General features: G+C 64.1%; 40 protein-coding genes. 20 read left to right on the forward strand and 20 right to left on the reverse strand.

Going from position 1 to position 43,259, the window contains the following annotated elements; genetic code table 11:
* Nucleotides 1-481 precede the first annotated feature (481 nt).
* Together ureG and RT582_RS19445 are read left to right on the forward strand one after the other, a co-directional pair.
* Complete coding sequence (ureG, locus tag RT582_RS19440; RefSeq protein WP_313479403.1) at nucleotides 482-1,096, forward strand: urease accessory protein UreG; 615 nt, start codon at nucleotides 482-484, stop codon at nucleotides 1,094-1,096.
* A 76-nt stretch (nucleotides 1,097-1,172) separates the two neighbouring features.
* The gene (locus RT582_RS19445) at nucleotides 1,173-1,745 is read left to right on the forward strand and encodes a HupE/UreJ family protein (protein ID WP_046617699.1); all 573 of its coding nucleotides are present in this window, start codon (nucleotides 1,173-1,175) and stop codon (nucleotides 1,743-1,745) included.
* Nucleotides 1,746-1,759: 14 nt separating this feature from the next.
* Here the strand turns inward: RT582_RS19445 and RT582_RS19450 are convergent, their stop codons facing one another.
* From RT582_RS19450 to RT582_RS19460, 3 genes are all read right to left on the reverse strand, one after another.
* Nucleotides 1,760-2,002 (reverse strand): DUF2789 domain-containing protein, encoded by a 243-nt coding sequence (locus tag RT582_RS19450; protein WP_014818983.1) that lies wholly within the window; start codon nucleotides 2,000-2,002, stop codon nucleotides 1,760-1,762.
* 83 nt (nucleotides 2,003-2,085) lie between these two features.
* Nucleotides 2,086-3,561, reverse strand: coding sequence for an AMP nucleosidase (gene amn, locus RT582_RS19455; RefSeq protein ID WP_023444943.1), 1,476 nt, complete (start codon nucleotides 3,559-3,561; stop codon nucleotides 2,086-2,088).
* 220 nt (nucleotides 3,562-3,781) lie between these two features.
* Nucleotides 3,782-5,293, reverse strand: coding sequence for a succinate CoA transferase (locus RT582_RS19460; RefSeq protein ID WP_313479408.1), 1,512 nt, complete (start codon nucleotides 5,291-5,293; stop codon nucleotides 3,782-3,784).
* A gap of 521 nt (nucleotides 5,294-5,814) precedes the next feature.
* Here RT582_RS19460 and RT582_RS19465 point away from each other — a divergent pair.
* Nucleotides 5,815-6,657 (forward strand): ion transporter, encoded by an 843-nt coding sequence (locus tag RT582_RS19465; protein ID WP_044314081.1) that lies wholly within the window; start codon nucleotides 5,815-5,817, stop codon nucleotides 6,655-6,657.
* A gap of 22 nt (nucleotides 6,658-6,679) precedes the next feature.
* On the opposite strand, the gene RT582_RS19470 is transcribed toward RT582_RS19465, so the two are convergent.
* Both RT582_RS19470 and RT582_RS19475 read right to left on the reverse strand, forming a co-directional pair.
* Nucleotides 6,680-8,326 (reverse strand): acyl-CoA dehydrogenase family protein, encoded by a 1,647-nt coding sequence (locus RT582_RS19470; RefSeq protein ID WP_046617694.1) that lies wholly within the window; start codon nucleotides 8,324-8,326, stop codon nucleotides 6,680-6,682.
* Nucleotides 8,327-8,470: 144 nt separating this feature from the next.
* Nucleotides 8,471-10,471 carry a sensor histidine kinase gene (locus tag RT582_RS19475; protein ID WP_313479412.1) on the reverse strand — a complete coding sequence of 667 codons (2,001 nt, stop codon included), beginning with the start codon at nucleotides 10,469-10,471 and terminating at the stop codon, nucleotides 8,471-8,473.
* A 224-nt stretch (nucleotides 10,472-10,695) separates the two neighbouring features.
* On the opposite strand from RT582_RS19475, the gene RT582_RS19480 reads away from it, so the two are divergent.
* The 10 genes from RT582_RS19480 to lnt all read left to right on the forward strand — a co-directional run bounded on the left by RT582_RS19480 (nucleotide 10,696) and on the right by lnt (nucleotide 20,262).
* Entirely contained in the window at nucleotides 10,696-11,490 is a 795-nt protein-coding gene (locus RT582_RS19480; RefSeq protein ID WP_313479415.1) for a hydroxymethylpyrimidine/phosphomethylpyrimidine kinase, read from the forward strand.
* Nucleotides 11,491-11,504: 14 nt separating this feature from the next.
* Complete coding sequence (gene thiE / locus RT582_RS19485; protein WP_041015910.1) at nucleotides 11,505-12,146, forward strand: thiamine phosphate synthase; 642 nt, start codon at nucleotides 11,505-11,507, stop codon at nucleotides 12,144-12,146.
* A 55-nt stretch (nucleotides 12,147-12,201) separates the two neighbouring features.
* Nucleotides 12,202-13,485: a glutamate-1-semialdehyde 2,1-aminomutase gene (hemL, locus tag RT582_RS19490; RefSeq protein ID WP_313479418.1), complete on the forward strand. Its 1,284-nt coding sequence runs from the start codon at nucleotides 12,202-12,204 to the stop codon at nucleotides 13,483-13,485.
* 8 nt (nucleotides 13,486-13,493) lie between these two features.
* A complete protein-coding gene (locus RT582_RS19495) occupies nucleotides 13,494-14,117 on the forward strand; it encodes a hypothetical protein (protein WP_312914749.1) in 624 nt (207 codons plus the stop codon).
* 117 nt (nucleotides 14,118-14,234) lie between these two features.
* On the forward strand, nucleotides 14,235-14,771 hold the full coding sequence (locus RT582_RS19500; protein ID WP_125896941.1) for a tetratricopeptide repeat protein: 537 nt from the start codon (nucleotides 14,235-14,237) through the stop codon (nucleotides 14,769-14,771).
* 97 nt (nucleotides 14,772-14,868) lie between these two features.
* Nucleotides 14,869-16,182, forward strand: coding sequence for a tRNA (N6-isopentenyl adenosine(37)-C2)-methylthiotransferase MiaB (gene miaB / locus RT582_RS19505; protein WP_003301730.1), 1,314 nt, complete (start codon nucleotides 14,869-14,871; stop codon nucleotides 16,180-16,182).
* 119 nt (nucleotides 16,183-16,301) lie between these two features.
* A complete protein-coding gene (locus tag RT582_RS19510) occupies nucleotides 16,302-17,309 on the forward strand; it encodes a PhoH family protein (protein WP_003301727.1) in 1,008 nt (335 codons plus the stop codon).
* Nucleotides 17,302-17,784 carry an rRNA maturation RNase YbeY gene (gene ybeY, locus RT582_RS19515; protein ID WP_101275205.1) on the forward strand — a complete coding sequence of 161 codons (483 nt, stop codon included), beginning with the start codon at nucleotides 17,302-17,304 and terminating at the stop codon, nucleotides 17,782-17,784. Before RT582_RS19510 ends, ybeY begins: the two co-directional genes overlap by 8 nt.
* Before the next feature lie 9 nt (nucleotides 17,785-17,793).
* Nucleotides 17,794-18,636 carry an HlyC/CorC family transporter gene (locus RT582_RS19520; RefSeq protein ID WP_003301723.1) on the forward strand — a complete coding sequence of 281 codons (843 nt, stop codon included), beginning with the start codon at nucleotides 17,794-17,796 and terminating at the stop codon, nucleotides 18,634-18,636.
* 117 nt (nucleotides 18,637-18,753) lie between these two features.
* Nucleotides 18,754-20,262 (forward strand): apolipoprotein N-acyltransferase, encoded by a 1,509-nt coding sequence (gene lnt, locus RT582_RS19525; RefSeq protein WP_179485604.1) that lies wholly within the window; start codon nucleotides 18,754-18,756, stop codon nucleotides 20,260-20,262.
* Between the two features lie 250 nt (nucleotides 20,263-20,512).
* On the opposite strand, the gene RT582_RS19530 is transcribed toward lnt, so the two are convergent.
* Both RT582_RS19530 and RT582_RS19535 read right to left on the reverse strand, forming a co-directional pair.
* The gene (locus RT582_RS19530) at nucleotides 20,513-21,286 is read right to left on the reverse strand and encodes a YdcF family protein (protein WP_041015902.1); all 774 of its coding nucleotides are present in this window, start codon (nucleotides 21,284-21,286) and stop codon (nucleotides 20,513-20,515) included.
* A gap of 60 nt (nucleotides 21,287-21,346) precedes the next feature.
* The gene (locus tag RT582_RS19535; RefSeq protein ID WP_003301719.1) at nucleotides 21,347-21,754 is read right to left on the reverse strand and encodes a hypothetical protein; all 408 of its coding nucleotides are present in this window, start codon (nucleotides 21,752-21,754) and stop codon (nucleotides 21,347-21,349) included.
* Between the two features lie 305 nt (nucleotides 21,755-22,059).
* Here RT582_RS19535 and leuS point away from each other — a divergent pair, with 305 nt between their 5' ends.
* From leuS to RT582_RS19560, 5 genes are all read left to right on the forward strand, one after another.
* Complete coding sequence (leuS, locus tag RT582_RS19540; protein ID WP_313479426.1) at nucleotides 22,060-24,666, forward strand: leucine--tRNA ligase; 2,607 nt, start codon at nucleotides 22,060-22,062, stop codon at nucleotides 24,664-24,666.
* 43 nt (nucleotides 24,667-24,709) lie between these two features.
* Nucleotides 24,710-25,315 carry an LPS-assembly lipoprotein LptE gene (locus RT582_RS19545; RefSeq protein ID WP_313479429.1) on the forward strand — a complete coding sequence of 202 codons (606 nt, stop codon included), beginning with the start codon at nucleotides 24,710-24,712 and terminating at the stop codon, nucleotides 25,313-25,315.
* Nucleotides 25,316-25,352: 37 nt separating this feature from the next.
* Entirely contained in the window at nucleotides 25,353-26,381 is a 1,029-nt protein-coding gene (holA, locus tag RT582_RS19550; protein WP_313479432.1) for a DNA polymerase III subunit delta, read from the forward strand.
* A 104-nt stretch (nucleotides 26,382-26,485) separates the two neighbouring features.
* On the forward strand, nucleotides 26,486-26,644 hold the full coding sequence (gene arfA, locus RT582_RS19555; protein ID WP_003285150.1) for an alternative ribosome rescue factor ArfA: 159 nt from the start codon (nucleotides 26,486-26,488) through the stop codon (nucleotides 26,642-26,644).
* 62 nt (nucleotides 26,645-26,706) lie between these two features.
* A complete protein-coding gene (locus RT582_RS19560) occupies nucleotides 26,707-28,002 on the forward strand; it encodes a lytic murein transglycosylase (protein WP_125896947.1) in 1,296 nt (431 codons plus the stop codon).
* Nucleotides 28,003-28,074: 72 nt separating this feature from the next.
* On the opposite strand, the gene RT582_RS19565 is transcribed toward RT582_RS19560, so the two are convergent.
* From RT582_RS19565 to RT582_RS19625, 13 genes are all read right to left on the reverse strand, one after another.
* Nucleotides 28,075-28,419, reverse strand: coding sequence for a hypothetical protein (locus tag RT582_RS19565; protein ID WP_003301712.1), 345 nt, complete (start codon nucleotides 28,417-28,419; stop codon nucleotides 28,075-28,077).
* 212 nt (nucleotides 28,420-28,631) lie between these two features.
* Nucleotides 28,632-29,609, reverse strand: a complete 978-nt coding sequence (gene lipA / locus RT582_RS19570; RefSeq protein WP_313479437.1) for a lipoyl synthase — start codon at nucleotides 29,607-29,609, stop codon at nucleotides 28,632-28,634.
* Complete coding sequence (lipB, locus tag RT582_RS19575; RefSeq protein WP_104098959.1) at nucleotides 29,602-30,258, reverse strand: lipoyl(octanoyl) transferase LipB; 657 nt, start codon at nucleotides 30,256-30,258, stop codon at nucleotides 29,602-29,604. Before lipB ends, lipA begins: the two co-directional genes overlap by 8 nt.
* Nucleotides 30,258-30,539 (reverse strand): DUF493 domain-containing protein, encoded by a 282-nt coding sequence (locus RT582_RS19580; RefSeq protein WP_041015896.1) that lies wholly within the window; start codon nucleotides 30,537-30,539, stop codon nucleotides 30,258-30,260. The genes lipB and RT582_RS19580 overlap by 1 nt, the downstream gene beginning before the upstream one ends.
* A 67-nt stretch (nucleotides 30,540-30,606) precedes the next feature.
* Complete coding sequence (locus RT582_RS19585) at nucleotides 30,607-31,764, reverse strand: D-alanyl-D-alanine carboxypeptidase family protein (RefSeq protein WP_014818959.1); 1,158 nt, start codon at nucleotides 31,762-31,764, stop codon at nucleotides 30,607-30,609.
* 47 nt (nucleotides 31,765-31,811) lie between these two features.
* Nucleotides 31,812-32,804, reverse strand: coding sequence for a septal ring lytic transglycosylase RlpA family protein (locus RT582_RS19590; RefSeq protein WP_313479441.1), 993 nt, complete (start codon nucleotides 32,802-32,804; stop codon nucleotides 31,812-31,814).
* Nucleotides 32,801-33,778: a lytic murein transglycosylase B gene (gene mltB, locus RT582_RS19595; protein ID WP_041015894.1), complete on the reverse strand. Its 978-nt coding sequence runs from the start codon at nucleotides 33,776-33,778 to the stop codon at nucleotides 32,801-32,803. Before mltB ends, RT582_RS19590 begins: the two co-directional genes overlap by 4 nt.
* A gap of 47 nt (nucleotides 33,779-33,825) precedes the next feature.
* Nucleotides 33,826-34,971 (reverse strand): rod shape-determining protein RodA, encoded by a 1,146-nt coding sequence (gene rodA, locus RT582_RS19600; RefSeq protein ID WP_014818956.1) that lies wholly within the window; start codon nucleotides 34,969-34,971, stop codon nucleotides 33,826-33,828.
* Nucleotides 34,968-36,857, reverse strand: a complete 1,890-nt coding sequence (mrdA, locus tag RT582_RS19605) for a penicillin-binding protein 2 (RefSeq protein WP_023444919.1) — start codon at nucleotides 36,855-36,857, stop codon at nucleotides 34,968-34,970. The genes rodA and mrdA overlap by 4 nt, the downstream gene beginning before the upstream one ends.
* A gap of 18 nt (nucleotides 36,858-36,875) precedes the next feature.
* Nucleotides 36,876-37,343 (reverse strand): 23S rRNA (pseudouridine(1915)-N(3))-methyltransferase RlmH, encoded by a 468-nt coding sequence (gene rlmH / locus RT582_RS19610; RefSeq protein WP_014818954.1) that lies wholly within the window; start codon nucleotides 37,341-37,343, stop codon nucleotides 36,876-36,878.
* Nucleotides 37,344-37,346: 3 nt separating this feature from the next.
* Complete coding sequence (rsfS, locus tag RT582_RS19615) at nucleotides 37,347-37,706, reverse strand: ribosome silencing factor (RefSeq protein ID WP_014818953.1); 360 nt, start codon at nucleotides 37,704-37,706, stop codon at nucleotides 37,347-37,349.
* A gap of 15 nt (nucleotides 37,707-37,721) precedes the next feature.
* Entirely contained in the window at nucleotides 37,722-38,381 is a 660-nt protein-coding gene (nadD, locus tag RT582_RS19620) for a nicotinate-nucleotide adenylyltransferase (RefSeq protein WP_014818952.1), read from the reverse strand.
* On the reverse strand, nucleotides 38,381-39,646 hold the full coding sequence (locus RT582_RS19625) for a glutamate-5-semialdehyde dehydrogenase (protein ID WP_234174576.1): 1,266 nt from the start codon (nucleotides 39,644-39,646) through the stop codon (nucleotides 38,381-38,383). Before RT582_RS19625 ends, nadD begins: the two co-directional genes overlap by 1 nt.
* Nucleotides 39,647-39,849: 203 nt before the next feature.
* On the opposite strand from RT582_RS19625, the gene RT582_RS19630 reads away from it, so the two are divergent.
* On the forward strand, nucleotides 39,850-41,169 hold the full coding sequence (locus tag RT582_RS19630) for a bifunctional DedA family/phosphatase PAP2 family protein (RefSeq protein WP_104098953.1): 1,320 nt from the start codon (nucleotides 39,850-39,852) through the stop codon (nucleotides 41,167-41,169).
* Between the two features lie 169 nt (nucleotides 41,170-41,338).
* Nucleotides 41,339-43,093, forward strand: a complete 1,755-nt coding sequence (locus RT582_RS19635; RefSeq protein ID WP_313479447.1) for a bifunctional alpha/beta hydrolase/class I SAM-dependent methyltransferase — start codon at nucleotides 41,339-41,341, stop codon at nucleotides 43,091-43,093.
* The last annotated feature ends 166 nt before the right edge of the window (nucleotides 43,094-43,259 follow it).

The following is a 43,259-nucleotide window of genomic DNA, read 5'->3' on the forward strand; positions in this document are numbered from 1 at the left end:
TTACCTGCTTCCCTGACTGTCAACTCGCTCTTCCCCCAGACTCCGCGAAGAACCAAAAGAAAGCGCGCCCCTGCATCCGGCCCTGCGCTACGCGCAGGGTTCGTTCACTCCATCGCCGCTCCAGGGGCCGGCTTACAAGGGCCATCCATGGCCCTTTAAGCCTTTCGCCGCATCCATGCGGCTCATCCCCTTACGCAACGATTCCGCTCACCCTCCTGAAGGGGAATTGGGTGTTGCCTGTCAGGCCGTGGATGAAAAAGCGAATGCCAGTGCAACGCAATGTAGGGTGGAAAACTGCGAAGCATTTTCCACCACAGGCTACAACCAAGTTCTCGCAGGACCATGGCGGATTACTTTTCAAAACGGTGGGTAAGCTTCGCGTTACCCACCCTACGGACTTCGCGTCCCTCCGCGCACCCCGGCAGCACGCCCTTCGCATCAACCCCAAGGCAGTCACACCGCCTTCCAGAGGAGAACACCCATGAACAACCAACCCCTGCGCGTCGGCATTGGCGGGCCGGTCGGTTCCGGCAAGACCGCCCTGACCCTCGCCCTGTGTCAGGCCCTGCGCGACCGCTACAACCTCGCCGTGGTGACCAACGACATCTACACCCAGGAAGACGCCCAGTTCCTCGTGCGTAACGAAGCCCTGGCACCCGAGCGCATCATCGGTGTGGAAACCGGCGGCTGCCCGCATACGGCGATCCGCGAGGACGCCTCGATCAACCTCGAGGCCGTGGAGCAGCTCAACCGGCGCTTTCCCGGCCTGGACTTGATCATCGTCGAATCCGGCGGCGACAACCTCTCGGCGACCTTCAGCCCGGAGCTGTCGGACCTGACCATCTACGTGATCGACGTCTCCGCCGGCGACAAGCTGCCGCGCAAGGGCGGGCCGGGCATCTGCAAGTCCGACCTGCTGGTGATCAACAAGATCGACCTGGCGCCCATGGTCGGTGCCTCGCTGGAGGTGATGGATCGCGACGCCCGCAAGATGCGCGGCGAGCGGCCGTTCGTCTTCAGCAACCAGAAGGTCGGCCAGGGTCTCGAGGAAATCATCGCCTTTATCGAGAAACAGGGAATGCTCAGCGCCGCGTGACCTCGCCCATCAACGGACATCGACCGAGTGCCAGCTTCTCGGTCCAGCTCTCAGCCTTGCAATCAGAGGAACTCGCATGAACGTACAGAAAATCCTGGTCACCTCCGCCCTGCTGCTCAGCCCTGCGCTAGCCCTGGCTCACCCCGGCCATGACCACGCCGGAGTGCTGTCCGGTATCGCCCACCCGATCTTCGGCCTCGACCATCTGCTGGCCATGCTCGCGGTGGGTCTATGGGCGGCTCAGCAGACTGGCAAGGCGCGCTGGGCGCTGCCGATGACCTTCGTCGCGACCATGCTGCTCGGCGGCCTGGCCGGCTTCGCCGGAATCGAAATGCCGCTGATGGAAACCGGCATCGCCGGCTCGGTGCTGGCCCTCGGCCTGCTGGTGGCACTGGCGGTACGCCCGCCGCTGGTCGTCGCCGCAGCGCTGACCGCCCTGTTCGCCGCCAGCCACGGCGTCGCCCACGGCCTGGAACTGCCAGAGCTGTCCAGCCCGTGGGGGTATGCCGCCGGCTTCATTGTTGCCACTGCCGCTCTGCATGCTGCCGGTTACGCGCTGGTGCGTTACCTGCCGCAGGCCGCCGCGCCACTGGTGCGCATCGCCGGCGCCGCCTCAGCAGTCACGGGCGCCTGGCTGCTGGCCAGCTGAGAACCAGGCCATGCCTAGTGATAGCGCCGTCGCAGCGCGACATTGAGGCGATCGACCACTTCGGCCCAGTCGGCATCCTCGAGGATTTCCTCGCGCAGGAAAGCCGCCTGGGCTGGCGTCCAGAACGACGCATCGGCCAGATAAACGTCTTCGGCCAGGGGCGAGTGGGTTTCGATAAAGCGCCTGATCGAGACATCATCGTTGGGCAGGCCCAACTGCTCGAACAGGTTATGGAAGGCGTGGATCGACTGTTCCATGTTGAACCTCCGGTGCTGACGCGGGAATGAACGATGTGAGTATCGTCCATTCCCACGAAACCGCCGTGGCAGCGCATGCTGATTCAGCGGAACGGCGGCTCGTCAAAGCTGCGCAGCTTGCGCGAATGCAGCGAGTTGAGCTGGCTGCGCAGCAGTTCCAGTGCGGTGATGCCGATTTTCAGGTGCTGGGTCACGGCCCGCTCGTAGAACGCATTGGCCGAGCCGGGCAGCTTGATCTCGCTGTGCAGCGGCTTGTCCGATACGCAGAGCAAGGTGCCGTACGGCACCCGCAGGCGGTAGCCCTGGGCGGCGATGGTGCCGCTTTCCATGTCCACCGCTACCGCGCGCGAAAGGTTGATCAGCGGCCTTTCCTGCGCCCAGCGCAGCTCCCAGTTGCGATCGTCGTAGGTCAGCACGGTGCCGGTACGCAAACGCTTCTTCAACGCTTCGCCCTGTTCGCCGGTGACCGTCGCGGCGGCATCCTGCAGCGCCTGCTGCACCTCGGCCAGTGCAGGCAGCGGGATGTGCGGCGGCAGTACGCGATCGAGGATGCCATCGCGGCGCATGTAGGCGTGGGCCAGCACGTAGTCGCCGATGGATTGCGACTGCCGCAGCCCGCCGCAGTGACCGATCATCAGCCAGCAGTGCGGGCGCAGCACGGCGAGGTGGTCGGTGATGTTCTTCGCATTGGACGGGCCGACGCCGATGTTGACCAGGGTGATGCCGTGGCCGTCCTCGGCGATCAGGTGATAGGCCGGCATCTGGTAGCGGTGCCACATCACGCCACCGATGATCGCCTGCGCCTCGCCCTCCTCCATGCCGCGCTCGATGATCACGTTGCCCGGCAAGACCATGCGCGTGAAGCGGGTGTCGTCGCGCAGCATGTCGAGGCCGTGGCGGATGAACTGGTCGACGTAGCGGTGGTAGTTGGTCAGCAGGATCCACGGCTGTACGTGGCGCCAATCGCTGCCGGTGTAGTGCACCAGCCGGCGCAGCGAGAAGTCCACCCGCGCGCCATCGAACAGTGCCAGCGGATAGGGATCGGCGTGCTCCCAGTCGTAGAGCCCGTCGGCGATATCGTCGGTAGCGGCGGACAGGTCGGTACTGGGGAATACCCGCGCCAGCTCGGCGGCGGTCACGCCGGTGCCGGCCAGCTCGTCGCCCTGCTCGATGACGTACGGATAAGGGATGTTGCGGTCGCTCATGCCGACCTCAACGGTGACGTTGAAGTCCTGGATCAGCGGTTTCAGCTGATCGAGCAGATAGGCGCGGAACGCCGCCGGATGGGTCACGGTGACGCTGTACACGCCGGGCGCCTGCACCTTGGCGTAGGCACGGGTCGAGGCCGGCACTTCGCCGTGGCACTCGTAGGTCAGGCGCAGCTGCGGGTAGCGGAACAGGTTGCGCTCCGCGGCGCTGGGCTCGGTGCGGCTGGTTACGTAGCGTTTGAGCGCCTGGTTTAGGGCCGCTGTGGCCTGCGCGTGCAGCTCGGCCAGCTTGTCGACCGCCTCCTCAGCGCAGGTGGCGACGGTGAAGGTTCTGGATTCGTTGGAAGTCATGGCTCATCCTGGCTTAACACACGGGCCTATCTTGGCTGCATTTGGTGACGGATGTATACGCAGCCGAGCGGTTGGAGCCGCATCCGAGACGCCGGCGCGCTGGAAATGAGCGCCGTCATCGGCGAAAAAAATCCGACGCCAGAGCCTGGCGTCGGATTCGGGCACCGCTTCGAGCCCGCCGCCGATGCATTGCTGCATCAGCCGCACAGGCTCCTACCGATTACTTGTCCAGCAGCATGGTGCCGTTCTTGGCGAAGTTGGCATGCCAGGAGAAGGCTTTTTCCAGCACGTGCGGGGTGTGGCCGCCACGCTGTTTCGCCTCTTCGAGGTAGGCGAGCGCCTGGGCCCTGTAGTCCGGGTGCATGCAGTTGTTGATGACTCGCGCCGCCGCCTCGACGGGCGCCAGCCCGCGCAGATCGGCATAGCCCTGCTCGGTGATGATCACGTCGACGTCGTGGTTGGTGTGATCCACGTGCGTGACGAACGGTACGATGGAGGAGATCTTGCCGTCCTTCGCCGTCGAGGTCGTCACGAAGATGCTGATACGTGCGTTGCGGGCGAAGTCACCCGAGCCGCCGATACCATTCATCATGTGGGTGCCGTTGACGTGCGTGGAGTTCACGTTGCCGTAGATGTCGGCTTCCAGCGCAGTGTTGAAGGAGATGATCCCCAGCCGGCGGATCACTTCCGGATGGTTGGAGATCTCCTGCGGACGGAACACCACCTTGCCGGCGTACTTGGCGAGGTCCGAGGCCAGGTTGTCCACGCGCTTCTTCGACAGGGAGAAGGCGGTGGCGGCGGCGAACTTCACCACTCCGGCGTCGATCAGGTCGAAAACGCCGTCCTGCAGCACTTCGGAAGCGACGGTCAGGTCCTTGAACTCCGAAGTCTTCATGCCGGCCAGCACCGCGTTGGCCACCGAGCCCACACCGGACTGCAGCGGAGCCAGGCTGTTGGTCAGGCGTCCCAGCTTCACTTCCTCACGCAGGAAGTCCAGCAGGTTGTCGGCGATCTTCTGGGTTTCGGCGTTCGGCTCGAACAGCGGGGAAGGAATGTCCGGCTCGCTGGACAGCACAATACCGCGCACCTTGGCCGGATCGACCGGGATACCGATCGAGCCGATGCGCTTGCTGACGTTGTAGACCGGGATGTCCTTGCGCGAATCCTCGCCGGCCGGGCCGGAAATGTAGATGTCGTGCATGCCTTCGTACTCGCGCGGAGCAGAAGTGTTCAGCTCGATGATCACGTGCTTGGCGTTCTGCACGAAGATCGGCGAGTTACCGACCGAACCGGTCGGGATGATCTGGCCATCCTCGGTGATCGCAGCCGCCTCGATGATGGCGTAGTCGACCTGTGGCAGCACGCCTTGACGCAGCAGTTCCGCGGTATGGGACAGGTGCTGGTCGATGTAGAGCACCTCGCCGGCGTTGATCTTCTTGCGCTGCACCGGGTTGCCCTGATACGGAATGCGCTTGTTGATGATGCCGGCTTCGGCCATCGACTGGTCGGCTGCCGGGCCCATGGACGCGCCGGTGAACAGGTTGACCTTGAATTTCTCGCGCTGGCCGCGTTCGGACAGTGCCTTCGGAAACACCTTCGGCTCTCCGAACAGGGTGAAGCCGCTCATGCCCAGCGTCATGCCGTCCTCGATCCACGACGCGGCCTCTTCTGCCGAGACGACCTTGTCGAGAAACGCTGCGTTGCGGATGTACTTGTTTAGATCGGTTGCCATGAACTCACCTCAGAAACTCATCGAATGCTCGTCCGTGAAGGCTCTGCAAAGAAATTCGCCAGGCCTGACGAGGCAGGGAGACGGCCACTTGATGTCCGGAGACAAAGCGCCCATGTCTTTTGCCGCTCAATATCGGAACCTCAAAAAATCATGCGGCACTTGCAACCCCGTAACGTAGTCGCTCGCCCCATTCTAGGAGCACCAGCTCGTTTGGCTGTTATACAAAGGTACTAGCAGGCCGCCGCACAGGAGAGGTCATAGCCGGTATCGACGCCCAGCGCAACCGCGACCGGCCGGCGGCGAGGCGTTCGCAGGCCGACTTCCCGCAGTAAACCGGGCCACCCAGGCTGTCGCCGCGCTCAAAGCGCCGCCTGAACGCTGTCAAATGAGGAAACGAACCGGGCACCGCCGTCACTTCCCCGCGCTGGTCTTCGCCACCATACTCGCGTCCGCCCGACTGTATTCAACGGTAGCCCCACGGTCGCGGGCAGGGCGATGATCGAAACAGACAGGTAGGCATCATGCAAGCAACACCCGTGGAAACGAGCACTCGTCGTCGACTGCAACAGGTCATCGAGCAGCCAGCCGTTCAGCGCAGCATTCTGCTGCTGATCGTGATCAACGCGGCCATCCTCGGCATGCAGACTTCGCCGGCACTGGTGGCCAGCTGGGGCGAGCTGCTCAGAGTGCTCGACATGTTGATCCTCGGCGTATTCGTGGTGGAAATCGCAGCGCGCATCTACGTTCATCGCGCGGCGTTTTTCCGTGATCCCTGGAGCCTGTTCGATTTCACCGTGGTGGCCATCGCGCTGGTGCCCGCCAGCGGCCCGTTCAGCGTTCTACGTGCCCTGCGCGTACTGCGGGTGATGCGCATGGTCACCATGGTGCCGTCGATGCGTCGTGTGGTCGGCGCGCTGCTGTCGGCCATTCCCGGCCTGGGCTCGATTGCCATGGTGCTGGCGCTGGTCTTCTACGTTTCCGCGGTGATCGCCACCGGGCTGTTCGGCGCCGACTTCCCCGAGTGGTTCGGCAACCTCGGCCGTTCGGTGTACACGCTATTCCAGGTGATGACTCTGGAAAGCTGGTCGATGGGCATCGTGCGCCCGCTGATGGACGTATTCCCCTACGCCTGGGTGTTCTTCATCCCGTTCATCCTGATTGCCACCTTCACCATGCTCAACCTGTTCATCGCCATCATCGTCAACGCGATGCAGACGGTTACCGATGCGGAGCACGAAGCCACCCAGGCGAGCATCGAGGCGGCGCGCGAGCACATCGAGGCCGACCTGCATGAAGAGGTCCGCGCCCTGCGTGGGGAAATCGCCGAGCTCAAGGACCTGCTACGCGGGCAGGCGCGCCGCTAGGCGGCGCAATCCTGCCCCGGAGTCACAGCTGCGGCGCACTGCGCGCCAGCAGCGCGTCGATGTCGAGCCCGCGCGGCAACGTTCCATAAACGCGCCCATGCACTTCCAGGCGACTGGCGATGAAGGCATCCGAAACGGCGGCGTTGCCCGCTTCGAGCAGCAGTTTGGCCTGCAGACCGACGGCAACGTCCTCGGTGAGCTGGCGGGCGCGGTACTGGATGTCCTCGGTGTCGCCGAAGGCCGTCTTCAGTCGCTGTATATGCGCCTTAAGGCGCGCGTCGCCGTGGCCGCCCCCGAGTTCGGTGAACAGTACTTCGAGCACGCCCGGCTCCTTCGATAGCGCGCGCAAGACGTCGAGGCACTGCACGTTGCCGGAACCTTCCCAGATGGAATTCACCGGTGCCTCGCGATACAGCCGCGGCAGGATGGTTTCCTCGACGTAGCCGGCACCACCCAGGCATTCGCTGGCCTCGGCGATCATGTTCGGCGCGCGTTTGCAGATCCAGTACTTGCCGACGGCGGTGACCAGCCGGGCGAACTTGTCTTCGTGCTCATCATGGCGATTGTCCTGAGCACGGCCCATGCGCAGGGTCAGCGCCAGCGCCGCTTCGCTTTCCAGGGCGAGATCGGCCAGTACGTTCTGCATCAGCGGCTGCTCCAGCAGGACCCGGCCGCCGACCTGGCGGTGCGCGCAATGGTGCATGGCCTGGGTCAGGGCCTGACGCATCAGCGAGCAGGAGCCGATCATGCAATCGAAACGGGTCGAGGAGACCATCTCGATGATGGTCGGCACGCCGCGCCCTTCCTCACCGACCATCCAGGCCAGCGCGCCGCGGTACTCGACTTCGCTGGAGGCGTTGGCCCAGTTGCCCAGCTTGTTCTTCAGGCGCTGGATGTAAAACTGGTTGCGCGTGCCATCCGGGCGATGGCGCGGCAGCAGGAAGCAGGACAGGCCCTTGTCGGTCTGCGCCAGGGTGAGGAAGGCATCGCACATCGGCGCCGAACAGAACCACTTGTGCCCGACCAGCTCGTAGGTCTGCCCGGGGCCACCGGCGCCAACCGGATACGCGCGTGTGCTGTTGGCGCGCACGTCGGTGCCGCCCTGTTTCTCGGTCATCGCCATACCGATGGTGACGCCGGCCTTCTGCTCCATCGGCAGGTTGCGCGGGTCATATTCGCGGGCGAGGATCTTCGGCAGCCAGCGTTCGGCTAGGTCAGGCTGCAGGCGTAGCGCCGGCACGCTGGCGTAGGTCATGGTCAACGGGCAGCTGCTGCCGGCTTCGGCCTGGTTGTGCAGGTACATCAGCGCCGCACGGGCCACTTGGGCACCGGGCTGCGGATCGCTCCAGGGCAGCGACGGAATGCCGTGCTCGACGGCAGCACGCATCAGTTCGTGATAAGCGGGGTGAAACTCCACCAGATCGATGCGATGGCCGTAGCGGTCATGACTCCTGAACACCGGCCTGTTCTCGTTGGCGAGAAAGCCGGCCTGCATCAAGGGCCCGCCGGCGAGCGCGCCGTAGACGTCCAGCCGCGCCTGCGCCCAGCCGGCATGGTAACGCTGTACCCACTGCTGCAACGGCAAGTCGATGCGATAGAGATTGGCACCGTCGAGTGGCGGAACCTGGTTGGTGACCTCATGGGTTTCGGCGCAACTCTGCAGATTCATCTGGGCGTCCTCCTTCGATACCGGCGCAGCTGCCAGCAAGCGTAGTCGGCCTGGGCGGTGCGTCGGCCGCGCGGCAATGGATCGGCAGTGAAACATGCTGCGCGGCGAGGATTGAAGCGAGGTATCGGCCAAAAGGTCCGCGCGTCAGGCAATCGGCGCGCTGGGCGGAAGTCCGTTGGCACGGCCCGCGGCGAGCCCATCCGCGGCGCTCAGCGGCAGGCGCAGGCGCACGCAGAAGCGGCTACCCAGCCCCGGTCGCGATTGCTGATCGAGCTGCCCACCCATCACTTCGATCAGCCCCCGACTGATTGCCAGGCCAATACCGAGGCCGCCATAGCGCCGGGTCATGGAGCCGTCGACCTGACGGAACTGGTGATAGAGAAAGGCCTGATCGGCGTCGCTGAAACCGATGCCGCTGTCGACGACCTCGATATTCAGCAGCAGCTCGCGCTGCTCCACCGCGCCGGCGAAACGCAGCGTGACGGCTCCGCGGGAAGTGAACTTGACGGCGTTGTCGAGCAGATGACAGATGCTCTGTTCCAGCTTCTCGCCATCGCCGTACACGCGGTCGGGCAGTTTCTCGTCGAACTCGAGATCGAAGGCCAGGCCCTTGTCCTGCGCCCGTGGGTCGAACTGCTGCTGCAGCCGTGCCGCAGCTTCCCGCAGACTGAAACGCTGATCCTGCAGGCGCAGCTTGCCGGCGCGCAGTTCGCTGAGCACCAGGATGTTGTTGACAAGGCGCATCATGTCGCGCGCCGAGCTGGTGGCGATGTGCTGGTATTGCTGCAGCTCTTCCGCCGTATCCGAGCTGGGCAACAGCTCCAGGGCACCCATGACGCCCATCATCGGCGTGCGCAGTTCGTGGCTGATATTGGAGAGAAACTCGTCCTTGAGTCGGTTGCCCTCGGCCAGCTCGCAGTTCAGCTGTTCCAGCTCGGCTCGAGCGTTTTCCAGGATCTTCGCCCGTTCGTCCTTCAGCGCGTTGATGCGATCGGCCAGCGCCATCGACAGCAGCACTACTTCCAGCGCGGCGCCAAGCTGGCTGGCGTACATGGTCAGGAAGTTGTGCGGCAGGTGCCCGAGCACCATCAGCGTGTTGATCTGCCCGCCGACCAGCAGCGCGCTCCAGGCGATGATGAAGTAGCGCGCCACGCGCATGCCACGCAGCCAGGCCAGGATGCCGGCGGCAAACACCGCCAGGGTGAACAGCAGCGCCAGCGCGGTGGCCAGGCGCAGGGACACTCCGTAATCGGCGGCCATTGCGAGCGCCATCACCAGCACCGAGAAGACAATGATCAGCCGCAGCAGCCAATCCACCCAGCGGCTGTGCTCGGCGGTGCGCAGGAAGCTGCGGGTAAACAGGCAGCCGAACAGCCCGGTGGCCCCGATCAGCAGCGGCGTCGCGGCATTGGCCCACCAGGGACGATCCGGCCAGAGGAACTGCACACCGGCGCCGTTCACCGAGACCTGGTAGAGGCCGAACGCGGCGATGTAGAGGATGTAGTAGAGATAGCTGGGATCGCGGATGCTGATATAGATGAACAGGTTGTAGACCAGCATCGCCAGCAGTACGCCGTAGATCATGCCCAGCACATAGAGCCGCCCGGGTTGCGCCTCAAGATAGGCGTGATGCGACCAGAGACTCAGGGGCACCTGGATCGAACCCTCGCTTTGCACGCGCAGGTACAGGCGCTGGGGCCGATCAGTCGGCAGCTGCACTTCGAACAGGTAGTTGCCCTGGCCGATCTCACGGCTGGCCCAGGGGCGGGTGTCGCCGGTGTCGCGGGCCAGGCGGTAACCGCCTTTGCCGTCCGGCAGGTACAGCTGCAGGCTGTCGAGCGGCGGATAGGCCACCTCCAGCAACCAGCGTCGCGCGCCTTGCACGGTTTGCGGACGGTAATGCAGATCGACGCGCACCCAATGCGCGGAGCGCGAATAGCCGGCGTTGAACACCGCGGTCCGGTGAGGCAGGAAGTGACTTTCGAGCGCGGGCGAGGCGACTTCGTCGATTTGCGCGTCGCCAAGTGGGTCCTCGAACACCCGCATGTGCTGCCCGAGTGGCAGGTGACGGGTGTGTTCGTCCAGTTCGACGGCGGCGGCCAGGGCCGGCAAGAGGGCCAGGATGAGCAGGAAGACGTACCGCATGATGCCTCGTGCAGGCCAGGCGACGAAAACGGATTCACGCCCCGCGAACCCCGCCACCCGGTCCGAAAACCAAAGTGCCAGCAATCTACCACAGCGACGGTTGCAGCCGGAAAAGGCGAATGTCTGAGGGATCGATCGTCCGACGTCCGGCGAACGCCGCGGTGGCGGTTCGACGCACAACTGCCGCGTCCCGCCGGCGCTGTTTGGTGATAAGCTCGCACGCCATGAAAAACCCTACTTCAAGACCCGTCGTCCTCTGTCTGTCCGGCCATGACCCCAGTGGCGGCGCCGGCCTGCAGGCGGACATCGAAGCCCTTCTGGCGCAAGCCTGTCACGCCGCACCGACGGTCACCGCACTGACCGTGCAGGACACTGTCAACGTCACCGACTTCCGCGTCCTCGACCGCGAATGGGTGATCGCCCAGGCCAACGCAGTGATCGCCGATATGCCGATCGCGGCAGTCAAGCTCGGCATGCTCGGCTCGGTGGAAATGGTCGAGACCGTTCTCGAGATCATGGCCAGGCTGCCCGGCGTGCCGCTGGTCTGCGATCCGGTACTGCGCGCCGGTGGCGGCGGCGCGCTGGGCAAGGATGATGTCGGCTTCGCCATGCGCGAGCGGTTGTTCCCGGTGTCGACCATCGCCACACCGAACCTGCCGGAAGCCCGCATCCTCGCCGAGCTGCCCGAGGGCAGCGCCGACGAATGTGCCGAACGCCTGCTGCCGCACATCCGCCACCTGCTGATCACCGGCGGCCACGGCGATGAAAGCGAAGTGCATAACCGTCTTTACTGCCGCGATGGTAGCCGCCACGATTTCACCTGCGCGCGCCTGCCTGGCAGCTATCACGGTTCCGGCTGCACACTGGCCAGCGCCCTGGCCGGCCGTTTGGCGCTGGGCGAGGAGCTGACCAGTGCCGTCCGTTCGGCGCTCGACTACACCTGGCGCACCCTGCGCGATGCCGAGGCGCCCGGCCACGGGCAATTCGTCCCGCGGCGCCTGCCACTGGACCTGGTCTGACTGGAGAGCAGCGCATGAAGGATTCGACCCGCCTGCGCGGCCTGTACGCCATCACCGACAGCAAGCTGCTCGCCGAGGGCCGTTTGCTGCCGTATGTCGAAGCCGCGTTGAAAGGTGGCGCCCGCCTGCTGCAGTACCGCGACAAATCCAGTGACGAGGCCCGTCGCTTGCGTGAGGCCGATGCGTTGCAGGAACTCTGCGCCCGCCATGGCGCGCAACTGATCATCAACGACGACGCCGAGCTGGCGGCGCGACTGGGTGTCGGCCTGCACTTAGGCCAGGAAGATGGCTCGCTGGCCGCCGCCCGTGCCCTGCTCGGCCGCCAGGCAATCATCGGCGCCACCTGCCATGCGCAGCTGCCGCTGGCCGAGCAGGCCGCACGTGAGGGCGCCAGCTATGTCGCCTTCGGCCGCTTCTTCCAGTCGCAGACAAAGCCGGGCGCACCCTCGGCCGGTCCCGAGCTGCTGCGCGAAGCCCGCGCCCGCATTGGCCTGCCGATTGTTGCCATTGGCGGCATCACGCCGGAAACGGCACCAAGCCTGATCGCCGAGGGCGTGCAGATGATCGCCGTGGTGCACGCGCTGTTCGCCGCTGACAGCCCGGCCGAGGTCGAGCGCCGCGCCAGAGCGTTCAGCCAGTTGTTCAATACCCCCTGATTCCGCCACGACTGACCCGCCACACGGCGGTCAGCCCCTGCTTTGCGAGGCCCGCATGTCCCGTTCCGAAACCCTTTTTGCCGCTGCCCAAACCCACATCCCTGGCGGCGTCAACTCCCCCGTACGCGCCTTCCGCAGCGTCGGCGGCACCCCGCTGTTCCTCAAGCACGCCGAAGGCGCCTATGTCATCGACGAGGACGACAAGCGCTACGTCGACTACGTCGGCTCCTGGGGCCCGATGATCCTCGGCCACAGCCATCCGCAGGTGCTGGATGCGGTGCGTCGCCAGCTCGAGCACGGGCTGTCCTACGGCGCGCCGACCGCGATGGAAACCGAGATGGCCGAACTGGTCTGCCGCCTGGTGCCGTCCATGGAGATGGTGCGCATGGTCAGCTCCGGCACCGAAGCGACCATGAGTGCGATCCGCCTGGCCCGTGGTTACACCGGCCGCGACGCCATCATCAAGTTCGAAGGCTGCTACCACGGTCACTCCGACAGCCTGCTGGTGAAAGCCGGTTCTGGCGCCCTGACCCAGGGCGTACCCAGCTCAGCGGGCGTGCCGGCGGACTTCGCCAAGCACACCCTGACACTGGCCTACAACGACCTCGCCGAAGTCGAAGCCACGCTGAAGGAAAAGGGCGAGCAGGTCGCCTGCATCATCGTCGAGCCGGTCGCCGGCAACATGAACTGCGTGCCGCCGGCGCCGGGCTTCCTCGAAGGCCTGCGCCGCCTGTGCGACGCGCACGGCGTGGTGCTGATCTTCGACGAGGTGATGACCGGCTTCCGCGTCGCCCTCGGCGGCGCCCAGGCCTACTACGGCGTGACGCCGGACCTGTCGACCTTCGGCAAGATCATTGGCGGCGGCATGCCGGTCGGCTGCTTCGGCGGCAAGCGCGCCATCATGGAACGCATCGCCCCGCTCGGCCCGGTCTACCAGGCTGGCACTCTATCGGGCAACCCACTGGCCATGGCCGCCGGCCTGACCACCCTCGAGCTGATCAGCCGCCCCGGCTTCCATGACTCCCTGAGCGCCTATACCAGCCGCATGCTGCAGGGTCTGCAGGATCGCGCCGATGCCGCCGGCATCCCCTTCGTCACCACTCAGGTCGGCGGCATGTTCGGCCTGTATTTCAGCGGCGCCGACGACATCGTGACCTTTGCCGACGTCATGGCCAGCGATGCCGATCGCTTCAAGCGCTTCTTCCACCTGATGCTCGAAGGCGGCGTCTACCTGGCACCGAGCGCGTTCGAGGCCGGTTTCACGTCCATCGCCCATGGCGACACCGAGCTCGCAATCACTTTGGACGCCGCCGAGCGCGCCTTCGCCAAGCTCAAGTGAGCCCGACGATGGAATTGCTGCAGAGCATCCTGCTCGCCCTGACTGCCGGCACCAGCGCACTGCTGATCGGCCGCGCCCGGCGCTGTTACGGCGAGGCGGACCAGCCAGCGCTGTTCAGCGCACTGCTTGGCTTCATCCTGACGGCCGCCAGCGCTGCGTGCGCCGCCGCGAGCCTGCTTGGCATGGATCTGGAGGAGGCGTACCAGTGGCTGGAGCGCGCCAGCCTGCTGCTCGGTTTGCCGCTGATCGCGGTAGCTGCGCTGACCCTGGCGCGGCGCTGGGTGTGGAGTCGACCGAACTGGGGTCGCGTGGTGTTGGGGCTGTGCGTGTTCTTCGAACTGGCGCGGCAGCTGGGCTGGAGCGAGCCCTACGCCTTCGGTCTGATGCTGACCAGTGCGCTGCTGGTGGTCTACGCCGGCGCGCTGCAATGGCCGGCAAGCCTGCCGACCCTTGCCGGCCTGGGGGCTGGCGTGCTTCTGCTGGGCGCGGCACCGCTGCCGAACGGCGGGTCGATCGTCCAGCCGCTCGGCGACCTGGGGCCGCTGCTATTGGCCATTGCTTGCCCGCTGCTGGCCATTCTGCTGGTGCGCCTGCCGGGCAGCGCACGCGAGGACGGCCCGGCGGTCGCATAAAAAGCCGATGACAGGCGGTTAAAGGCTTTGTAAGCAGGCTGCAGCTTATCCATAATGTGACGGCTGGCTCGTTCCAGCCTTTCATTACCGCCCTGCTCCTCGAGGCGCCAGATTTTCATGATCCGCACCGGCCGCATCCTGTCTTTGGGCTGTCTGCTGCTTCTCTCGCCTCTCACGGCCTTGGCCGGCGGGAATACCCTGCTGATCCCGGCGACCGCGCGCTGCGCGCTCGACACGCTTCCCGAAGAACTCCCCGAAGCCCTGAGAAACTGCCAGCAGGCCGCCAGCGAAGGCGACGTGCAAGCCGCCTACGAGCTCGGCGAATTCCACTACGACGGCAAGCGTGCGCCACGCGACCTGGCCAAGGCGCTGTACTGGTTCGAGCAGGCCTCACTTCACGGTCATGCGGCCGCGCAACACCGGCTCGGCGTGATGTTCTTCCGCGGTGAAGGGGTCAAGGCCAACAACGTGCAGGCCTACATCGTGCTGAAGATGGCCGCCGTGAATGGCGAGGACGATGCACTGGACACCGCCGACCGCGTCTCCGGACAGATGCGTCGCGACGAGCTGGAAATCGCCACCCAGGTTCTCGGGCAGATCTTCCGCGACTACCTGATGCAACTGCAGGCCGCCGACGCGCCGCAGATCCCCTGAACAATCGAGAAACCCCGCGGCATCCACCCGCGCTTTCCCCTGCTCGGTCGTGGGCATATAATCGCCGGTCATTTTTTGCACAACGCCGGCCCGTAACATGACCCGCAAGCTTTTCATCGAAACCCATGGCTGCCAGATGAACGAGTACGACAGCTCGCGCATGGTGGACCTGCTGGGCGAACACCAGGCCATGGAGATCACCGAGAACCCGGCAGAAGCCGACGTGATTCTTCTCAATACCTGCTCGATCCGCGAAAAGGCCCAGGAAAAGGTCTTCTCGCAACTGGGTCGCTGGCGCGAACTGAAGCTGGACAATCCGCAACTGGTGATTGGCGTCGGCGGCTGCGTGGCCAGCCAGGAAGGCGCGGCCATTCGCGACCGCGCCCCGTACGTCGACGTGGTCTTCGGGCCGCAGACCCTGCATCGTCTGCCGGAAATGATCGACGCCGCGCGCACCACCAAGAAACCGCAGGTGGACATTTCGTTCCCCGAGATCGAGAAGTTCGACCGCCTGCCAGAGCCGCGCGTCGACGGCCCCAGTGCCTTCGTTTCGGTCATGGAAGGCTGCAGCAAGTACTGCACCTTCTGTGTAGTGCCCTACACCCGCGGCGAAGAAGTCAGCCGCCCGCTGGCCGACGTGCTGGCGGAAGTCGTCCACCTGGCCGAAAACGGCGTGAAGGAAGTCACCCTGCTGGGGCAGAACGTCAATGGCTATCGCTACGACGGGCATGACTTCGCCGACCTGCTGCACGCCGTCGCCGCAGTAGACGGCATCGGCCGTATCCGCTACACCACCAGCCATCCACTGGAGTTCTCCGACGCGATCATCCAGGCCCATGCGGACATCCCGCAGCTGGTGAAATATCTGCATCTGCCGGTGCAGGCCGGGTCCGACCGCATCCTCGCGGCGATGAAGCGCAACCACACCGCCCTGGAGTACAAGTCGCGCATCCGCCGGCTCAAGGCCGCAGTGCCGGACATCCTGATCAGCTCGGACTTCATCGTCGGCTTCCCCGGCGAGACCGACAAGGACTTCGAGCAGACCATGAAGCTGATCGAAGATGTCGGCTTCGACTTTTCCTACTCCTTCGTCTACAGCTCGCGCCCCGGCACCCCGGCCGCGGATCTGGCCGACGACACCCCGGACGAGGTGAAAAAGCAGCGCCTGGCGATCCTCCAGCAGCGCATCAATCAGCAGGGTTTCGAGAACAGCCGACGGATGGTAGGCACCACTCAGCGCATCCTCGTCAGCGACTACTCGAAGAAGGACCCTGGCATGCTGCAGGGCCGTACCGAGCACAATCGCATCGTCAACTTCCGCTGCGACAACCCGCGACTGATCGGCCAATTCGTCGACGTGCACATCGACGACGCGTTGCCGCACTCGCTACGTGGCACCTTGCTAGGTTGAGAACCGGGCATGCGGCCCCCATGTGATTGCATCGGGGCCGCGACTGCGCTTTCCGCTTTGCGCCCGCGGCGCTATTCTTCCCTCACCACTTCGCCGACCACGGCCACATATAAAAGCCCTTGAACGCACCCATAGAACCGCATCGTTTCACCCTCGAACCCTTTGAAGCCCGTCGCTTCGCCAATCTCTGCGGCCAATTCGACGAGCATCTGCGCCTGATCGAACAGCGCCTGGAACTGGAGATCCGCAACCGCGGCAACCAGTTCGAGCTGATCGGCCCAACCGACGCGGCCAAGTCTGCCGAACAGCTGCTGCGCCGGCTGTACCGGGAAACCAAGAACACCGAGCTCTCTCCGGACATGGTGCATCTGTACCTGCAGGAATCCGGAATGGAGGAGCTGGCCAATCCAAATGCGCACCAGGGCGTCGCCCTGCGCACCAAGAAGGGCATGATCCGCCCCCGCGGTGCGAATCAGCAGCGCTACGTCAAAGCCATCCTCGACAACGACATCAACTTCGGCGTCGGTCCTGCCGGTACCGGCAAGACCTACCTCGCCGTCGCCTGTGCCGTGGACGCGCTGGAGCGCGAACAGGTGCGCCGCATCCTCCTTGTACGCCCGGCGGTGGAAGCTGGCGAAAAGCTCGGTTTCCTGCCCGGCGACCTGGCACAGAAGATCGACCCCTACCTGCGCCCCCTCTACGACGCGCTCTACGAGATGCTCGGTTTCGAGCATGTGGCACGGCTGATCGAGAAACAGGTGATCGAGATCGCCCCGCTGGCCTACATGCGCGGCCGCACGCTGAACAACAGCTTCATCATCCTCGATGAAAGCCAGAACACCACCCAGGAACAGATGAAGATGTTCCTTACGCGGATCGGCTTCGGCTCCACCGCGGTGATCACCGGCGACATCACCCAGGTCGACTTGCCCCGCGGCACCAAGAGCGGTCTGGCGCACGTCATCGAGGTGCTCAAGGACGTCAACGGCATCAGCTTCACCCACTTCAAGCCAAAGGACGTCGTGCGCCATCCGCTGGTGCAGCGCATCGTCGAGGCCTACGAGTCCTTCGAGGATCGCCAGTCGCCGGCCAGCAAGCGTGCCGCGCAGGACGCCAGCGATGATTGAGCTCGACCTGCAGTGCGCCAGCACGGGCGCTGCGCCGGCCCTCGCCGATCTGCAGCGCTGGTGCGAACTGGCGCTACGCCAGCGTAGCGGCGACTCGGAGCTGACCATTCGCCTGGTGGACGAGGAAGAAGGGCGCGAGCTGAACCGCACCTGGCGGCAGAAGGACTACGCGACCAACGTGCTGTCGTTCCCGGCAGACGTTCCCGACGAACTGCTGGACATCCCGCTGCTCGGCGATCTGGTCATCTGCGTCCCGGTGGTCGAGCGCGAAGCCGCGGAACAGGGCAAGGCACTGGCGGCACACTGGGCGCATCTGGTCATCCATGGCTGTCTGCATCTGCTCGGCTACGATCACATCGACGATGTCGAAGCAGAAGAGATGGAAGAGCTGGAGCGTCAACTGCTGGCCGAGCTGGGTCATCCCGACCCCTATGCCGAAGAATCGCCCGTCATGGGCACTTGCAAGGACTCCTGAGTCAACGACATGAGCGAAGATCGATCGATCAGCGGGCAGAAGACCTGGCTGGAAAAAATCACCCAGGCTTTTGCCCATGAGCCCAAGAATCGCCAGGAGCTGCTGGAAATCCTGCGCGAAGCCCATCAGAACAAGCTGCTCGACAGCGAGGCGCTGGCCATCGTCGAAGGTGCCATCCAGGTCGCCGACCTGCAGGTACGCGACATCATGGTGCCACGCTCGCAGGTGATCAGCATCAAGGCCGATCAATCCCCCCGCGAGTTTCTGCCGGCCATCATCGGTGCCGCACACTCGCGTTATCCGGTCGTCGGTGAAAGCCTCGATGAAGTGATCGGCGTGCTGCTGGCCAAAGACCTGCTGCCGCTGATCCTCAAGGACGAACACCACAGTTTCGACATCAAGGATCTGCTGCGCCCGGCCACCTTCGTGCCGGAGTCCAAGCGTCTCAACGTACTGCTGCGCGAATTCCGCGCCAACCACAACCACATGGCCATCGTCATCGACGAGTACGGCGGCGTGGCCGGCCTGGTGACCATCGAAGATGTGCTGGAGCAGATCGTCGGCGACATCGAGGACGAGCATGACGTCGAGGAAGACAGCTACATCCGCCCGCTGCCCAGCGGCGACTTCCTGGTCAAGGCGCTCACCCCGATCGACAGCTTCAACGAATACTTCGGCAGCGCCTTCCCCGACGACGAATTCGATACCGTCGCCGGCCTGGTGATGAGCACCTTCGGGCACCTGCCCAAGCGCAACGAAGTCACCGAGATCGACGGGTTCCGCGTGCGTGTGCTCAACGCCGACAGTCGCCGCGTGCATATGCTGCGCCTGAGCCGCACCGCGGGCGCGTAAGCCGGTACGAGCCGTTCCGCGCAGCCGACCCTGCGCGGACGCTCGTCCGCCAGCTGCTTGCCGGCCAACTTCATCGCCCTTAGCCTCCCTCCCCGCACCGCTGCGCAAGGAACTTCCATGCACTGGATCACCCGTCCCGGATGGCCGGGCAACCTGCTGGCACTGGTCGCCGGCACACTGACCACGCTGTCGCTGGCGCCTTTCGACATCTGGCCGCTGGCGCTGCTCTCGGTGGCGCTGCTGTACCTTGGCCTGCGCGAAACCGCAGCGAAGCAGGCGGCGCAGCGCGGCTGGTGCTACGGCTTTGGCCTATTCGCCTCGGGGGTCAGCTGGGTCTACGTCAGCATCCATGACTTCGGCGCGGCCTCGCCGGCGCTGGCCGGATTGCTCACCCTCGGCTTCGTCGCCGGCCTGGCACTGTTCTTCGCCCTGCTCGGCTGGCTCTGGGTGCGCCTGCTGCGCAATCGCCATTCCGCACTTGGCGATGCGCTGGCCTTCGCCGCACTCTGGCTGGCGCTGGATGCGCTGCGTGGCTGGATTCTCACCGGCTTTCCCTGGCTGTACATCGGCTACAGCCAGCTGGATGGTCCGCTGGCCGGACTGGCTCCGGTCGGCGGGGTCTGGTTGCTGAGCTTTGCCGTCGCACTGAGCGCCACCCTGCTCGCGGCGATCCCGCGACTGCTTGCCGACAAAGCACGCCTGGCCGCCGCCGTCGTGCTGCTGCTTTCCCCCTGGCTGGCAGGCCTGACACTCAAGGACCATGCCTGGACGACCAGCAAGGGCGAACCGCTGACCGTTGCCGCGGTGCAGGGCAACGTCGCTCAAAGCATGAAGTGGGACCCGAAGAAGCTCGAGATGCAGCTGCTGCTGTATCGCGACATGACCTTCGGTAGTCGCCCGGCAGACCTGATCGTCTGGCCGGAAACCGCCGTGCCGATCCTCAAGGATCATGCCGAAGGCTATCTGCAGATGATGGCCGGCTTCGCCGAGCAGCGCGACGCGGCACTGATCACCGGCGTACCGGTACGCCAGCCCAACCCGGAGGGCGAGCTGCGCTACTACAACGGGCTGACCAGTGCCGGCGATGGCAGCGGCACCTATCTCAAGCAGAAACTGGTGCCGTTCGGCGAGTACGTACCGCTGCAGGATCTGCTGCGCGGCCTGATCGCCTTCTTCGACCTGCCGATGTCCGACTTCGCCCGCGGCGAATCCGGCCAACCACTGTTGCAGGCGAAGGGCCTGCAGATCGCGCCATACATCTGCTACGAGGTGGTCTACCCCGAGTTCGCCGCAGGGCTCGCGGCGCAGAGCGATCTGCTGCTGACGGTGAGCAACGATGCCTGGTTCGGCCGCTCCATCGGTCCGCTGCAACACCTGCAGATGGCGCAGATGCGCGCTCTGGAAGCCGGGCGCTGGATGATCCGCGCGACGAACAACGGCATCACCGTGCTGATCGACCCCTACGGGCAGATCACCGAGCAGATTCCACAGTTCGAACAGGCCGTGCTGTATGGCGACGTCACCCCGATGCAGGGGCTGACGCCGTATCTGCGCTGGCGCTCCTGGCCGCTGATCGCGGTATGCGCGCTGCTGCTCGGCTGGGCACTGATCAGGCGCAAGGCATAGCCTCATCTATGCGAAGCTGCTGGGACCTGAACAGGTCTTTTGACTGCGGCTGAGAGGGCTTCATCGCAAGCCAGACGGTTATGCCGAGCGCTACGCCGCTCTTGCCTGCGAAGGTCCAGCTCCGAGCTGACTTTGCTCGCGGCCAAGGCCGCTCCCACAACCGCCAACGTGGGGGCGACCTTGACCGCGAATGGCGAGTTGCGGGCTGAGGCTCACCCCACGACCGTACACTCAGGTTAATGCGTTTGACTCAGTCGTTCGCGGAGCGGTACACAAGCGGGTAAACCGCCATACCGACGACCTCGTTGAGCAACATGCCGTTCTGCCAGAAGGCCTTGGCCTCCGGCAACCAGCCATTCAATGGCCGACCATTGGGCACGCCCATGAAGCCCACCGGCGCAGCGATCACCTCGATCCCGTTCTGCTCGAAGCACCAGCGCGAGCGCGGCATGTGCGAGGCGGATGTCACCAGCACCACCCGCTCGATGCCCGCCGCACGCAGCATCTCGGCGCTGAAAACCGCGTTCTCCCAGGTCGTCCGGCTACGCTCCTCGAGCCAGCGCGTGGCGACGCCAAAGTCCCGCTGCAGCACCTCCGCGCCGAGCATCGCCTCGCTGGGTGGCTGGCCGTAGTGCAGCCCGCCACTGGTGAGAATCGGCAGGCCGCTGGTCTTGGCTAACCGCGCCGCATAACGCAAGCGCTCCAGCGCGATGTAGCCGGGCTGATCGCCGCCCCATGCCGGATCACTCTGCTCGCGCCCGGCCCCCAGCACCACGATGGCGCCGGCCTCTTCATCCAGCTGCATCCACTGCGCCTCGACCAGCGCCGGCTCGCGCTCGACCAGCCGCGCCGTCCATTCGACGACGACCGGCAGGCTCATCAACCAGAGCCCGACCAACCCCGTGACGAAGCACAGCGCCGCCAGCTTTGGCGCGCGCCGGCGCAGCCACCATCCGAGCAACAGCAGGAGCAGCAGCACGCCCGGCGGCAAAAGCAGCTGCTTGAAGAAATAGCGAATCGGCATCCGACCTCCACGGCAAAGGCAGACACTCTAGCCGCAGCCGGAGGATTTGTCGGCCACTGTTCAATGCCGCGGATAGGTGTGCAGGCGCTGCCGGGCGCGCAGCAGCTGTGACCCGCAGACGTGGCAGGCTGCGGGACCGGCGCCTTCCGGCCAACTCACTTCGGCGTTGCACAGCGCGCAACTCAGCGTCTGTTGCAACGCCAGCGGCGCGTGGCGGCCATGCGCGCCGTGCCGTTGTCGACTACCGCTGCGCACAGCCGGACGCAGCGCCTGGCGCGACAGGTGAGCCTGCTCCTCCGCCGCGGCATGCCAGCCCGAGAGCCATTGGGAATCACGCTGCAGATACGCACGGATCAGCTCGAATTCCGCCGGCGTCAAACCGCGTACTTCCAGCTCGCCAGCACCGTCCGCATCACCGGACGTAGCACGTTCGGCCTCCTGCAGGGCCGAGCTCAGTCGCTGCAACACCCTTGCATAAAGACTACTGTCCTCAGATCGTGGCTCTCGGTCCATCAACCTCACCTCACATTCGTCCCGCCCCTGGTTCAAGCGTAGCTCAGCCTGACGCGCTCAAGCCGCGCACGACGGACGGAGCTCTGGAGCAGCGGCAAATGGGGTTTCCCTAGGCCGCGGGGGGTCATGTATGCTACGGCGCTTCCATGCCTCCGCCCGCAGCCCGCCGGGTCGCGTTAGCGCCAGGTCCGCCGGACCTGCCAACGTGCCCGCGACAACGCATTCGCGGAGAGCCAGCCCCCATCCCAACGCCAGTAGCCATGCACGAACAGTATCAGCCCCGCGAAATCGAAGCCGCCGCGCAATCCCATTGGGACGCGCAGAAATCCTTTGAAGTGAGCGAACAGCCAGGCAAGGACACCTTCTATTGCCTGTCGATGTTCCCCTACCCCAGCGGCAAGCTGCACATGGGTCACGTGCGCAACTACACCATCGGCGACGTGATCGCGCGCTATCAGCGCATGCAGGGCAAGAATGTCCTGCAACCCATGGGCTGGGACGCGTTCGGCCTGCCGGCGGAAAACGCCGCGATGAAGAATCAGGTGGCACCGGCGAAGTGGACCTACGAAAACATCGCCTACATGAAGGCCCAGCTGAAAAGCCTCGGCCTGGCGGTCGACTGGACGCGTGAAGTCACCACCTGCAAGCCGGATTACTACCGCTGGGAGCAGTGGCTGTTTACCCGCCTGTACGAAAAGGGCGTGATCTACCGCAAGAACGGCACCGTCAACTGGGACCCGGTCGACCAGACCGTACTGGCCAACGAGCAGGTCATCGACGGCCGTGGCTGGCGTTCCGGCGCGTTGATCGAGAAGCGCGAAATCCCGATGTACTACTTCAAGATCACCGCCTACGCGGATGAGCTGCTAGAGAGTCTGGACGAACTGGATGGATGGCCGGAACAGGTCAAGACCATGCAGCGCAACTGGATCGGCAAGTCGCGCGGCATGGAGATCAGCTTCCCCTACGACGTGGCCAGCATCGGCAGCGAAGGCGTGATGAAGGTCTTCACCACCCGTCCCGATACGCTGATGGGTGCAACTTACGTCGCGGTGGCCGCCGAGCACCCGCTGGCCACGCTCGCCGCGCAGAACAATCCAGAGCTGCAGGCCTTCATCGATGAATGCAAGCGTGGCGGCGTCGCCGAAGCCGACATCGCCACCCAGGAGAAGAAGGGCCTCGCCACTTCACTGCGCGTGCAGCATCCGCTGACTGGCGAGTTGCTGCCGGTGTGGGTCGCCAACTACGTGCTGATGAACTACGGCGAAGGCGCGGTCATGGCCGTCCCGGCGCACGACGAGCGCGACTTCGAGTTCGCCAGCAAGTACGACCTGCCGATCAAGCCGGTGGTACGCACCAGCGCCGGCGACCAGACCCCGGCACCCTGGCAGGACGCCTACGGCGAACACGGCGAGCTGATCAATTCCGGCATCTTCGACGGCCTCGACTTCGACGGCGCGTTCGATGCCATCGAAGTGGCGCTGCAGAAGAAAGGCCTCGGCCAGGCACGCACCCAGTTCCGCCTGCGCGACTGGGGCATCAGCCGTCAGCGCTACTGGGGCTGCCCGATCCCGATCATCCACTGCGACAGCTGCGGCGACGTCGCGGTCCCCGAAGACCAGCTGCCGGTCGTGCTGCCGGAAGACGTGGTACCGGACGGCGCCGGCAGCCCGCTGGCGCGCATGCCGGAGTTCTACGAATGCAGCTGTCCGAAGTGCGGTGCGCCGGCCAAGCGTGAAACCGACACCATGGACACCTTCGTCGAGTCGTCCTGGTATTTCGCCCGCTACGCCAGCCCGAACTACGACAAGGGCATGGTCGATCCGGCCGCGGCCAACCACTGGCTGCCGGTGGATCAGTATATCGGCGGCATCGAGCACGCCATCCTGCACCTGCTCTACGCGCGCTTCTTCCACAAGCTGATGCGTGACGAAGGCCTGGTCAGCTCCAACGAGCCGTTCAAGAACCTGCTGACCCAGGGCATGGTGGTCGCCGACACCTACTACCGCACCCTGGAAAACGGCGGCAAGGACTGGTTCAACCCGGCCGACGTGATCGTCGAGCGTGATGCCAAGGCCAAGATCATCGGCGCGAAATTGGCCAGCGATGGTCTGCCGGTGGAAATCGGCGGCACCGAGAAGATGTCCAAGTCGAAGAACAACGGCGTCGACCCGCAGGCTATGATCGATGCATACGGCGCAGATACCTGCCGCCTGTTCATGATGTTCGCCTCGCCGCCGGATATGAGCCTGGAGTGGTCCGACTCCGGCGTCGAGGGCGCCAGCCGCTTCCTGCGCCGCGTCTGGCGTCTGGCTCATGCACACGTGAGCGCCGGCGTCGCTGGCTCACTGGATACCGCCAACCTGAGCGACGAGCAGAAGGCCGTACGCCGCGCGATCCATCTCGCCATCAAGCAGGCCAGCGTCGATGTCGGCCAGCATCACAAATTCAACACCGCCATCGCCCAGGTGATGACGCTGATGAACGTGCTGGAGAAAGCCGCGACCGCCAGCGAGCAGGATCGCGCGCTGTTGCAGGAGGGCCTGGAAACGGTCGCCCTGCTGCTCGCACCGATCACACCGCACATCTCTCACGAACTCTGGCAGCGACTCGGCAAACAGGGCGCGATCATTGACGCGCAATGGCCGAAGGTCGACGAGTCCGCCCTGGTGCAGGACAGCCTGACGCTGGTGGTACAGGTCAACGGCAAGCTGCGCGGGCAGATCGAAGTGCCAGCCGCGGCAAGCCGCGAGGAGGTCGAGGCCGCTGCCCGTGGCAATGAGAACGTGCTGCGCTTCACCGAGGGCCTGACGATCCGCAAGGTCATCGTGGTGCCGGGCAAGCTGGTCAACATCGTCGCTAACTGATTCGGCCCCGGCGCATGCGCCGGGCCTGCAAGGGGATAACAAGATGAACAAACGGAATCTGGTGGTGCTGGGCCTGACACTGCTGCTGAGCGCTTGTGGCTTCCAGCTGCGCGGCACCGGTGACGTGGAGTTCGGTCTCAAGGAGATCGACCTGCAGGCCCGCAACAGCTACGGCGAAACGGTTCAGCAACTCGAAGACCTGCTCAAGAGCAATGGCGTGCGGGTTTACCCGGGCGCCAAGTACAGCCTGAACCTTGCCCGCGAGCAGACCCGCCAGCGCACCGCCAGCTACACCAGCTCGGCACGCAGCGCCGAGTATGAGCTGACCAGCACCCTCGATTACGAATTCCGCGGCCCGCAGAACATGCTGCTGCTCGAGGACAGCATCGAAGTGCAGAAGGTCTACGTGCACGACAGCAACAACCTGATCGGCTCGTCCCAGGAAGGTGATCAGCTGCGCCAGGAAATGCGCCGCGAGCTGCTGCAGCAGCTGAGCCTGCGTATCCAGCGCATCACCCCGGCGCAGCTCGACCGCCTGCAACAGGAAGCCGAAGCCAAGGCCCGCGCCGAGACTGAAGCCATGGAAGCTGCCCGTCGTGCCCAGGACGCGCAGCCGCAACAGTCGCCCATCCAGCTGCCCATCCAGTAACAGGTCACGGGGGCCTCAAGGCCCCCGTCTTCGCACCATGAAGCTTTCTCCCGCTCAGCTCGGCAAACACCTGCAAGGCCCGCTGGCGCCCGTATACGTCGTCTGTGGCGACGAGCACCTGCTGTGCCAGGAAGCCTGCGATGCGATCCGCGCAGCGACCCGAGCGCAGGGCTTCAGTGAGCGTCAGGTCTTTCACGTGGAGACCGGCTTCGACTGGAGCCAGTTGATCGAAGCCGGTGCGAGTCTTTCGCTGTTCGCCGAGAAGCGCCTGCTCGAACTGCGCACCCCCAACGGCAAGCCCGGTGACAAGGGTGCCGCGGCGCTGCTGGAATATCTGGCCCGCCCCGCCGAGGACACCGTGCTGCTGGTCAGTCTGCCCAAGCTCGACGGCAGCACCCAGAAGACCAAGTGGGCCAAGGCGCTGATCGATGGCAAGGACGTGCAGTTCCTGCAGATCTGGCCAGTGGATGCCGCGCAGCTGCCGCAGTGGATACGTCAGCGGCTGGCCCAGGCGGGCCTGTCCGCGGACCAGGAAGCCGTCGAACTGATCAGCGCCCGGGTCGAAGGCAACCTGTTGGCCGCAGCGCAGGAAATCGAAAAGCTCAAGCTGCTGGCCGAAGCCGGACAGGTCACCGCGGAAACCGTCCAGGCCGCGGTGGCTGATAGCGCCCGTTACGATGTATTCGGCCTGATCGACGCAGCCCTGCACGGCCAGGCGGCCCATGCGCTGCACATGCTGGAGGGCCTGCGCGGTGAAGGCGTCGAGGCACCGGTGATCCTCTGGGCGCTGGCCCGCGAACTGCGCCTGCTGGCCAATATTGCGCAGCAATATGCCCAGGGCACTCCGCTTGAGCGTGCCTTCAGCCAGGCCCGCCCGCCGGTCTGGGATAAGCGTCGCCCGCTGGTTTCCAAAGCACTGCAAAGGCATAACGCGGCCGGCTGGAACCAGTTGCTGAGAGACGCGCAACACATCGACGAGCAGATCAAGGGCCAGGCCGCCGGGGATCCCTGGATCGGTCTGGCGGACATTTGCCTGCAACTGAGTGGCCGCCGGATCGGTACCTGACGAGCGAATCGCGGAGAGCGAATTCACGCCGCGGCGCACTGGACATTTTTTGTACAAGGCCTATGATTCCCTCGCCCGATAGCGGGCCATTTGAGGGAGTCGAAATGAGCACACGCAAGAAACGGCCGAACAAGGCCAAGCACCTGGTTGCGCAACCCCTGTTCCGCCTCCGCCAGGAAACGCCGAAAAAAGGCAAAGGCAGCTACCGCCGCGAAGCCTCCCAGTCCACCAACTGGGAGGCTTCGGTCCTTCTGGCAGCCTGAAAACCCAACACCGCCAAAGCGTGATAATGTCTGCGGCCGACGACACGTTTCGAGAGCGGTGCATGTATCACACCTTCGTTCCCGTTCTGCTGCTACGTACCCTGGTTGCCGCTTCGGCGATGAGCCTGGTCGTTGCCTGTGCAGCCGAACCCCTCGCGCAGTCCACTCTGGTCAGCAACGTCCCCGCCGCCAGCCAGCCTAGCGACGCCACCATCGCCGATGTCCGTTCGGAAGCCACTCACCTGAGCTTCAGCCAGTGGCGCGAGCAGTTCCGCGCTGAAGCCCTTGCGGCCGGTATCTCCGCCGCGACCTTCGACCAGGCCTTCGCCGGCGTCCAGCCCGATCCAGCGGTGATCGAGGCGGACCGTAGCCAGCCCGAGTTCACCCGGCCCGTCTGGCAGTACCTGGAAGGCGCCATTTCGCCACAGCGCGTGCGCAGCGGCCGCCGCTTGCTTAGCGAGCACGCCACCACACTGGATCAGATCGAGGCCCGCTACGGCGTCGATCGCGAAACCCTGGTTGCCGTCTGGGGACTGGAAAGCAGCTTCGGCCAGATCATGGGCGACAAATCGGTGATTCGTTCCCTTGCGACCCTCGCCCACGAGGGTCGCCGTCCGGCATTCGCCAAGAGTCAGCTGATTGCAGCGCTGGAAATCCTCCAGCACGGCGACGTCGCGCCACAGCGCATGCGCGGCTCCTGGGCTGGTGCCATGGGGCAGACGCAGTTCATTCCGACCACCTACAACACCCATGCCGTGGATTTCGATGGCGACGGCAAGCGCGATATCTGGAACAGCTCGGCCGACGCCCTTGCCTCCGCCGCGCATTACCTTCAGGCATCCGGCTGGAAACAGGGTAAGGCCTGGGGCTTCGAGGTAGAGCTACCCGAAGGGTTCGACTACGCCTTGGCCGACACCGAGATCCGCAAGCCGCTGGCCGAATGGCGCAGCCTCGGCCTGCGCAACCTGCCCGGCGACCAGGAAGAAGCCAGCGCCAGCCTGCTGCTGCCTGCCGGCCATCGTGGCCCGGCATTCCTCATCATGGACAATTTCCGCGCCATCCTGCGCTACAACAACTCCTCGGCATATGCCCTGGCGATCGGCCTGCTGGCAGAGAATTTTCAGGGCAAAGGCGAGGTCGCGGGCAGCTGGCCACGCGGCGAACAGCCACTCAGCCGCTCCGAGCGGCTTGAACTGCAAGAACGTCTAGTCGCTCAGGGCTTCGACCCGGGCACCCCGGACGGCATCATCGGCGCCAATACCCGCAAGGCTATCCGCGGCTTCCAGCAACGCCTGGGTTGGCCGGCCGATGGCCATCCCACTCAGGAGTTGCTCGGGCGACTGCGCGCCCACAACTGATCGAGTTGGGCTTGGCGCCATACACAAAAGCCCCGGCAGACTGCCGGGGCTTTTTTTATCCCTGCAACAGGGTCAGTGTTTGATGGCTACTTCGTAGAGGTAGTCCGGCAGCGGGTCGATGATTACCTGCTGGCCTTGATAGTGGGCCTTCACTGCCTCGCGCGCGACCACGCCATGTGGCACGCGCTGATCACCACCAAGGCGCTGGCGTGCGCGGTAGTCGATCACGCAGCCGTCGGTCTCGACCCAGAAGTGCGGTGAAACCACCTTACCGTCCAGTTCGACCTGCCCCAACATCGCTCGGTATGGAATGTGCTGCTTGGCCAGCCGCGTCACCACCAAGCGGCTCATCGCGTCGCACTCGACCTTCGCGGCATCCAGATCGTCAAGCAAGTCCTTCAATTGGGGTTCGTTCATCTGCAGTGGCCCTCGGTTGGCCTCATGGTGTAAACGAACGCCACTATAGACCAAAGTCTAATGCGGCGTAATGCCGCAATTTTCTTGCCAACCGCTTGGCAGTTCCCGCGCCATGCGCTTTCGCAAGGCGCATGGCGGACGGAAAAGAAAAAACCGCGCAGACAGCCTGGACTGTCTGCGCGGTCTTCAAGAGCCGCAATAACTTTACGGTTTCAGTCTTTTTTGGCTCCGTGCGCCTGCTGATCGGCATGGTACGACGAGCGCACCAGCGGACCTGAGGCGATGTTCTTGAAGCCCATCTTCATCCCCTCTTCGGCAAACCAGGCGAAGGTGTCGGGATGAACGAAGCGCTGCACCGGGAGGTGGTTACGCGAAGGCTGCAGGTACTGACCCAGGGTCAGCATGTCGATATCGTGCTCGCGCATGCGGTGCATGACCTCGATGACCTCCTCGTCGGTCTCGCCGAGGCCGAGCATCAGTCCCGACTTGGTCGGCACGCCCGGCACGCGCTGCTTGAACTTCTCCAGAAGATCCAGTGACCACTCGAAATCCGAGCCCGGCCGCGACGACTTGTATAGCCGCGGTACGGTCTCCAGATTGTGGTTGAACACATCCGGCGGCTCGCTGGCAGTGATATCCAAAGCGATATCCATGCGCCCACGGTAGTCGGGCACCAGGGTTTCCAGCTGGATCGACGGCGACAGCTTGCGAATCTCGCGCAGGCAATCGGCAAAGTGCTGGGCGCCACCGTCGCGCAGATCGTCGCGATCCACCGAGGTGATGACCACGTACTTCAGACGCATGTCGGCGATGGCCTGGGCCAGGTTCTTCGCCTCATCCGGGTCCAGCGCATTCGGCCGGCCGTGGCCGACGTCGCAGAACGGGCAGCGACGGGTGCAGATGTCGCCCATGATCATGAAGGTCGCGGTTCCGCTGGAGAAGCACTCGCCCAGGTTGGGGCAGGAGGCTTCCTCGCAGACGCTGTGCAGTTTGTGCTTGCGCAGGGTCTGCTTGATCTGGTCGACCTCCGGGGAAACCGGAATGCGCACGCGAATCCAGTTCGGCTTCTTCGGCAGCTCATCGGTGGGGATGATCTTCACCGGAATCCGCGCAACCTTCTCGGCACCACGCAGTTTGACGCCTGCCTCTACCTTGGCCGGGCGCTTGCCTGCCGTTTCTACACTACTCATATGCTTCGATTCCGCCCGCGAGGGTCTTCTGTTGCGCGTATCCGAGCTGCCGGACCAGATGACCACGCAGTCGATCGGCCACTTCAGAGATGTCGATCGGCCCGATCAGGTCACGCAGCTGGGTCATGGGCAGCCCTGCATAACCGCAGGGGTTGATGCGCCGGAAAGGTTCGAGATCCATGTCCACGTTCAGCGCCAGGCCGTGGAAGGAACGGCCATTGCGAATGCGCAGGCCCAGAGACGCGATCTTCGCACCGTTGACGTAAACGCCCGGCGCATCCGCTTTGGCAGCCGCCTCGATGCCATAGCCGGCGAGCAGATCGATCAGGCTCTGCTCGATACGACTCACCAGCTCGCGCACGCCGATACCGAGTCGGCGTACATCGAGCAACAGATAACCAACCAGTTGGCCGGGCCCGTGATAGGTCACCTGACCGCCTCGATCCACCTGCACTACCGGAATTTCGCCAGGGAACAGCAGGTGCTCAGCCTTGCCGGCCTGCCCCTGAGTGAATACGGGCGGGTGCTGCAGCAGCCAGATTTCGTCGCCACTGTCTGCATCGCGCGTGTTGGTGAAGTGCTGCATGGCCTGCCAGGCAGTCCGGTACTCGATCTGGCCGAGCTCACGCACGCCCACTTCGAGGGTCATCACAGCACCATGTGAACACGGCCAGTGGCGCGCAGGTCGACGTGAATGGCCTGCAGCTGCTCTACGCCGGTGGCGGTGATCAGCACCTGCAGCGAAAGGAATCGCCCGTTGCGGCTGTCGCGGGTGACGACGGTGGTTTCGTCGAAATCCGGCGCGTGGCGCTGGATGACTTCGATCACGACCTCACGGAAGCCTTCGCCAGCGTCGCCGATCACCTTGATCGGGTAGCGCTCGCAGGGGAAGTCAATCTTGGGTGCTGCGACATCTTGGTTATCGGTCATGGGCGTAACGGACTCGTGATCCGCACGTGCGCCGCGGCGGGATCAGCCGCGGTGCACTCGCGCGTGGTCAGTTGAACAGGCTGTAGAAGAAGAGGCGAATGCTATCCCAAAACCGGCGGAACAGCCCACCCTCTTCGATGGTTTCCAGCGCCACCAGATCGGTGCTGCGGACGACCTTGTCCTCCAGCTTGACCTCGACCTTGCCGATGACGTCACCCTGCTGGATCGGTGCGGTGAGTGTGCCGTTGAAGCTCATGACCGCTTGCAGCTTCTCTGCCTGGCCACGCGGCAGCGTCATGGTCAGGTCCTGTGCCAGGCCCGCCTTAAGCTTGTCCTGCTGGCCTTTCCAGACCTGCGCCTGAGCCAGCTCGGTGCCCTTCTGGTAGAAGGTGCGGGTCTCGAAGAAGCGGAAGCCATAGGTCAGCAGCTTCTGGGTCTCCGCCGCGCGGGCCTGCTCGCTGTCGGTACCGAACACCACCGAGATCAGGCGCATGTTGTCACGCACGGCAGAGGCCACCAGGCAGTAGCCGGCCTCTTCGGTATGACCGGTTTTCAGGCCGTCGACGGTCTTGTCGCGCCACAGCAACAGGTTGCGGTTGGGCTGCTTGATGTTGTTCCAGAAGAACTCTTTCTGCGCGTAGATGGCGTAGTGCGCCGGGTCTTCGTAGATGATCGCGCGAGCCAGCTTGGCCATGTCGTTGGCCGAGGAATAATGATCCGGGTCCGGCAGGCCGGTGGCATTCATGAAATGGCTGTTGGTCATGCCCAGGCGCTGAGCCGTGCTGTTCATCAGATCGGCAAAGGCCTCTTCGCTGCCGGCGATGTGCTCGGCCATGGCGACGCTGGCGTCGTTGCCCGACTGAATGATGATGCCATGCAGCAGATCGTCGACCGACACCTGCGTGTTGACCTGGATGAACATCCGCGAGCCGCCGGTACGCCAGGCCTTCTCGCTCACCGTGACCATGTCGCTGTCGCTGATCTGACCTTTCTGGATTTCCAGGGTGGCGATATAGGCGGTCATCAGCTTGGTCAGGCTCGCTGGCGGCAGGCGCTCGTCACCGTTGTGCTCGACCAGTACCTCGCCGCTGGCCGCGTCCATCAGCATGTATGACTTGGCCGCCAGCTGCGGGGCGGACGGTACGATCTGCGCTGCCCAGACGGTCGGGGTGACCGTCAGCACTGCCAGGACTATGAAGCGTTGCACGAGGCTGGTGATGTTCATCCGAATCTCAAATTAGTCAGGTAAAACGAAGGCAAGGTTTGCAGCGATCAGTCAGCGGCAACGCGCCGCGGCTGTCCGAGGTTGGCCAGGCGTACGCTCTCTTCGAGCTGCATGGCCTCATCCGGTGTGTCGATGGGTCCCAGGCGCACGCGGTGCAGGGTCTGCTGGTTGTGTACCACCGAGCTGATGAACACCGGGGCAGAGACCACGCCGCTCAGCTTGTCCTTGAGCAACTGCGCTGCATCCGGATTGGCGAAGGCGCCAACCTGGAGAAACAGGCCAGAGGCTGCGGGCGAAGCGTTTTTTTTTGCATCGACTTCCAGCGGCACCGTGGCCGCAGCGTGCTGCTGGGGCGGCGGCGTGTACTGTTCGATCGGCTGCGCGACATTGCTGGTGGGCTTGCTCGCAACCATCTCCGGCTGCGCCATCATCGTCGGCACCGGTCGGCCCTGGTCGGCCCACCATTGCTGAGGGTCGATGCCTTCGACCTTTACCCGCGCCGTTCCGCTCTCGGCATAGCCGAGCTTCTTCGCCGCGGCGAAAGACAGATCGATGATCCGATCGGAGTAGAACGGACCACGGTCATTGACGCGCAAGACCACGGTGCGCCCGTTATCCAGATTGGTGACCTTGACGTAAGTGGGCAAGGGCAGCGTCTTGTGCGCCGCGCTCATGCCATAAAGGTCGTACTTCTCGCCGTTGGCGGTGGGCTGGCCGTGAAACTTGGTGCCATACCAGGATGCCGTCCCGGTAGCCGAATAACGTCGACCATCGCTGATTGGAAAGTAGGTCTTGCCCAGCACCGTATAGGGATTGGCCTTGTAACGGCCGTAATGTGGCATCGGCGTGGCATCGGGGATCTGCGAAACGTCGACGTCCCACCAGGGCGCGCCGTCCTTGTGCGGACGGCTGTAGTCGCCGGGACCACTGATACCGGCACTCTTGCTTGGTGCACTGCTCGGTGTCGGCGTCGATGAGCAGCTCGCCAGCAGCGCCCCGGCGACACCCAGCGCGACCAGCCTTGTCCAGATCACGGTCATTGTTCGCCTCGCGCTTCGGCCAGCAGCTGGGACAGCTGATGCACGGCCATCGCATACATCACGCTACGGTTGTAGCGGGTAATGACATAGAAATTCGGCAGGCCCAGCCAGTACTCATCACCCTCTGCGCCATCCAGGCGAAAAGCGGTAATGGCCGTATCGTCGGCGACCGACTTGTCGAACTGCCAGCCCAGGCTACGCATTTCGCCGGCATTCTTCTGCGACTCCAGGCCGACGGTCAGCCCTTCTTCATAGCGCTCGCCGCCAACCTTGGCCCGCGCCACCACCGGCTCGCCCGCAGCCCAGCCATGTTGCTTGAAGTAACTGGCCGCACTGCCGATGGCATCGGTGGGGTTGTTCCAGATATCGATGTGCCCGTCGCCGTCGAAATCCACCGCGTAGGCGCGGAAGCTGCTCGGCATGAACTGCGGCAGTCCCATCGCACCCGCGTAGGAGCCCTTGAGCGTAAGCGGGTCGACCTGCTCCTCACGAGTCAGCAGCAGGAACTCCTTGAGCTGCTGACGGAAAAACGGCTGACGCGGAGGGTAATCGAAGCCCAGCGTCGACAGCGCATCGATCACCCGATGGCTACCGGTATTGCGGCCGTAGAAGGTTTCCACGCCGATGATCGCGACGATGATTTCCGCCGGCACGCCGTATTCGGTTTCCGCACGAGTCAGCGCGGCTTCATTCTCCCGCCAGAAGTCGACGCCCTGGGCGATACGCGAGTCGGTGAGGAAGATAGGTCGATATTCCTTCCACGGCTTGACCCGCTCCGCAGGACGCGAAATGGCATCGAGAATCGCCTGCTTGCGCTCGGCCTGCTTGAACAGGTCACGCAGCTGCTCGTCGGCAAATCCGTAGTCGCGGGTCATCTCCGCGATGAACTCGTCCACGTTGGCGCCGGTGTAATCGGCCGCCTGCAGCGGCAGGCTTCCCAGCACAGCGCCGGCCAAAGCCACGCCCCCTAGCATCCGCGCCATCCAGCCACGCCGTAATGAAGTCAACAAATTCACTCTCGTCAAACCTGCGCGATCCACTTGCGATGGGTGTGGATCGACATCAAAACCCCGAACCCTGACAGCAGGGTCACCAATGAAGTTCCGCCATAACTAATGAAGGGCAATGGCACCCCCACCACCGGCAACAGCCCACTGACCATACCGATATTGACGAAAACGTAAACAAAGAAGGTCATCGTCAGCGCACCGGCCAGCAGTTTTCCAAACAGCGTTTGCGCCTGCACGGTGATAACAAGGCCGCGGGTGATCAGCAGACCATACACCAGCAGCAGCAGGCAGACCCCGACCAGGCCGAACTCTTCAGCGAGCACGGCGATGATAAAGTCCGTGTGGCTTTCCGGCAAAAAATCCAGGTGCGACTGCGTGCCTGCCAGCCAGCCCTTGCCGAACACCCCACCCGAACCGATCGCCGCCTTCGACTGGATAATGTTCCAGCCAGTGCCAAGCGGATCGCTTTCCGGATCGAGAAACGTCAGTACTCGCTGCTTCTGGTAGTTGTGCAGTACGAAGTACCACATCGCCACAGCGATGGGCACGATCGCCGTGACCGCGCCAATGATCCAGCGCCAACGCAGACCGCCGATGAACAGGACGAATGCGCCGGAGGCGAGAATCAGCAGCGACGTGCCCAGATCCGGCTGTTTGAGGATAAGCACGAAGGGCACGAGGATCAGCGACAGACTGATCGCAGTGTGCTTGATGCTAGGCGGCAGGCTGCGCGAGGACAGATACCAGGCGATGGTCATCGGCATGATGATCTTCATGAACTCCGACGGCTGGAAGCGGATCACCCCCGGAATGTTGATCCAGCGGGTGGCGCCCATCGCTGTATGGCCGACGACCTCGACCGCCACCAGCAGCGCTACCACAGCGAGATAGCCCAGAGGTACCCAGCGCGCCATGAAGCGTGGCTCGAACTGTGCAATGACCAGCATTGCACCCAGACCGAGGCCGAAAGACGTCGCCTGCTTGATGACCAGATCCCAGTTCTTGCCGCTGGCCGAATAGAGAACGAACAGGCTGCCCGCCGCCAGCATCAGCAGCAGCACCAGCAGCAGCCCGTCGATATGCAGGCGCTGCAACAGGCTGGCGCGACGCCGCAGCACGTCCTCGCGCGACAGGGTTCGGTCGAAATTGCCGCTCATGGCTTCTTCCCTTCGGCGGTCAGCGGCGGGGCGAATTCGGGCTTGAGCACGCCCTCCTCGTTCAGCAGCCAGGCGTCCATGACCTGCTTGGCCACCGGCGCGGCGACGCCTGAACCGGATTCGCCGTTCTCGACCATCACCGCCACGGCGATCTGCGGATCATGCACCGGGGCGAAGGCGACGAACAGCGCATGGTCCCGATGGCGTTCGGCCAGCTTGGCACTGTCGTATTTCTCGCCCTGGCGGATCGCGACCACCTGGGCGGTACCGCTCTTGCCGGCAATACGATACGCCGCGCTGTCACCGACCTTCCTTGCCGTACCCCGCGCGCCATGCAGAACCTGCTCCATGCCGTGGGTCGCGTAGTCCCAGAAGCGCGGATCGCGAAGCTGGATGTCCGGAACCGGATCATGGTCCACCGGCGCTTCACTACCGACGCTGCGCGCCAGATGCGGCCGAATCCACTTGCCGCGGGTCGCCACTAGCGCCGTGGCCTGGGCCAGCTGCAGCGGCGTGGCCTGCATGTAACCCTGGCCGATGCCGAGAATCACTGTTTCACCGGGATACCAGGGCTGGCGATAGCGCGCCCGTTTCCAGTCGCGCGACGGCATCAGGCCCGCCGTCTCCTCGTGCATGTCCAGGGATACGCGCTGCCCCAGGCCGAAACGGGTCATGTATTCGTGCATGCGATCGACGCCCAGCTTGTGGGCCATGTCGTAGAAGTAAGTGTCGTTGGAGCGGGCGATGGCCAGGTCCAGGTCCACCCAGCCGTCGCCGTTGCGGTTCCAGTTGCGGTACTTGTGCTTCACGTTCGGCAGTTGGAAAAAGCCCGGATCGAACACGCGACTGCTCGGCGTGATCACGCCGGCATCGAGGCCGGCAACGGCCATCATTGGCTTGATGGTCGAGCCGGGCGGGTAAAGGCCGCGCAGCACACGGTTGAACAACGGACGATCAATAGAGTCGCGCAGTTCACCGTAATCCTTGAAGCTGATGCCGGTGACGAAGAGGTTGGGGTTGAAGCTCGGCTGACTGACCATCGCCACCACCTCGCCGGTGCTCGGCAGCAGCGCGACGATTGCACCGCGACGACCACCGAGCGCCGCTTCTGCGGCCTCCTGCAGGTCGAGATCGAGCGACAGCGTGATGTCCTTGCCCGGTATCGGATCGGTACGCTTGAGCACGCGCAAGACCCTGCCGCGGGCGTTGGTTTCGACCTCTTCGTAGCCGACCTGGCCGTGCAGCTCGTCCTCGTAGAATTTCTCGATACCGGTCTTGCCGACATGGTGCGTGCCGCTGTAATTGACCGGGTCGAGCTGCTTGAGCTCTTGTTCGTTGATTCGCCCGACATAGCCTACCGAGTGCGCGAAGTGCGGACCCTGCGGATAATGCCGGACCAGCTGCGCCGCCACCTCAACCCCAGGCAGGCGGAACTGATTCACGGCAATGCGCGCAATCTGCTCCTCGGACAGCTCATACATGATCGGTACCGGCTCGAATGGCCGGCGCCCCTGCAACACGCGCTTCTCGAACAGCCCACGCTCTTCCTCGCTGAGCTCCAGCACCTCGACCACGCCATCGAGCACAGTCTTCCAGTCGCCGGCGCGCTCGCGGGTGACGGTCAGGCTGAAGCTGGGGCGGTTGTCGGCGATAACCCGGCCCTTGCGGTCGAAGATCAATCCGCGATTGGGCGGAATCGGCTGAACGTGGACGCGGTTGTTCTCCGACAGCGTAGAATGGTGCTCGAACTGCACCACCTGCAGGTAGTACATCCGCGACACCAGCACACCGATCAACAGCAACACGAACACAAGGCCAACGATGACGCGCCGGCGCACCAGCACGGCGTCCTTCTCGTGATCCTTGAGTTGAATCGGTTGCGGCATCTTGAAGGGGTTCGCGGACTACTTGTGATAGGGATGACCGGACAGCAGCGTCCAGGCGCGGTAGATCTGTTCGCCGATCAGGATTCGCACCAGCGGATGAGGCAGGGTCAGCGGCGACAGCGACCAGCGCTGCTCGCTGCGCGCACAAACCTCGGGTGCCAGCCCTTCCGGACCGCCGACCATGAGGTTGACGTTGCGTGCATCGAGCCGCCAGCGCTCGATTTCCGCCGCCAGCTGCTCGGTGCTCCACGGCTTGCCATGTACTTCGAGCGTGACAATGCGCTCGCCTGGCTGAACCTTGCCCAGCATGGCCTCGCCTTCCTGGCGAATCAACCGCGCCACGTCGGCGTTCTTGCCACGGGTATTGAGCGCGATCTCATGCAGCTCCAGCGGTAGTTCGGACGGCAGGCGCTTGGCATATTCCTGCCAACCATCCTCGACCCAGCGTGGCATCTTCGAGCCGACCGCAATCAGCTTGATACGCACGGCTTATTCCGGGTCGTGAGCGTGCTGCGCGCGGCTCTGCTCGGCGCCCTGCCAGAGACGTTCGAGATCGTAGAACTGGCGGGTCGGCACCTGCATCACATGGACGACGACATCGCCCAGATCGAGCAACGCCCACTCACCGCCTTCGAGACCCTCGCTGCCAAGCGGGCGAACGCCCTGCTCCTTGACCTGCTCCAGCACGTTTTCGACGAGCGACTTGACGTGCCGGCTGGAACTGCCGCTGGCGATGATCATGTAATCGGTGACACTGGTCTTGCCGCGCACATCGATAGTGGTGATGTCCTGGCCTTTCAGATCTTCCAGGGCGGCAACCGCCAGCTGGACCAACTCTTCAGTTTGCATAACGTGAAAACAACCTCAGTTCGACGCCCGGTACAGTCCGTGCGCGTTGATATAAGCCAGTACGGCATCGGGAACCAGGAATCGGACCGACTTGCCGCTGGCCAGCAATTGGCGAATCTGTGTGGCAGACACTTCCAACGGTGTCTGCCAGACGAAGGCAATCTGCCCGCTGCCCCCGCAAAGCACCTGGGGATCGGGCACGCTGCGTGCGGCGAGCAGATCGCGCAGCACCTGCGGCGCCTCGCTGCCGGCATCCGGGCGTTGCAGGACGAGGATATGGCAATAGTCGAGCAGCTCTTCCCAGCGATGCCAGGTTGGCAGGCCGCAGAAGGCATCCCAGCCCACCACCAGCAACAACTGATCCTCCTCGCCCAGCTCGGCGCGCAGGGAAATCAGCGTGTCAATGGTGTAGGACGGCTTCTCCCGCTCCAGCTCACGAGCGTCCACACAAAGTGGCGGCAGGTCTTGCACCGCCAGGCGAACCATTGCCAGGCGATCCTGCGCCGAGCAATTGGGGGTGTCACGGTGCGGCGGACGCGCGTTGGGTATCAGCCGCAGCTCGTCGAGATCGAACATCTCGGCCACTTCCAGCGCCCCGCGCAAGTGACCGATGTGTACCGGATCGAAGGTACCGCCGAGTATACCGATGCGCCGGGCGCCGCTGCCTTGGCTCATCAGGTACGGACGTGGCCGTCGCCAAACACCACGTACTTCTCGCTGGTCAGCCCTTCCAGACCGACCGGACCACGGGCATGAAGCTTGTCAGTGGAGATGCCGATCTCCGCACCCAGGCCATACTCGAAGCCATCGGCGAAACGCGTCGAGGCGTTGACCATCACCGAAGCGGAGTCCACCTCGGTGAGGAAGCGCCGGGCATCGGTGAAATTCTCGGTGACGATCGCGTCGGTGTGTTGCGAGCCGTAGCGATTGATGTGCTCGATGGCGGCATCCAGCGAATCGACGATGCGGATCGACAGGATCGGTGCGTTGTATTCGGTGGACCAGTCTTCTTCGCTGGCCTCCAGCACATCGCCGCCAAGCAGCGCCTGGGTTCGCGCACAGCCACGCAACTCAACGCCCTTCTCGCGATAGATGGCCGCCAGTGGCGGCAGCACCCGGTCGGCGATACCCTGGTGAACCAGCAGCGTCTCCATGGTATTGCACGGCGCGAAGCGCTGGGTCTTGGCGTTGTCGGCGACGCGAACGGCCTTGTCCACGTCCGCCGCCACGTCGATGTAGACATGGCAGATGCCGTCCAGGTGCTTGATCACCGGTACCCGGGCGTCGCGACTGATGCGTTCGATCAGACCCTTGCCGCCGCGCGGCACGATCACATCGACGTATTCCGGCATGCTGATCAGCGCGCCGACCGCAGCCCGGTCAGTGGTCTCCACGACCTGCACCGCCGCTGCCGGCAGCCCGGCTTCGGCCAGGCCAAGCTGGATGCAGCGGGCAATGGCCTGATTGGAATGGATCGCCTCGGAACCACCGCGCAGGATGGTCGCGTTGCCCGACTTCAGGCACAGGCTGGCGGCGTCGATGGTCACGTTCGGCCGCGACTCGTAGATGATCCCGACCACGCCCAGCGGCACGCGCATCTTGCCGACCTGAATGCCCGAAGGCATGTAGCGCATATCGCGAATCTCGCCGATCGGGTCCGGCAGCGTGGCGACCTGGCGCAGCCCTTCGATCATGCCGTCGATTACCTTGGGCGTCAGCGCAAGACGATCGAGCATCGCCGCGTCCAGACCGTTGGCGCGGCCACCGGCAAGGTCCCGCTCATTGGCACTGACCAACTCGTCGCGGGCTGCGTCGAGCGCGGCGGCGGCGGCCTGCAGGGCACGGTTCTTCTGCGCCGTGCTGGCGCGCGCAAGCACCCGCGAGGCCTCGCGCGCGGCGCGGCCCAGGCGGTTCATGTAATCGAGTACGGACTCGGTCATGGATCTAGCTGGCCTGACTGAAGGGAAAGCGGCTGATTATAGCCACCCCGACCGCCCGCGCACAGCGGCGCCGGGCGAAAGGCGCTCGAATGCATGCGCGGACAGCGCTACAAACCAGCCAGCACGGCGCAGTATCCTCGCGCCGAGGAAACCCACCACCCTTTCGTCAGGTCGAAAGGCGATCTCGATTCAAGGAAATCCGCATGGGCCAGTGGCTCGAAACCCTAACCCAATGGCTCGCCGGGCATCCGCAATGGCTGGGTCTGGCGCTGCTGATCGTCGCCTGCATGGAGTGTCTGGCCGTAGTCGGACTGATCATCCCGGGCACGGTGCTGGTATTCGCGATTGCTGTACTCGCTGGCAGCGGAGTGCTGAGCCTGGGGGAAACCCTTTTGCTGGGCTTCATCGGCGGACTGATCGGCGACCTGCTTTCCTACGCCCTCGGTCGACGCTATCACCAGGGCATTCGCAGCTTGCGAGGCCTGCGCGACCATCCCGAGTGGCTGATGCAGGCCGAGCACTACTTTCAGCGCTACGGCGTAGCCAGCCTGCTGGTAGGCCGCTTCATCGGCCCGCTGCGCCCCATGCTGCCGATGACCGCCGGCATGCTCGACATGCCGCTCGGACGCTTCCTGCTGGTCAGCCTGTGTGCTGCCGCCGGCTGGTCGATGGCTTATCTGCTGCCCGGTTGGAGCGCCGGAGCCGCCATCCGCCTGCCGCTGGAGGAGGGTTTCTGGAGCGAAGCCGGGATAGTGGTCGGCGCGCTGCTGACGCTGATCGCGGCAACTGCATTCGGCAGCCTGCGCGGCTTGCGTTGGGTCAGCGCACTGTCGGCCGGCCTCGGCGTTGCCATCCTGCTCGGTCTGTTTTTCGGCTGGCCGCACCTGAAGGAACTCGACGAAGGCCTGCTGGCAGTGATCCAGGGCGCACGCAGCACCACCTTCGACCGCATCATGGTGATCGTCACCCGCGCCGGCGACTTTCACACCCAACTGTGGGCCGCGGTATTGCTATCCCTGCTGCTTTTGGTCGCACGCCAATGGCGCGCCGCCCTGTTCGCCATTCTTACGCTGCTGGGCACGGCCCTGGCCAACGGCGCCCTGAAGGCCACCTTCGCTCGCGTTCGCCCGGAAGTACTGATGGAGCCGCTGAGCAGCTACAGCTTTCCCAGCGGGCACAGCTCAGCGGCGTTTGCCTTCTTCCTCACCCTCGGCGTGCTCGCCGGTCGCGGCCAGCCACCGCGCCTGCGCCTTGCCTGGCTGGTCCTCGCCAGCTTACCGGCGACGGCGATCGCACTCTCACGGGTCTATCTCGGCGTGCACTGGACCACCGACGTGACGGCCGGCGCCCTGCTGGCCGCCTGCATTTGCGCCGCCAGCCTGACCCTGGTGCAATGGCGCAGCCCGCTGCACGCAATGGCACCGAGAGTCTGGTGGCTGATCCTGCCGGCCTGTCTGGGCCTGCTCGGCGCATTCAGCGTCTGGGCCCTGCCGACAGCGATGCAGATGTATCGGTATCAGTGATTGCTCCCTCAAGCGTGTGATCCGAATTTTTTTCTGGTGCGAACCAGGAATGTGCGAGGCGTCGTTGCGTGTATCGCGCTACCAGCGGAAAGTCCGCACCGTGGCAGAGCAGCCTTCTGCCGTTGAGTTTCGGATAACTCAATAACTGTCCAGGGACCAGGATATTTCGATGCGCGAGTCACGCCTTCTAACTTTCAGCACCCACGATGCCTTAGAGCTTTCCTACCGCCATTGGCCCGCGCTTTCGTCCACAGGGCCTACAAGGCGGGCCGTCGTCATGTTCCATCGCGGACATGAGCATTCCGGCCGGCTGGCCCACCTCGTTGATGAGCTCGACCTTCCTGACTGCGATTTCTTTGCCTGGGATGCGCGCGGGCTCGGTCTGTCGCCTGGCACCCGTGGAGACAGCCCGAGATTCGCGACGAGCGTACGAGACGTGCAGACGTTCATTGATCACATCGGCTCTATGCACTGCATCAAAGAGGAAGACCTGGCAATTGTTGCGCAAAGTGTAGGGGCGGTAGTTATTGCGACATGGGCCCACGACTATGCGCCCAAAGTTCGGGCGCTGGTGCTGGCGTCACCGGCGTTCAAGGTAAAGCTGTATGTACCATTCGCACGGACAGGCCTAAGGCTAATACGAGCGTTTCGCGGCAACTTCTTCGTCGACAGCTACGTCAAGGCCCGCTTCCTGACGCACGATCCCGCGCGGATTCAGAGCTATCAGCAGGATCCGCTCATCACCAAGGCCATTTCCGTCAATATGCTCCTTGGGCTGCATGAAGCGGCGCGGCGCGTGGTTGCAGATGCGCAGGCGATCCAGATCCCAACTCAGCTCTTTATCTCAGGCGCAGACTTCGTCGTAGAACGCAAACCGCAAGTAACTTTTTTCGAAAGACTTGGCAGCTTACGAAAAGAAAAACACGTTCTGCCGGGTTTCTTTCACGACACGCTCGGCGAGCGAGATCGTAATCGGCCAGTAAGCCAGGTCCGCCGCTTTATTCGTCATAATTTCGATATGCCAATGGCGCCCCCGTCGCTCCTCGATTCGGACCGAATAGGCCCGATGTGTGCGGAAGCAGAAGCACTGACTGCCCCTGTAGCTCCGAACTCCATGGAAGGATGTTATTGGCGCGCCATGCGTGCGGGAATGCGCCTTGGCGCCCGGCTTTCTCATGGGCTGAAGCTCGGTTTCGAGGCGGGTTTCGATTCCGGCAGCACGCTCGATTATGTCTACAGAAACGAACCAGCAGGGCTGACTGTGCTGGGGCGCAAGATTGACCAGCTTTATTTGAACTCCATAGGCTGGCGTGCAATACGCCCGAGAAAAAGGCATGTAGAAGAGCTGTTACGTGGGGCGATGAGCCGCCTGCGAAGCGCCGATCAGCCGGTACATATCGTGGACATTGCCTCCGGCCATGGCCGCTACATTCTCGAGGCAATACAGGACCTCGAAGAACGCCCTGCCTCGATTCTCCTGCGCGATTACAGCGATATCAATGTACGCGACGGCAGTGCCCTGATCCGGGCAAAGGGTTTCGAAGACGTCGCTCGATTCATCAAGGCAGACGCATTCGATCAGGCGGATCTGGCCGCACTCTCGCCGCGCCCCACGCTTGTAGTGGTATCGGGTCTCTACGAGCTGTTCGGCGACAACCAGATGATCGGCCGCTCTCTTGCCGGCGTCGCCGAAGCGCTGCAACCGGGCGGCTACATCGTTTACACCGGACAACCATGGCACCCACAGCTGAAGCTCATAGCCCGAGTGCAGACCAGTCACCGAGATGGGCAGGCATGGGTGATGCGGCGGCGTACCCAAGCGGAGACTGACCAACTGGTAGCAGCGGCAGGCCTGGTAAAAATCACGCAGCGTATCGACGACTGGGGGATCTTTACGGTGTCGTTGGCACAAAAACCCTACTGACGACCTTCTCTAGCGACACCAAGGTTGGCCGGTGCGGCGCTAGGTCACGCTGGCGAACACACGGGGGCGACACGCCTACGCCCCGTCCTGCAATTGCTCGAGCAGGCTTTGAATCTGCTCGAGCTGCGACTCTGGCTCGTCCAGCCCCAGCAATTCGACCTTCTGC

Source organism: Stutzerimonas kunmingensis (assembly GCF_032106285.1).
GTDB classification, from domain to species: Bacteria; Pseudomonadota; Gammaproteobacteria; order Pseudomonadales; family Pseudomonadaceae; genus Stutzerimonas; species Stutzerimonas kunmingensis_B.

Excerpts from the sequence above, each read along its gene's own strand:
- miaB (WP_003301730.1), top strand. The coding sequence starts at position 14,869 with ATGACCCGCAAGCTTTTCATCGAAACCCATGGCTGCCAGATGAACGAG.
- mrdA (WP_023444919.1), bottom strand. The coding sequence starts at position 36,857 with ATGCCGCAACCGATTCAACTCAAGGATCACGAGAAGGACGCCGTGCTG.
- RT582_RS19625 (WP_234174576.1), bottom strand. The coding sequence starts at position 39,646 with ATGACCGAGTCCGTACTCGATTACATGAACCGCCTGGGCCGCGCCGCG.
- lipA (WP_313479437.1), bottom strand. The coding sequence starts at position 29,609 with ATGAGTAGTGTAGAAACGGCAGGCAAGCGCCCGGCCAAGGTAGAGGCA.
- RT582_RS19545 (WP_313479429.1), top strand. The coding sequence starts at position 24,710 with ATGAACAAACGGAATCTGGTGGTGCTGGGCCTGACACTGCTGCTGAGC.
- RT582_RS19500 (WP_125896941.1), top strand. The coding sequence starts at position 14,235 with ATGATCCGCACCGGCCGCATCCTGTCTTTGGGCTGTCTGCTGCTTCTC.
- RT582_RS19565 (WP_003301712.1), bottom strand. The coding sequence starts at position 28,419 with ATGAACGAACCCCAATTGAAGGACTTGCTTGACGATCTGGATGCCGCG.
- RT582_RS19580 (WP_041015896.1), bottom strand. The coding sequence starts at position 30,539 with ATGACCGATAACCAAGATGTCGCAGCACCCAAGATTGACTTCCCCTGC.
- RT582_RS19635 (WP_313479447.1), top strand. The coding sequence starts at position 41,339 with ATGCGCGAGTCACGCCTTCTAACTTTCAGCACCCACGATGCCTTAGAG.
- RT582_RS19475 (WP_313479412.1), bottom strand. The coding sequence starts at position 10,471 with ATGCGGTACGTCTTCCTGCTCATCCTGGCCCTCTTGCCGGCCCTGGCC.
- ybeY (WP_101275205.1), top strand. The coding sequence starts at position 17,302 with ATGATTGAGCTCGACCTGCAGTGCGCCAGCACGGGCGCTGCGCCGGCC.
- leuS (WP_313479426.1), top strand. The coding sequence starts at position 22,060 with ATGCACGAACAGTATCAGCCCCGCGAAATCGAAGCCGCCGCGCAATCC.
- RT582_RS19445 (WP_046617699.1), top strand. The coding sequence starts at position 1,173 with ATGAACGTACAGAAAATCCTGGTCACCTCCGCCCTGCTGCTCAGCCCT.
- hemL (WP_313479418.1), top strand. The coding sequence starts at position 12,202 with ATGTCCCGTTCCGAAACCCTTTTTGCCGCTGCCCAAACCCACATCCCT.
- thiE (WP_041015910.1), top strand. The coding sequence starts at position 11,505 with ATGAAGGATTCGACCCGCCTGCGCGGCCTGTACGCCATCACCGACAGC.
- RT582_RS19630 (WP_104098953.1), top strand. The coding sequence starts at position 39,850 with ATGGGCCAGTGGCTCGAAACCCTAACCCAATGGCTCGCCGGGCATCCG.
- RT582_RS19530 (WP_041015902.1), bottom strand. The coding sequence starts at position 21,286 with ATGCCGATTCGCTATTTCTTCAAGCAGCTGCTTTTGCCGCCGGGCGTG.
- RT582_RS19480 (WP_313479415.1), top strand. The coding sequence starts at position 10,696 with ATGAAAAACCCTACTTCAAGACCCGTCGTCCTCTGTCTGTCCGGCCAT.
- rsfS (WP_014818953.1), bottom strand. The coding sequence starts at position 37,706 with ATGCAAACTGAAGAGTTGGTCCAGCTGGCGGTTGCCGCCCTGGAAGAT.
- amn (WP_023444943.1), bottom strand. The coding sequence starts at position 3,561 with ATGACTTCCAACGAATCCAGAACCTTCACCGTCGCCACCTGCGCTGAG.
- arfA (WP_003285150.1), top strand. The coding sequence starts at position 26,486 with ATGAGCACACGCAAGAAACGGCCGAACAAGGCCAAGCACCTGGTTGCG.
- RT582_RS19520 (WP_003301723.1), top strand. The coding sequence starts at position 17,794 with ATGAGCGAAGATCGATCGATCAGCGGGCAGAAGACCTGGCTGGAAAAA.
- mltB (WP_041015894.1), bottom strand. The coding sequence starts at position 33,778 with ATGCTAGGGGGCGTGGCTTTGGCCGGCGCTGTGCTGGGAAGCCTGCCG.
- RT582_RS19495 (WP_312914749.1), top strand. The coding sequence starts at position 13,494 with ATGGAATTGCTGCAGAGCATCCTGCTCGCCCTGACTGCCGGCACCAGC.
- RT582_RS19450 (WP_014818983.1), bottom strand. The coding sequence starts at position 2,002 with ATGGAACAGTCGATCCACGCCTTCCATAACCTGTTCGAGCAGTTGGGC.
- RT582_RS19470 (WP_046617694.1), bottom strand. The coding sequence starts at position 8,326 with ATGAATCTGCAGAGTTGCGCCGAAACCCATGAGGTCACCAACCAGGTT.
- ureG (WP_313479403.1), top strand. The coding sequence starts at position 482 with ATGAACAACCAACCCCTGCGCGTCGGCATTGGCGGGCCGGTCGGTTCC.
- RT582_RS19585 (WP_014818959.1), bottom strand. The coding sequence starts at position 31,764 with ATGAACATCACCAGCCTCGTGCAACGCTTCATAGTCCTGGCAGTGCTG.
- RT582_RS19465 (WP_044314081.1), top strand. The coding sequence starts at position 5,815 with ATGCAAGCAACACCCGTGGAAACGAGCACTCGTCGTCGACTGCAACAG.
- holA (WP_313479432.1), top strand. The coding sequence starts at position 25,353 with ATGAAGCTTTCTCCCGCTCAGCTCGGCAAACACCTGCAAGGCCCGCTG.
- RT582_RS19560 (WP_125896947.1), top strand. The coding sequence starts at position 26,707 with ATGTATCACACCTTCGTTCCCGTTCTGCTGCTACGTACCCTGGTTGCC.
- rodA (WP_014818956.1), bottom strand. The coding sequence starts at position 34,971 with ATGAGCGGCAATTTCGACCGAACCCTGTCGCGCGAGGACGTGCTGCGG.
- lipB (WP_104098959.1), bottom strand. The coding sequence starts at position 30,258 with ATGACCCTCGAAGTGGGCGTGCGTGAGCTCGGCCAGATCGAGTACCGG.
- nadD (WP_014818952.1), bottom strand. The coding sequence starts at position 38,381 with ATGAGCCAAGGCAGCGGCGCCCGGCGCATCGGTATACTCGGCGGTACC.
- RT582_RS19590 (WP_313479441.1), bottom strand. The coding sequence starts at position 32,804 with ATGACCGTGATCTGGACAAGGCTGGTCGCGCTGGGTGTCGCCGGGGCG.
- lnt (WP_179485604.1), top strand. The coding sequence starts at position 18,754 with ATGCACTGGATCACCCGTCCCGGATGGCCGGGCAACCTGCTGGCACTG.
- RT582_RS19460 (WP_313479408.1), bottom strand. The coding sequence starts at position 5,293 with ATGGCAACCGATCTAAACAAGTACATCCGCAACGCAGCGTTTCTCGAC.